The organism is Cohnella thermotolerans DSM 17683, assembly GCF_000429825.1.
Classification (GTDB): domain Bacteria; phylum Bacillota; class Bacilli; order Paenibacillales; family Paenibacillaceae; genus Cohnella; species Cohnella thermotolerans.
The window spans coordinates 1-55,358 of the sequence record NZ_AUCP01000043.1 but is presented as its reverse complement, the minus strand read 5'-3'; the positions used below and the strand labels follow the sequence as shown (position 1 = coordinate 55,358).

Annotated in this window: 54 protein-coding genes, 3 pseudogenes and 1 riboswitch; of the genes and pseudogenes, 17 read left to right on the top strand and 40 right to left on the bottom strand. The window is 57.4% G+C overall.

The genetic code is table 11. The annotated features are described in order from the left end of the window. Window positions 1-270: 270 nt before the first annotated feature. Window positions 271-1,293: a DHHW family protein gene (locus G485_RS25690; protein WP_051318123.1), complete on the top strand. Its 1,023-nt coding sequence runs from the start codon at window positions 271-273 to the stop codon at window positions 1,291-1,293. A gap of 260 nt (window positions 1,294-1,553) precedes the next feature. Next, window positions 1,554-3,005, top strand: coding sequence for an RICIN domain-containing protein (locus tag G485_RS0108815; protein WP_027092266.1), 1,452 nt, complete (start codon window positions 1,554-1,556; stop codon window positions 3,003-3,005). Window positions 3,006-3,074: 69 nt separating this feature from the next. Here G485_RS0108815 and G485_RS25685 read toward each other — a convergent pair. Continuing rightward, window positions 3,075-3,572, bottom strand: a pseudogene (locus G485_RS25685) (DUF72 domain-containing protein); the annotation flags it as partial. Between the two features lie 266 nt (window positions 3,573-3,838). On the opposite strand from G485_RS25685, the gene G485_RS0108805 reads away from it, so the two are divergent. Beyond that, window positions 3,839-4,129 (top strand): hypothetical protein, encoded by a 291-nt coding sequence (locus G485_RS0108805; protein WP_027092265.1) that lies wholly within the window; start codon window positions 3,839-3,841, stop codon window positions 4,127-4,129. A gap of 4 nt (window positions 4,130-4,133) precedes the next feature. On the opposite strand, the gene trhA is transcribed toward G485_RS0108805, so the two are convergent. The 8 genes from trhA to G485_RS0108765 all read right to left on the bottom strand — a co-directional run bounded on the left by trhA (window position 4,134) and on the right by G485_RS0108765 (window position 9,537). Then, complete coding sequence (gene trhA / locus G485_RS0108800) at window positions 4,134-4,772, bottom strand: PAQR family membrane homeostasis protein TrhA (protein WP_027092264.1); 639 nt, start codon at window positions 4,770-4,772, stop codon at window positions 4,134-4,136. Between the two features lie 116 nt (window positions 4,773-4,888). Continuing rightward, window positions 4,889-5,098 carry a type II toxin-antitoxin system antitoxin gene (locus G485_RS0108795; protein WP_027092263.1) on the bottom strand — a complete coding sequence of 70 codons (210 nt, stop codon included), beginning with the start codon at window positions 5,096-5,098 and terminating at the stop codon, window positions 4,889-4,891. A 13-nt stretch (window positions 5,099-5,111) separates the two neighbouring features. After that, complete coding sequence (locus G485_RS0108790) at window positions 5,112-5,984, bottom strand: SPFH domain-containing protein (protein WP_027092262.1); 873 nt, start codon at window positions 5,982-5,984, stop codon at window positions 5,112-5,114. Then, window positions 5,981-6,337 carry a hypothetical protein gene (locus tag G485_RS30375; RefSeq protein ID WP_027092261.1) on the bottom strand — a complete coding sequence of 119 codons (357 nt, stop codon included), beginning with the start codon at window positions 6,335-6,337 and terminating at the stop codon, window positions 5,981-5,983. The genes G485_RS0108790 and G485_RS30375 overlap by 4 nt, the downstream gene beginning before the upstream one ends. 70 nt (window positions 6,338-6,407) lie before the next feature. Beyond that, window positions 6,408-7,307, bottom strand: coding sequence for an ABC transporter permease (locus G485_RS0108780; RefSeq protein WP_051318122.1), 900 nt, complete (start codon window positions 7,305-7,307; stop codon window positions 6,408-6,410). Then, window positions 7,288-8,115 carry an ABC transporter ATP-binding protein gene (locus tag G485_RS0108775; RefSeq protein WP_027092259.1) on the bottom strand — a complete coding sequence of 276 codons (828 nt, stop codon included), beginning with the start codon at window positions 8,113-8,115 and terminating at the stop codon, window positions 7,288-7,290. The genes G485_RS0108780 and G485_RS0108775 overlap by 20 nt, the downstream gene beginning before the upstream one ends. Before the next feature lie 4 nt (window positions 8,116-8,119). Continuing rightward, entirely contained in the window at window positions 8,120-9,196 is a 1,077-nt protein-coding gene (locus G485_RS0108770) for an ABC transporter substrate-binding protein (protein ID WP_051318121.1), read from the bottom strand. After that, a complete protein-coding gene (locus G485_RS0108765; RefSeq protein ID WP_027092257.1) occupies window positions 9,190-9,537 on the bottom strand; it encodes a hypothetical protein in 348 nt (115 codons plus the stop codon). Before G485_RS0108765 ends, G485_RS0108770 begins: the two co-directional genes overlap by 7 nt. Before the next feature lie 244 nt (window positions 9,538-9,781). On the opposite strand from G485_RS0108765, the gene G485_RS0108760 reads away from it, so the two are divergent. After that, on the top strand, window positions 9,782-10,207 hold the full coding sequence (locus G485_RS0108760) for a MarR family winged helix-turn-helix transcriptional regulator (RefSeq protein WP_027092256.1): 426 nt from the start codon (window positions 9,782-9,784) through the stop codon (window positions 10,205-10,207). A 76-nt stretch (window positions 10,208-10,283) separates the two neighbouring features. On the opposite strand, the gene G485_RS0108755 is transcribed toward G485_RS0108760, so the two are convergent. The 6 genes from G485_RS0108755 to queC form a co-directional block, all read right to left on the bottom strand. Next, window positions 10,284-11,516, bottom strand: coding sequence for an MFS transporter (locus G485_RS0108755; protein WP_027092255.1), 1,233 nt, complete (start codon window positions 11,514-11,516; stop codon window positions 10,284-10,286). A gap of 28 nt (window positions 11,517-11,544) precedes the next feature. Next, a complete protein-coding gene (locus G485_RS0108750; protein WP_027092254.1) occupies window positions 11,545-11,733 on the bottom strand; it encodes a CBS domain-containing protein in 189 nt (62 codons plus the stop codon). Window positions 11,734-11,898: 165 nt separating this feature from the next. Then, window positions 11,899-12,396 carry a preQ(1) synthase gene (queF, locus tag G485_RS0108745; RefSeq protein WP_027092253.1) on the bottom strand — a complete coding sequence of 166 codons (498 nt, stop codon included), beginning with the start codon at window positions 12,394-12,396 and terminating at the stop codon, window positions 11,899-11,901. Window positions 12,397-12,439: 43 nt separating this feature from the next. Further along, complete coding sequence (queE, locus tag G485_RS0108740) at window positions 12,440-13,165, bottom strand: 7-carboxy-7-deazaguanine synthase QueE (protein ID WP_027092252.1); 726 nt, start codon at window positions 13,163-13,165, stop codon at window positions 12,440-12,442. Further along, on the bottom strand, window positions 13,162-13,608 hold the full coding sequence (locus tag G485_RS0108735) for a 6-pyruvoyl trahydropterin synthase family protein (RefSeq protein WP_027092251.1): 447 nt from the start codon (window positions 13,606-13,608) through the stop codon (window positions 13,162-13,164). Before G485_RS0108735 ends, queE begins: the two co-directional genes overlap by 4 nt. Then, the gene (gene queC, locus G485_RS0108730) at window positions 13,608-14,279 is read right to left on the bottom strand and encodes a 7-cyano-7-deazaguanine synthase QueC (RefSeq protein ID WP_027092250.1); all 672 of its coding nucleotides are present in this window, start codon (window positions 14,277-14,279) and stop codon (window positions 13,608-13,610) included. The genes G485_RS0108735 and queC overlap by 1 nt, the downstream gene beginning before the upstream one ends. A gap of 126 nt (window positions 14,280-14,405) precedes the next feature. Then, window positions 14,406-14,449, bottom strand: a riboswitch (PreQ1 riboswitch). A 173-nt stretch (window positions 14,450-14,622) separates the two neighbouring features. Between queC and G485_RS0108725 the strand changes: the two genes are divergently transcribed. Continuing rightward, complete coding sequence (locus G485_RS0108725; protein ID WP_156922208.1) at window positions 14,623-15,075, top strand: hypothetical protein; 453 nt, start codon at window positions 14,623-14,625, stop codon at window positions 15,073-15,075. A gap of 68 nt (window positions 15,076-15,143) precedes the next feature. On the opposite strand, the gene G485_RS0108720 is transcribed toward G485_RS0108725, so the two are convergent. Next, window positions 15,144-16,370, bottom strand: coding sequence for an SEC-C metal-binding domain-containing protein (locus G485_RS0108720; protein ID WP_027092248.1), 1,227 nt, complete (start codon window positions 16,368-16,370; stop codon window positions 15,144-15,146). 336 nt (window positions 16,371-16,706) lie between these two features. On the opposite strand from G485_RS0108720, the gene G485_RS0108710 reads away from it, so the two are divergent. The 4 genes from G485_RS0108710 to G485_RS29790 all read left to right on the top strand — a co-directional run bounded on the left by G485_RS0108710 (window position 16,707) and on the right by G485_RS29790 (window position 20,352). Continuing rightward, window positions 16,707-17,702 (top strand): iron-hydroxamate ABC transporter substrate-binding protein, encoded by a 996-nt coding sequence (locus G485_RS0108710; protein ID WP_027092247.1) that lies wholly within the window; start codon window positions 16,707-16,709, stop codon window positions 17,700-17,702. A gap of 72 nt (window positions 17,703-17,774) precedes the next feature. Beyond that, the gene (locus G485_RS0108705) at window positions 17,775-18,788 is read left to right on the top strand and encodes a FecCD family ABC transporter permease (protein WP_027092246.1); all 1,014 of its coding nucleotides are present in this window, start codon (window positions 17,775-17,777) and stop codon (window positions 18,786-18,788) included. Then, complete coding sequence (locus G485_RS0108700; protein ID WP_205620133.1) at window positions 18,788-19,798, top strand: FecCD family ABC transporter permease; 1,011 nt, start codon at window positions 18,788-18,790, stop codon at window positions 19,796-19,798. The genes G485_RS0108705 and G485_RS0108700 overlap by 1 nt, the downstream gene beginning before the upstream one ends. Before the next feature lie 362 nt (window positions 19,799-20,160). Next, window positions 20,161-20,352, top strand: coding sequence for a hypothetical protein (locus G485_RS29790; RefSeq protein WP_156922206.1), 192 nt, complete (start codon window positions 20,161-20,163; stop codon window positions 20,350-20,352). 54 nt (window positions 20,353-20,406) lie between these two features. Here G485_RS29790 and speD read toward each other — a convergent pair whose 3' ends face one another. Then, window positions 20,407-21,207 (bottom strand): adenosylmethionine decarboxylase, encoded by an 801-nt coding sequence (gene speD / locus G485_RS0108690; RefSeq protein WP_027092244.1) that lies wholly within the window; start codon window positions 21,205-21,207, stop codon window positions 20,407-20,409. Between the two features lie 173 nt (window positions 21,208-21,380). Here speD and G485_RS0108685 point away from each other — a divergent pair, with 173 nt between their 5' ends. Further along, complete coding sequence (locus G485_RS0108685; RefSeq protein ID WP_027092243.1) at window positions 21,381-22,598, top strand: MFS transporter; 1,218 nt, start codon at window positions 21,381-21,383, stop codon at window positions 22,596-22,598. 71 nt (window positions 22,599-22,669) lie between these two features. Here G485_RS0108685 and G485_RS0108680 read toward each other — a convergent pair whose 3' ends face one another. Beyond that, complete coding sequence (locus tag G485_RS0108680) at window positions 22,670-22,939, bottom strand: hypothetical protein (protein WP_027092242.1); 270 nt, start codon at window positions 22,937-22,939, stop codon at window positions 22,670-22,672. 371 nt (window positions 22,940-23,310) lie between these two features. Here G485_RS0108680 and G485_RS0108675 point away from each other — a divergent pair, with 371 nt between their 5' ends. Then, entirely contained in the window at window positions 23,311-23,580 is a 270-nt protein-coding gene (locus G485_RS0108675; protein ID WP_027092241.1) for a hypothetical protein, read from the top strand. A 19-nt stretch (window positions 23,581-23,599) separates the two neighbouring features. Here G485_RS0108675 and G485_RS0108670 read toward each other — a convergent pair whose 3' ends face one another. The 10 genes from G485_RS0108670 to G485_RS0108625 all read right to left on the bottom strand — a co-directional run bounded on the left by G485_RS0108670 (window position 23,600) and on the right by G485_RS0108625 (window position 34,441). Continuing rightward, window positions 23,600-24,766, bottom strand: coding sequence for an iron-containing alcohol dehydrogenase (locus G485_RS0108670; RefSeq protein ID WP_027092240.1), 1,167 nt, complete (start codon window positions 24,764-24,766; stop codon window positions 23,600-23,602). Between the two features lie 187 nt (window positions 24,767-24,953). Further along, window positions 24,954-25,613 carry a DUF6904 family protein gene (locus tag G485_RS0108665; protein WP_027092239.1) on the bottom strand — a complete coding sequence of 220 codons (660 nt, stop codon included), beginning with the start codon at window positions 25,611-25,613 and terminating at the stop codon, window positions 24,954-24,956. Between the two features lie 214 nt (window positions 25,614-25,827). Beyond that, window positions 25,828-26,331, bottom strand: a complete 504-nt coding sequence (locus G485_RS0108660; RefSeq protein ID WP_027092238.1) for a CYTH domain-containing protein — start codon at window positions 26,329-26,331, stop codon at window positions 25,828-25,830. Window positions 26,332-26,518: 187 nt separating this feature from the next. After that, a complete protein-coding gene (locus G485_RS25680; RefSeq protein ID WP_156922204.1) occupies window positions 26,519-26,923 on the bottom strand; it encodes a hypothetical protein in 405 nt (134 codons plus the stop codon). Between the two features lie 178 nt (window positions 26,924-27,101). Further along, entirely contained in the window at window positions 27,102-27,656 is a 555-nt protein-coding gene (locus tag G485_RS0108650) for an SLOG family protein (RefSeq protein ID WP_027092237.1), read from the bottom strand. A 446-nt stretch (window positions 27,657-28,102) separates the two neighbouring features. Continuing rightward, window positions 28,103-29,980 (bottom strand): molecular chaperone HtpG, encoded by a 1,878-nt coding sequence (htpG, locus tag G485_RS0108645; protein WP_027092236.1) that lies wholly within the window; start codon window positions 29,978-29,980, stop codon window positions 28,103-28,105. Between the two features lie 201 nt (window positions 29,981-30,181). Continuing rightward, window positions 30,182-31,027, bottom strand: a complete 846-nt coding sequence (locus G485_RS0108640) for a carbohydrate ABC transporter permease (protein WP_027092235.1) — start codon at window positions 31,025-31,027, stop codon at window positions 30,182-30,184. A gap of 27 nt (window positions 31,028-31,054) precedes the next feature. Beyond that, a complete protein-coding gene (locus G485_RS0108635) occupies window positions 31,055-31,930 on the bottom strand; it encodes a carbohydrate ABC transporter permease (RefSeq protein ID WP_027092234.1) in 876 nt (291 codons plus the stop codon). A gap of 78 nt (window positions 31,931-32,008) precedes the next feature. After that, on the bottom strand, window positions 32,009-33,247 hold the full coding sequence (locus tag G485_RS0108630) for an extracellular solute-binding protein (protein WP_027092233.1): 1,239 nt from the start codon (window positions 33,245-33,247) through the stop codon (window positions 32,009-32,011). A 207-nt stretch (window positions 33,248-33,454) separates the two neighbouring features. Continuing rightward, entirely contained in the window at window positions 33,455-34,441 is a 987-nt protein-coding gene (locus G485_RS0108625) for a glycoside hydrolase family 43 protein (RefSeq protein ID WP_035155365.1), read from the bottom strand. A 571-nt stretch (window positions 34,442-35,012) separates the two neighbouring features. Between G485_RS0108625 and G485_RS30820 the strand changes: the two are divergent. Next, a pseudogene (locus G485_RS30820) lies at window positions 35,013-35,141 on the top strand (iron-hydroxamate ABC transporter substrate-binding protein); the annotation flags it as partial. 137 nt (window positions 35,142-35,278) lie between these two features. Here the strand turns inward: G485_RS30820 and G485_RS0108615 are convergent. Continuing rightward, entirely contained in the window at window positions 35,279-36,013 is a 735-nt protein-coding gene (locus tag G485_RS0108615; RefSeq protein WP_027092230.1) for a glycerophosphodiester phosphodiesterase, read from the bottom strand. Between the two features lie 193 nt (window positions 36,014-36,206). On the opposite strand from G485_RS0108615, the gene G485_RS0108610 reads away from it, so the two are divergent. Next, window positions 36,207-37,037, top strand: a complete 831-nt coding sequence (locus G485_RS0108610) for a sugar phosphate isomerase/epimerase family protein (protein WP_027092229.1) — start codon at window positions 36,207-36,209, stop codon at window positions 37,035-37,037. Window positions 37,038-37,288: 251 nt separating this feature from the next. Here the strand turns inward: G485_RS0108610 and bshB2 are convergent, their stop codons facing one another. The 9 genes from bshB2 to G485_RS0108565 all read right to left on the bottom strand — a co-directional run bounded on the left by bshB2 (window position 37,289) and on the right by G485_RS0108565 (window position 48,863). Next, complete coding sequence (gene bshB2, locus G485_RS0108605; RefSeq protein ID WP_027092228.1) at window positions 37,289-37,948, bottom strand: bacillithiol biosynthesis deacetylase BshB2; 660 nt, start codon at window positions 37,946-37,948, stop codon at window positions 37,289-37,291. Window positions 37,949-37,966: 18 nt separating this feature from the next. After that, window positions 37,967-38,311 carry a YojF family protein gene (locus tag G485_RS0108600; protein ID WP_027092227.1) on the bottom strand — a complete coding sequence of 115 codons (345 nt, stop codon included), beginning with the start codon at window positions 38,309-38,311 and terminating at the stop codon, window positions 37,967-37,969. A gap of 183 nt (window positions 38,312-38,494) precedes the next feature. After that, a complete protein-coding gene (locus G485_RS0108595; RefSeq protein ID WP_027092226.1) occupies window positions 38,495-39,004 on the bottom strand; it encodes a tetratricopeptide repeat protein in 510 nt (169 codons plus the stop codon). A gap of 372 nt (window positions 39,005-39,376) precedes the next feature. Further along, on the bottom strand, window positions 39,377-42,259 hold the full coding sequence (locus G485_RS0108590; RefSeq protein WP_027092225.1) for an alpha-L-rhamnosidase: 2,883 nt from the start codon (window positions 42,257-42,259) through the stop codon (window positions 39,377-39,379). 44 nt (window positions 42,260-42,303) lie between these two features. Beyond that, window positions 42,304-43,134, bottom strand: coding sequence for a carbohydrate ABC transporter permease (locus G485_RS0108585; RefSeq protein ID WP_027092224.1), 831 nt, complete (start codon window positions 43,132-43,134; stop codon window positions 42,304-42,306). Beyond that, window positions 43,131-43,997 (bottom strand): carbohydrate ABC transporter permease, encoded by an 867-nt coding sequence (locus G485_RS0108580; protein ID WP_027092223.1) that lies wholly within the window; start codon window positions 43,995-43,997, stop codon window positions 43,131-43,133. Before G485_RS0108580 ends, G485_RS0108585 begins: the two co-directional genes overlap by 4 nt. A gap of 82 nt (window positions 43,998-44,079) precedes the next feature. After that, the gene (locus tag G485_RS0108575) at window positions 44,080-45,462 is read right to left on the bottom strand and encodes an ABC transporter substrate-binding protein (protein ID WP_027092222.1); all 1,383 of its coding nucleotides are present in this window, start codon (window positions 45,460-45,462) and stop codon (window positions 44,080-44,082) included. A 148-nt stretch (window positions 45,463-45,610) separates the two neighbouring features. Continuing rightward, window positions 45,611-47,104 (bottom strand): response regulator, encoded by a 1,494-nt coding sequence (locus G485_RS0108570; RefSeq protein WP_027092221.1) that lies wholly within the window; start codon window positions 47,102-47,104, stop codon window positions 45,611-45,613. Beyond that, complete coding sequence (locus tag G485_RS0108565; RefSeq protein WP_027092220.1) at window positions 47,097-48,863, bottom strand: cache domain-containing sensor histidine kinase; 1,767 nt, start codon at window positions 48,861-48,863, stop codon at window positions 47,097-47,099. Before G485_RS0108565 ends, G485_RS0108570 begins: the two co-directional genes overlap by 8 nt. Before the next feature lie 349 nt (window positions 48,864-49,212). Here G485_RS0108565 and G485_RS28905 point away from each other — a divergent pair. Both G485_RS28905 and G485_RS25675 read left to right on the top strand, forming a co-directional pair. Next, window positions 49,213-49,407, top strand: a pseudogene (locus G485_RS28905) (winged helix-turn-helix domain-containing protein); the annotation flags it as partial. Beyond that, on the top strand, window positions 49,397-50,860 hold the full coding sequence (locus G485_RS25675) for a sensor histidine kinase (RefSeq protein WP_084423214.1): 1,464 nt from the start codon (window positions 49,397-49,399) through the stop codon (window positions 50,858-50,860). The pseudogene G485_RS28905 and the gene G485_RS25675, both read left to right, overlap by 11 nt. Before the next feature lie 56 nt (window positions 50,861-50,916). Here G485_RS25675 and G485_RS0108550 read toward each other — a convergent pair whose 3' ends face one another. After that, on the bottom strand, window positions 50,917-51,498 hold the full coding sequence (locus tag G485_RS0108550) for a DNA-3-methyladenine glycosylase I (RefSeq protein WP_027092219.1): 582 nt from the start codon (window positions 51,496-51,498) through the stop codon (window positions 50,917-50,919). Window positions 51,499-52,397: 899 nt separating this feature from the next. Here G485_RS0108550 and G485_RS31425 point away from each other — a divergent pair. Together G485_RS31425 and G485_RS0108545 are read left to right on the top strand one after the other, a co-directional pair. Continuing rightward, a complete protein-coding gene (locus G485_RS31425) occupies window positions 52,398-52,541 on the top strand; it encodes a GNAT family N-acetyltransferase (RefSeq protein ID WP_084423213.1) in 144 nt (47 codons plus the stop codon). 397 nt (window positions 52,542-52,938) lie between these two features. Further along, window positions 52,939-54,660 (top strand): methyl-accepting chemotaxis protein, encoded by a 1,722-nt coding sequence (locus tag G485_RS0108545; protein WP_027092218.1) that lies wholly within the window; start codon window positions 52,939-52,941, stop codon window positions 54,658-54,660. Between the two features lie 395 nt (window positions 54,661-55,055). Here the strand turns inward: G485_RS0108545 and G485_RS0108535 are convergent. After that, window positions 55,056-55,358 (bottom strand): VOC family protein (locus tag G485_RS0108535; protein ID WP_027092217.1); only part of this gene is annotated, 303 nt, incomplete at its 5' end.

The window sequence follows — 55,358 nt, the reverse complement described above, 5'->3', positions numbered from 1 at the left end:
CTAGATTTGAAACAAGGGGATAAAACATATCGATTCAGCAGTGATTTAACTATTGACGGAAAGAGCTACGAAGCCATTGACAACACTGCCGAGAAATTGAATGACTTCATGGTTAAAATGGGCAGGGATCAAATCCCGGGACTGCTTCCGGGCGTGAACAGCCCCTAATTTTAAGATAAATTTATACTTTGTTTTGCCTTTTCTTTAACCGTTTCCTGTACAATGGACCCTGTCCGCTTGGTTCGGGGACCGTTGTGAGGAGGCTGGAAGATGCTGTACCGTATAAGAATTTTTGTCGTTATCCTGGTTGTGTTGCTTCTATTCGGCGCCGGCACCGTCCACATGGCGCGTTCGCAGGAAGAGGCCGGCGCTGCGCCCGGCAACGGGGAGAGCACCGTCGTCAACGTGAATGGCGTCAACTATTTGGTGATGGAGGATCGGGCGGCCAGCCTGTTCACCTATTCGGCTTCCGCGGCGGAGCAGTATGCGGCGGCGCTCAACCGTTTTGCGAAATCTGTGGATTCGAAAGTAAACGTCTATTCCCTGCTCGTCCCGACCGCCGCGGAGTTCATCGACAACGCGAAAGCCCAAGCGGCGTCCGCCTCGCAGAAAGCCGCTTTCGACCGCATCAACGGGCTGCTCGATTCCCGACTCGTTCGAGTCGACGCTTACAGCGCGCTGGAAGCGCACAAGAGCGAATATGTATATTTCCGCACCGATCACCACTGGACGGCTTTGGGCGCTTATTACGCCTACGGCAAGCTGATGGAATCGATGGGGGAACAACCGGCCGCTCTAAGCGAGTACAAGAATGGGACGATCAAAGGATTTCTGGGCAGCGAGTACAAAGCAACGAAGAGCGCCGAGCTCGCCAAGCGCCCGGATACGCTCGTTTACTACACTCCGTCTCGGAAGTACACGTTTACCGCGCATACGTCGTCGGGGAAATCGTCGAGCCGGAAAGTCGTCGATCCCCGATATGCCAAGCAGGGCAACGGCTACTATGCGGTTTTTCTCGGAGGGGATTTCCCATGGGGGGAGATTGCGACCGGGAGCAAGAACGGCAAAAAACTGGCCGTCGTCAAAGATTCGTTCGCCAATGCGCTCATTCCGTTCCTGCTCCCGCACTTTGAGACGATCGACGTGATCGACCCCAGGTATTTCAAGGACAATCTGCTCGACTTCGTCAAGGAACGGCAAATAACGGACGTTCTGTTCCTCAACAATTCAACGGTCGCCCGCACGACGGGGATCGCGACGCTGCTGAACGAGGTAATGGATGCCGCCGATTAAAGCGAAGAAGGCGCTCAGGTGAAATCGTTCATAGCGAATGTACGAATTGTTCAGTATTTCCGCGCGCGAAAAGCTGGTATAGTGAAGGCATCACCACGAAGGCGGACAAGTCCGGCGGCTCACGGGCTTCCCGCTTTCGCGGCGTCTCGCGGAGAGGGGGGAATTGAAAAAAACGAATCGATCGTGTCCGCATGTATGGAAGCGTTGTCATCTATCGTTCGGTTCCGCTATTTCGTGAAGAAAAGAGGAGGACGAAAAGGATGAAAAGCAAAGGGAAATGGCTGCTCGCCGCCGCATTGGCCTTCGTCTCGTGCTTCGGCTTCGTCGGCCCCGCCGCGGCCGCTCCGGTTACGATCGACAACAACGGATTCCAGTTCAAGGACACTTCCGGCAACGTCATTCAGGCGCATGGCGGCGGCGTAATCAAGGTCGGAAGCTACTATTATCTTTTCGGAGAAAACCGCAACCCCGACGGCACGTTCAAAGCGGTGTCCTGCTACCGGTCGGCCGACCTCAAAAACTGGGAGTTCCGCAACAACGTGCTGACCAGCAGCTCCGCGGCCGAGCTGAACGTGTCGAATATCGAACGGCCCAAAGTCATCTACAACAGCTCGACCGGCAAATACGTCATGTGGATGCACTGGGAAAACGGGGTCGACTACGGACAAGCCCGCACCGCAGTCGCTTCTTCGAGCACGGTTGACGGCAACTACACGTATCACGGAAGCTTCCGGCCGCTCGGCAACGACTCCCGCGACATGACGGTGTTCAACGACAACGGCACCGCCTATTTGATCTCCGCCACGTCCGTGAACGCCAACCTGAACGTTTATCGGCTGACCTCCGATTTTCTCGGCGTCGATTCGCTCGTTCAGACGCTCTGGCCCGGCCAATACCGGGAAGCGCCGGCCATGTTCAAGCGCGGGAACGTTTACTTCCTCGTCACCTCGGGAGCGACCGGCTGGGCGCCGAACCAGCAGAAGTACGCGACGGCCACCAGCATTAGCGGCACCTGGAGCGCCCTGACCAACTTCGGCAATGCCAACGCGTACAACTCGCAAGCGGCCTACGTGCTGCCGGTGGAAGGCTCGTCGACGACCTCCTACCTCTACATGGGCGACCGTTGGGCGGGCGCCTGGGGCGGTCCTGTGAACGATTCGGAGTACGTCTGGCTGCCGCTCTCCTTCCCGTCCAGCACGTCGCTGTCGATGAGCTGGTACGATTCGTTGACGATCGACGCGGCGGCGGGCACGATCGCCGGCAGCAACAATCCGCCCGTCAATACGACTTCGTGGTACAAAATCGTGAGCCGGGGCAGCGGCAAGCTGCTCGGGGTGGCGAGCGGCTCGACGGAGGACGGAGCGCAAATCGAGCAGTGGTCGGACGGCGGCTGGACGAGCCAGCACTGGCAGTTTATCGACATGGGCGGCCGCTACTACAAGATCAAGAACCGGAACAGCGGCAAAATCATGGACATCAGCGGTGGCTCGACGGCGGACGGGGCGAACAACATCCAATATACGGACAACGGAGGATTGAACCAGCAGTTCCGGATCGTCGACGCCGGCGGCGGCTACTACAAGATCATGAATGTGAAAAGCCGCAAGATGCTCGACATTACCGGAGCTTCGACGGCCGACGGTGCGGATTCCATTCAGTCGACCGACAGCGGCGCCGCAAGCCAGCAGTACCAATTCTCGACGGCTAGCTGAAGGATCCGGCTTCCTAGCCGCACAAAAAAGCCGGTCAAGAGACGCCGCCGCGCGCTCTCGGCCGGCTTCTTACTTCCGCTCCCCCGTCGGCAGGTCAAACAAATCGATCTGCTCGGCGTCCGGCGCCGGGTCGGCGTTCGGTTCCAACGGGTCCCGACCCTCCGGCGTGCGAAGTCCCAGCAGACTCATCATCTCCTTGGCGTTGCCGGCCGCATCCCCGCCGGAGTTGTTGTTGAAGATGACGCCGATCCGGCCCGTCTGCTCCTCCAGCTCGGCCAGCCATCGCTTCCATTCTTCCAATTCCTCGCGATTGTAGCGATACAAGTAACGGACCTCGCGCCAGTTCGGCTTGCCTCCCTGGTTCCAGCCCGCCGCGTTGCGTCCGTGCATCCGCACGATCGTATAGGCCGGGTCCGTCGCTTCAAGCACAACGGGAACCGATCCTTCCCCCGACTGCGGCTCGTCGCAAATGCTGTGAATCCATCCTTGCTCCTTCATGAAGGCGAGCGTTCGCTCCCGATAGGCGGGAGAGAACCAGCTTTGGTGCCGGAACTCCAGCGATTCCGGGTGAAGCGTATAAATCGTCATGGTCGCCCCAACCCGCCAATCCGACTTCGATCAAAGCGGACTTCGCCTCCGTTCGGGCTGCCGCCCCATCTAACAAAACGCTTTACCGTTTCCTTATTTTTGATATAATTCAAACCAGCAACATGTCCACCGCAATCAGGAACGCCTAATCGTCTGCCCCCGATTCCCCTACTGCTCAACCTAATGACAGCCGCACGCGATGGAGAAATCGGACGATTTCCAACTCGTTGGGAGGATGTTCGAACATGAGCCTGTCCCTGCATATGGCGCACACGTTTCTGCAATTCAATCTGCATGCTATGAACTTTACGCATCTGTTCGTGCGGGTCGAGAACGACAATCTCGTCGTTTACTCCCGGGAGGACGGAGAAGAGGTTACCCGCGCGCTTCTGACGCAAATTCACCGCAACGGGTACCTGCTCAGCATCGCCTGCCCTCGAGGGGGACTTCAGCCGACTCCCTACGTCGGCACGCTAGGCGATCTCATCCCGATTCTGACCGGCAAGCTGGCGGCCGTGCTGGCCCGGTGGCCTTGAGAAATTACAGAACGTATAGAAGAATGGCGAAGAAATGGAGCGCCGACCCGCCGACGACGAACGCGTGCCAGACCGCGTGATGATAGCGGAAGGCCCGCCATACATAGAACACCGACCCCAACGTGTACAGCACTCCGCCTGCGAGCAGGAGCCGAAGCCCGCCCGGAGCCAATGCCGCCTGCAGCGGTTCCCAGACGAGGACGACCATCCACCCCATCAGCACATAGAACAAAGTCGAGAGAAGAACGAAGCGCTTGGTGAAAAACGCCTTGAACACGACGCCCCCGACCGCCAGCCCCCAGACGATGCCGAACACGCTCCATCCCATCGGGCCTCGCAGCACGGTGAGCATAATCGGCGTGTACGTTCCGGCGATGAACAAGTAGATGCAGGAATGATCGAACGTCTCGAACAGATCCTTGACTTTGCCTTCGCGAAAAGCGTGAACGAGCGTAGACGCCGTGTACAGCATCAGCATCGACACGCCGTATACCGTGAAGCTTGCGACGTGCCAGGCCGTTCCCTTCAAACTGGCGAATACGATAAGCAGCGCCAACGCGGCAACGCTGAGCAGCGCGCCCACTCCGTGCGTAACGGCGTTGGCCACTTCCTCTCTTCGCGTGAAAACATGTGTGCCGGCCATTTCCGTTCCCTCCCCTATCGTTTTCTCTCCATCATGCCACTTTTGAAGACCAAATGCGAATTTCAACCCGTGGGCCGAATCCGTCAGCGCCGCTGCCGTCGAGTCGATCCGCCGCGCTATTCTTCGGCAACTTCCGGCGCGGAATCGGCAGCTTCCTTGGCCGGGAGCCGCCGCGAAGGCAACCGCCCGGCTTTGCGCAACGCTTCCCGGAGCAAAAACTCGATATGCCCGTTGACGCTGCGGAACTCGTCCTCCGCCCATTTCTCGATCGCGCGGTGCAGCTCGGCATCGATCCGGAGAGGGAACGCCTTTTTCTCCTTCGCCATCGTCCGGTCCCCGTCATCCGTACAGCGTCCCCGTGTTGATGACCGGAGTCGCCGCCTTGTCGGATACGATTGCGACCAGCAAATTGTTGATCATCGCCGCCCGGCGCTCCGCGTCCAGCTCGACGCCGTTCTCGACGAGCTGGTTTAGGGCGGAATCGACGATGGCGACCGCGCCTTCCACGATCTTCTGCCGGGCCGAGATAATGGCGATCGCCTGCTGCCGTTGCAGCATCGCGCTGGCGATCTCGGGGGCGTAGGCCAGGTGGGTCAGCCGCGTCTCGAGCACTTCAACGCCTGCGACGGCCAGCCTCGCCTGCAGCTCCCGCGACAATTCGACCGCCACCTCGTCCGCATTCCCGCGCAAGGACGGGCGCTGATCGCCCTCGAACGTATCGTACGCGTAATGGGCGGCAATGTGCCGGATGGCCGTCTCGCTCTGAATTTCTACGAACTTCTCGTACTTGTCGACGTCGAACAGCGCCTTCGCCGTATCGACTACGCGGAACACGACCACGGCTCCGATCTCGATCGGATTGCCTTCCGCGTCGTTCACCTTTAACGTCTGGCTGTTGAAATTCCGCACCTTGAGCGACACCTTCGTCTTGGACGTGAACGGCACGACCATCCACAGCCCGCTCTCCGTGATCGTCCCCTGATAACGTCCGAAAAAAGTGATGACCTTGGCCTGATTCGGCTGCACGATCGTCAGCGACGTCAGTGTAACGAGGAACAGCAGGATGAGCGCGATGCCCGTCGCGATCAGCCAGCCGTTCGGCTCCGTCTCGTTCCCGCCGAAGACCAGTGCCGCGATTCCTCCCGCCAGGAAGACGATCGAGAGCAGCAGGGCCAGAAATCCGTTCGTGTACCAAGCTTTGGTCGTTGTCATTCGCAGTCCCCCATATATTGATTTGATACTTTTATGATATCACTTTTTACAGTATTTTGCCACAGACACCGTTGCTCGATTTCTTCGAGCATCTCCCCGCCATAATCCCCGTTCACGCGCCGGCATAGGGCCCCCTCGCACGCCAATTGCTCGATTTCCTCTTGCATCTGAAGCGCCGCTCTGGAGTTCGCAAGTTCCGGCCGTCCTCCGTCCGCAACGCGCACAAGCGTAAAAAAGCCGCCCTTACGGTCTTGTCGGACCGCAGGGCAGCTTCCTTCGCCCCGCCAAGCGGCGAGGGCGATCCTTCCGCGCAGCGGAGCGGCCTTCAGCGGGCAGCCTTCAGCGAGCAGCAATCGGCTCACCTTCCGGCAATCGCCGACCGGCCCGCTTGCCGGGCAAGCCGCCGCAAACGCCGTGCCGGCTTCATTTCCCTACCTGGTATTTCCGCATCAGCAGCCGCCCCGCGACGTTCACAAGCCCGTACAGCACGGCGGACATAAGCGCGAGCATGCAGACGCTGACCATGACCAGATTCATCTGGAACACCTGGCCGCCGTAAATGATCAGATAGCCGAGCCCCGCCTTCGACGACAGAAACTCCCCCATGACGACGCCGACCAGTGTGAGGCCGACGTTCACCTTGAGCGTCGCGACGAAGTTCGGAACGCTGGCCGGCAGCATGACCATTGTCAGCATTTGCAGCTTCGTCGCCCCGAACGATTCCATCAGCTTCAGCTTCGTCTGGGCCAGCTCCTTGAACCCGTGCTCGATCATCATAATCGTGACGATGATCGAGATGGCGACCGCCATGCCGTAGACGGAATACCGGTCCCCCAGCCAGATGTAGAAAATCGGACCGAGCGCGACCTTCGGCAGCGCGTTGAGCACGACGACGTATGGCTCGAGCACTTCCGAAGCGTAGGCGGACCACCAGAACAAGACGGCGATCAGCGTTCCCGCGATCATGGACACCGCGATCCCGACGATCGTCTCCAGCCCCGTCGTCCACGTATGCTTCCACAGATCGCCTTGCAGCGCAAGCTCCCGGAACGAGCTTGCCAGCCGGGAAGGCTTGCTCGTCAGCATCGAGTCGACCCACTTCAGGCTCGCGGCAAGCTCCCACAGCGCGAGCAGCGCCGCGAGGAGCACGAACCGCGACAGCTGCACGAATCTCCGCCTGCGCTTCCGTTCCTTGAGATATCGCTTGTAGGGCACAGACGGCCCAGAAGCGTCTGCAGACGGCGCCGAAGCCGGAGGCAGCGCCGACTTCGGACCGGCTTCCGCAGGCGAATCCGTCAAACCTCTAACCGGCAGAGACGACATGGGCCTCAAGCTCCTTCCATATATCGTTGAAGTACGTCTGGAAGCGCCCCACCTCCCTTTTGCGCATCGGAGTCATGGCCGCGCTTCCGCCGCCGGATCGGCCGTCCTTGCCCGCAGCTCCTCCCTCGTCCTCCAGCCGGATCTCGTATACGGACGAGATCGTGCTCGGGCGCTTCGACATGACCATGACGCGATCCGCCATAGAGATGGCTTCCGGAATGTCGTGCGTGACGAGCACCGCCGTCTTGCCCTGTTCCCGGATGATCCGGTGAACCTCGTCCGCCAGGCTGAGCCGGGTTTGGAAGTCGAGCGCGGAGAACGGTTCGTCTAGCAGCAGAATGTCCGGCTCCGCCACGAGCGTGCGGATGAGCGCCACCCGCTGGCGCATGCCGCCGGACAACTGGGAAGGACTGTGGCGCGCGAAGCCCCCCAGTCCGTACCGCTCCATCAATTCGCTCGCCTTCCGCTCCGCCTTCTTCCGGTCCATCCGGCGAATCTCCGCTCCGACGAGCAGATTGCTGTGCACGTCGCGCCATTCGAACAGATGGTCGTGCTGCAGCATATACCCGACCTTCGGAGACGTGCCGGCCACTTCCTGCCCGTCGATCAGCACCTTCCCCTTCGTCGGCTTCAGCATCCCCGAGATGAGGGAGAGCAGCGTGCTCTTGCCGCAGCCGCTCGGCCCCACAATGCTGATGAATTCCCCCGCCCGAACGGAGAGCGACACATCGCGAAGCGCCTCCGTCTCCTGCTTCGGCGTGAAATAGCTCAAGCCGACTTCGCGCATTTCGATCTGTGCGGCCGGCATGCGATCACCCCGCCTGGCCGATCTTGCCCACGAAGCTCATGTCCGCGACGACCGACAGGTCGCTCAGCTTCTCTTCGGGCTTGAGAACGCCGTTCTCGGTCAGCACGTTCTGCAGCGTCTCGAACGATTCCGCCGTCAGCTCCGGCTTCGCCGGCCAAGTATCCTGATCTTTATAGCGACGGATCGATTCCAGAATAATGTCGTCCGGCGTGCCGTCGAAGAACGGCTTCAGCGCCTTGACGATGTCCTCGTCCGAGGCGGTGTTCAGCCATTGCGTCCCTTCGGCCACCGCGTTCACGAACTTCTGGATGACGTCGGGATGCTTCTCGATGTAGTCGGAGGTCGCCACATAGGACGTCTCTGGATACGAGCCGAACGCTTCGCCGAGCGACGCGGCGTAATAGGCCTTGCCTTCCTTGATCAAGGTGGAAGCGACGGGCTCGAACAGCTGGATGAAGTCGCCCTGTCCGCTCGCGAAAGCCCCGGCCATCGCCGTGGAGGCGATATTGGTGACGACGTTCACGCCTTCGATCTTCTCCTTCGCAAGCAGCGAATTCAGCACCATCTGCGGCGAGCTGCCGGGGCGCCAGCCGATCACCGTTTTCCCCTTCAGATCGCTCCATTGGAACGAATCCGCCTTGTCGCGCGACAGCAGGAACGATCCGTCCTTCAACGTCAGTTGATAGAAGGCTTTGAGCTTCTTGTCGCCGTTCTGGTTGTAAATGTAGATGGTCGTCTCCGGACCGATGAGCGAGACGTCCGCGGTTCCCGCAATCAGCGCGGCGGCGCCTTTGTCCGAGCCTTGGGCCGTATTCATGTCTACGGTCAGCCCCTGCTTCTCGAAGAAGCCTTGGGACATCGCGACATAGTGCGGCGCGTAGAAGATCGACCGGATCACCTCGGAAAACCGCACCTTCTCCAGTTCCCGCGGCGTCTCCGAAGCGGAAGGCGACGCGGACCCGGACGGCGAAGCGGCCGGCGGCGAGGATGCCGAATTCGCACCGTTCCCTCCGCAGCTCGCCAAGACGAACATCAGCAAGATCGCCGCCAGCCAACCTGTTAAGCTTCTCGTTTTCACCATACTCGTTCTCCTTCTCCCTTAGAAATGGAAGCCCGCGGCTCGGGCCGGTCCTCCGGCCTGCATCGATCGGCCGTCCCTTTGCCGTATGCGTCCTCCTCGCGTATCCCCGAGCGGAATCGCCGCAACCGCGGCGCCGGCTCGGGGCCAATCGAAGCGCCGGTTCCGGGCGCTCGCGGAGAAGCCGTGCGCGGGAGCGAGCGTAAGAACCGGGTTCGCCTGTTGTCCGGGCTCCCCGACAACCGCTTCGCCGGATTCGCCAAGGTTGTCTCCCGCAGCGCCGGCTCCTCCCGAATCGCCCTTGCCGACTCCGACAGATCGCCCTCGATGTCCCGTCCTTCCACTCCTCCTTCGCCTCAGATTGTTCCCGGCCGCCTTCGCTTCGTCCGGCGCTTCCGTGGTCCGGAACGCGGCCGGGAATGCCGCAGAACGAGATATCTGTTGTATCTTATGACATTCGCGGAGAAACGTCCGGCCCAGGGCGCGTTCGATCGCCGATTTCGACAACGCGGGCCCGGCGGTACGGCGGTTCGCTTGAAAAACAGGCGCCGTATGGTACGATAAGAGATAGAAATTGAGGTGAGCCGGATGGATCCCCGAGTACTGGACCTGATCGATACGGAGCTTGCGCTGCTCGTTCGCCGCGCCACGTCCCTGTCGAACGACAAGAGCTTCGCGAATCTCGACCGATCGGCGTATTTGCTGCTTAATCATATGATCGCCTCCGGGCCGACAGGGGTAAGGGCGCTGGCAGACGAATTCCGCCTGGACATCTCGACCGTCAGCCGGCAGATCGCGGCTCTGGAGCAGAAGGGCTATGTGCTGAGAAGCCCCAATCCCGACGACGGGAGAGCCTACTTCTTCGAAGTGACCGAATCGGGCCGGGCGGAGCATGCGGAGTACAAAAAGATGAGGCAGGCCCGAATCACCGAGAAGATGCAGGGCTGGTCCGACGAGGAACGCCGAACGTTCGGCGATTTGCTCCGCAAATTCAACCGGACGTTAAACCAATAGAGGACGACGCAAAAACAGCCTTCGCCGGCATCTGCCGAACGAAGGCTGTTTAAGTTGTGGCGGATAATGGAGGCGGTCAATGGCCCGCTTCGGCCCGGTCGACGTGCTTCACGTACTTGCCGTTGGCCAGCATGGCGAGCAGACCGACGATGACAAAGCCGGCTCCGACGATAAAAGGAACGTGCGGGTTGTACCATTCGGCCAGCTTGCCCGAGAAATACGGGGCGATGGCGCCGCCGATAAAGCGCACAAAGCTGTAGGCGGCGGAAGCGGTCGGGCGCTCCACCGGCGCCGCGTTCATGACGGCCGTCGTAATGAGCGTGTTGTTGTTCCCGAGCAGGGCGCCCGCGATAATGACGGCGGCGATAATGACCCACTCGCTCGACGTCCAGACGCCCATCGCGATCAGCGTCAAGGCGAACAGCCCGAGCATGCAGGCCATCGACTTGATCGTGCCGAACCGGCGCTGCAGAACGGGGGCCATAAATACCGAGGTGATCGCCAGCAGAATGCCCCAGCCGAGGAACACATAACCGAGCTGGTGGACGTCAAGCCCCATTTTGTCCAGCACGAGCGGCGCGTAGGCCATAATCGTAAAGAAGCCGAAGTTGTAAAAGCAGGCCAGCAAGCCGAGCACCCACAGCGGGCGGTGCTTCAGCGCGCGGAACGGATCGAGCAGCGACGCCTTCTTGCGCGGGGCGTTCGGCGCCGGCGCCTTGGCTGCCGGCATCATGAGCGATAAACCCGCGAATGCGATGACCATTAGACAAGCCACACCGAAAAAGGGTCCTCTCCAGGAGATTGCGCCCAGCTCTCCCCCGAGCAGCGGCCCGACGGAGATGCCGAGTCCGACCGCCGCCTCGTACAGAATGATCGCCTTGGCCACGCCGGACGTGGACAAAGAGACGATGGCGGTCAAGGAGGTGGCCACGAACAGCGCGTTGCCGAGCCCCCACCCGCCGCGCAGGCCGATGAGCGCCCAGATGTTGTTCGAAGCGCCGCCCAGCGCCGAGAACGCGGCGATGAAGACGATGCCGAGCAGCAGCGTCTTCTTCATGCCGAGGCGGGACGTGATCACGCCCGTAATGAGCATCATGACCGCCATGACGGCATTGTAGCTGGTGAACAGCAGCGAGACTTGGCTCGCGGAGGCGTGCATTTGCGCGGCGATCGCCGGCAGAATCGGGTCGACCAGACCCAATCCCATAAAGGCGATAATGCAAGCGAAGCCGACCGCCCATACGCCGCGCGGCTGTTTGAGCAGGCTTGCTTTCGGTGCGGAAGTTGACCATTCCAATTCGGGCGACATGAATGTTTTCGCCTCCCTTATGCAGAATCTACAACAGACTTTTGAACGTTTGCCGGATGACGTTGCCCCGGCTGATGATGCCGACGATTTCGTTCCTCTCGTTGACCACCGGAAGACCGCTGATTCCGTGCGCGATGAATTTCTCGACGACGGAGCGCACCGTGTCGCTCTCTTTCACTTTGTGCACTTGTCTGATCATGACCTCGTGAGCTTTCAACGCGGCGACCTCCGGCCATCAAGTTGTATAATGAAATTACATAATTGTATTATACAATTACATAGCGCAGTGTCAATCTTTCTTTGCCGCGCTCTCTGATCCGCCAGGCCCCCAAAAAAACGACGGCCCAAGCAGAGATCTGCTGAGCCGCCGGCAGGCGCCCTTCTAACGGTTGTCCACTTTCTCCGGATACAGGTCGTGATGGAGCAGGCGATGCTCCGCCATCCGCTCGTATTTGGTGCCGGGCTTCCCCCAGTTGCAGTAGGGATCGATGGAGATGCCGCCTCGCGGCGTGAATTTGCCCCATACTTCGATATAGCGCGGCTCCATCAGCGCGATCAGGTCGTTCATGATGATGTTGATGCAGTCCTCGTGGAAATCGCCGTGATTGCGGAAGCTGAACAAATACAGCTTGAGCGACTTGCTCTCGACCATTTTCCGGTCCGGAATATAGGAGATGTAAAGCGTCGCGAAATCCGGCTGGCCCGTCATCGGGCACAAGCTCGTAAATTCGGGGCAGTTGAATTTGACGAAGTAATCCCGCTCCGGATGCTTGTTCTCGAACGTCTCGAGAATATCGGGCGAATATTGGAAACGGTACTCCGTCCCCCGGTTGCCCAGCAGCGTAACGCCGCTCAGTTCCTCTCGGCTTCTTCCCGCCATGGATCATCCCGTCCTTTTCGATGAAAATTTTGCGTTTGCCGCGTTATACGCCCTTCTTGTTGCCCCATACCCACGTATGGAGCTGAGGCAGCACGTGCACCTTGCGGAATCTCGCATCCGCCATGACCGTTCCGATCAGCCACTCGTAACGCTCCAGCAAGTACGGCAGCAGGCGCGCCGGTTCCGTCTCCCCGAGTCGGCCGTTGCCGGCCTGCAGGTAGAAAGGCGCCGAAGCGTACCGCGCATGGACGGCCGCCGCGTAATCCAGATCCGCCTCGTCGAAGACGACGACCTTCAGGCTGAAGCTGCGGCCCGCGTTCTCCAGCTTCCCGACGATGCCGTCCAGCGCAGCCCAGTCGGTCTCCATGCCGGAGCTGGGCGGTTTGGGGGAGAGCGTCAGCTCGTCGACGCTGCGGAACCATTCCTGCCACTTGCTCCCCTGCGTCTCCAGCGCAACCTCGGCGCCCTGCGCGTGAAGCCGGTCGATCAGCTCCCCGAGCTGCGGCAGCAGCGCCGGATTGCCGCCGGAGAGCGTGACGTGGGCGAACTCGCCGCCCTTCTCCGTCAGCTCCCCGATCACCTCGCCCGCCGTCAGCAGGCGGATGTCGTCTTTGCCGGTTCCGTCCCAGGTGAAGGCGGAATCGCACCAGGCGCAGCGGTAATCGCAGCCGGACGTGCGAACGAACATCGTTTTGCGGCCGATGACCCGGCCCTCGCCCTGCACCGTCGGGCCGAATATTTCGATGACGGGGATGCGCCTCTCGCTCATCGCTCGCTCCCCGCCTTCTTCTTCGGCCGGTACACGACGTAGCTCGTCGGCGTCTCGCGCAGGAACACTTGCACGCAGACGGGCCGGTTCTCGGTTTGATCCAGGTACTCTTGCACAATCTCGTAAATCGTCCGGGCGACGACCTCGGTCGTCGGATACCGCTCCGGATCGTCGTCGCCGAAGCTGGCCGTATCCTCGTTCAGCACGGTATGGTCGAACCGCTCGTGAATGAGCTTCTTGATCGCGGCGAAATTGACGAGAAATCCGGAAGCGTCGAGCGTATCCCCGGCCACCGTCACATTCGCAAAGTACGTATGGCCGTGCATCCGCCGGCAATGACCCGCGTCTTCGGCCGGCACGTAGTGCGCCGCGGCAAACTGCAAGTCCTTGTTCAGCTCGTATTGATACGGATGGGAGACCGTCGGGTAAATTTGCTGCAGCATCAGACCTTCGCCTCCCTGTCCCTGCCCGACGAAGCCAGATAATCGTCCAGCCCTTTCTTGCGGAGCTTGCAGGCCGGGCATTCCCCGCAGCCGTCCGCCACGATGCCGTTATAGCAGGTCAGCGTCCGCCCGCGCACGAATTCGAACGCGCCGAGTTGGTCGGCCAGCGCCCACGTCTGCTCCTTGTTCAGCCACATGAGCGGCGTCTCGACGACGAACGGGTAGTCCATCGCCAGGTTGAGCGTGACGTTCAGCGATTTGACGAACACGTCGCGGCAATCGGGATAACCGCTGAAGTCGGTCTCGCACACCCCCGTGACGATATGGTTCGCCCCGATCTGCTTCGCGAGAACGGCCGCGAAGGTCAGAAAGAGCATGTTGCGTCCGTCGACGAACGTCGTCGGAAGGGCGCCTTCCTTCTGCTCGATGGCGATGTCGTCGCGGGTAAGCGCATTCGGCGCCAACTGGTTCAGCAGCGACATGTCGAGCACATGGTGCCTGACGCCCAGCTCCTTGGCGATATCCGCCGCAACCTCCAGCTCCCGCTTGTGCCGCTGTCCGTAATCGAACGTTACGGCCTCCACTTCGTCGAACCGCTTCAGGGCCCAGAACAGACAGGTCGTGCTGTCCTGGCCGCCGCTGAAGACGACGACCGCTTTACTCTTGTTCATGTCCGTCTCTCCTCTTGAATGCGAAGAGAGAGATCCTTGAAACCGTCCCTAAAGAATTCGGCGCGATGCGGGTGCTCCCGCTTCGCGCCGAACGCCAAGAACGACAGGCTCGCAGGGAGCCGCCGTTCCCGGATAGTTTTTTATAGAGGGAGTTCGCGAACCTCTCCCGGCGGCGCGTCCGAACCGTTAAGGCCGGCGACGCTGCCGGATTTCTTCTTTAGTTGTACGTAAGAACTATAGCACAGCCGAACCCTTTTTAGAATAGGGAGACTCTGGATAGCGGGCGATGGCCGGTCCGCGCAAGTACGCCGCCCGTTTGACCCGAACGGCGGAGAACGGTAAGATGAGAACATTCCACAATCGGGGTGAACATGCAAGATGTCTACGCAGCCTTTCACCGATTCCGCCTCGGCCGATCCGATGGAGCGGACTGGCGATCTGGCTGCTGAGAGCGCAGGGGCAGATCGGTCCGGACGGATTCGCCGCTTATGCCGGAGAAGGGCTTCCTTTTCCGCAGGAGCTGTTCGAGAAGAAGAGGGCGGTATTCGCCTCGCCGGAGATGGAGACGGTCAACCGCTGGCTTATGGACGTCTATTATTATTACTTCCCGGACCTTCCCGCCGTTGCGAACGAGGACAGGCCCGTCTGGGGAGCCGCGCTGCTTGCGCTGATGAAGGAGGCGGGCGGCAACGGGACGCTGCGCTTCGAATACGAGACGCCGGCGCTCACGGAGGCGGCATTGGCGAGAAAAGACTGGCTGGCCCGGGCCGTTCGCCCGGAAGGCGGCTTGGCGTAAACGAAGAAGGACGCTCGCATCCGCGAACCGGATCGAGCGTCCTTCTTGCCTGCAAGCGGCCGATCGCGTCAGCCCCCGCAGCACTTCTTGAATTTCTTGCCGCTTCCGCACGGGCAAGGATCGTTGCGGCCGATTTTGCGGCCGGTGGCGATGTCGATGACGTTGCCCGCCGAGTTCGTCCGCTTCGGCTCTCGGCGTTCCATGCTCGGTCTTGAAGGCAGGGCCGGGGACAGCTCGTTCGGCGTATGCCCCTTCAGCACCCACAGCCTCGTGTTATTGTTGAGCTCCGTCAAATGGCCGACGAACCCTTCCGCGATCTCCCGCTCGGACATGTCGAACCTTTCCTGCAAAAATTCGATCAGCATCGAAGGCGGGTCTCCGTTCTGGATTTGGAAGGTGAGCTCCGCCACGACTTCGTCCGCTTCCTCCTTCGCGACCGAATAATGACCCATGATGAAGTTGACGAACGAACGATAGCTTAAATTCCGGTCGATAAAATCCGGCACGCCCGCTTCCAGCAGCTGCTCCGTCGTGAACGGATAATAAGGAAGCTCGCTCCGGCTGCGGTGCTCCCGCACGATGCCTTCCGGATCGACGACCGCTTCGTCCGCGATGCCATAAGGGCCGATTTGCCATCCTCCCGCAAAGTCCGCCCGACTGCTGACGAAACGGTCGAATTCTTGCGCCGACATCTCGGTTCGATGATGCGGAGCGACCATTTTCCACAGCTCAATCGTGTCAAGCACCCCGTAATAAGCCAGCATTCCCGTCACCAGACGAATCAGTTGCGTATTGGCGCGAATCTTCTGCTTGAGCGCCGGCGAATCGAAGCTCTTGATGCCGGCTTTGATCTCTTGCGGCATGACCAGAACCCGCTTGCCCTGCTGCGTTCCGGGGAACAGCAAGCCCAGGTTCAGAAAGTAAGAGACCTTGTACGGATCGCCGAGAGCGGGAAACGCGTCGCGGCGGTCCGCCGCTTTCTTGACGACCTGATATCTCTCCTCGTCAAACCGCTCCAATATGCCGCCTAGGTATTGGGGAATCAGCTCCGCCAGCTTGTCCGCCAAATCCTGCTTGTTCAGGGAGCTGACGCCTGCGATATTCAGCTCCGTCCGAATGGCCGTCAGCTCCTGCTTCGTCAAGCGCGCGAGCGCATCGGCGAGAGAGAGCGGCGATTCGATCGGCGTCCAGCGCTTGGCTTCCTCCTTCGCGAGCCTCATCTCCTCCAGTTCTTTCGCTTTGCGCATCGATTCGATAAGTTCCATTTGCTCTTTGTCGCTTAGCTTGTTGCTCATCAACTCATCCTATCTCCGTTGTCCGGCCATAATCAGCACATCCTATCATACCGAATGTTCCACGGGCGGGCAACCGTTCGGATCGTATTTCCAGTGACATCCCCGTTCTGCGCCTGATTGCCTGCCGCAATCCGCAAAGCTTCTTCGTCTTCCGAAGACGGCGGAAGCGTTTTGTTTGCAAGCAAAAAAATTGAAAAGGATATTGACAAAATACCCGGGCCGAGATAAAGTTTGTTTGGTGATATTGAGAATCATTATCATTTATAATGGATGATCAGCTCGAATTTTTCACCGAACATTTTCTGGACAACTAATTTAAACAAGAAGGAGATCCCCATGAAAAAACTGCTGCTTCCCCTTATGATTCTGCTTGTAATGGCGCTCGCCGCCTGCGGCAATAACAATACGAACAACGCCGGCAGCTCCGCGTCCGGCTCCCCTGCCGAATCCGCCGCAAGCTCCCCGAGCGGCTCCGCGGCCAGCTCCCCCGCGAATACGTCCGAGAGCGGCGCCCAGACGGGTACGATCACTTATCAATCCGAGAACGGCCCCGTCGAAGTGCCCGCCAATCCGCAGCGCGTCATCGTCCTCTCCTCGTTTGCGGGCGATGTCATGAAGTTCGGCGTCCATCTCGTCGGCGTCGATTCGTGGTCGAAGCTGAATCCCCGCTTCCAGGATCAATTAAAGGATGTTGCGGAAGTGTCCGACGAGGACTTGGAGAAAATTATCGAGCTCAAGCCCGACCTGATCATCGGCCTGTCGAACATCAAAAACGTCGACAAGCTGAAGCAGATCGCCCCCACCGTCACCTATACGTACGGCAAGGTCGATTACCTGACGCAAATTTTGGAAATCGGCAAGCTGCTGAACAAGGAGAAGGAAGCCCAGGCCTGGATCGACGACTTCAAGGCGCGCGCCGAGCAAGCCGGCGAAGAGATCAAGGCGAAGATCGGCGCAGACAAGACGGTCTCGGTCATCGAGAGCTACGAGAAACAGTTGTATGTCTACGGCGACCACTGGGGACGGGGCACGGAAATTTTGTACCAGGCGATGAAGCTGCCCATGCCCGAGAAGGTGAAGGCGATGACCGACAAAGACGGCTATTACGCGCTCTCTTCGGAGGTGCTTCCCGAATACGCGGGCGACTACGTCATCCTCAGCAAGAGCGATGGCTCCGACACTTCCTTCCAGCAGACGGAGACGTACAAGAACCTTCCCGCCGTCAAAGATGGGCATGTGTACGAAGTGAACATGAACGAATTTTATTTTAACGACGCCTTGACGCTCGATTACCAATTGCAATTCTTCATCGATCACTTCCTGGGCCAATAATTCCGATAGGGAGGCGTTCGTCCGCTCGGCGAATTCCTCTCTCTACTCTATAGAAGGAAAGATGAGAGAAGGATGAGCTTAGATAAACGTCGCACTACCTCCTTTGCGTTCCATTTGCTTCTGGGGCTGGCGATCCTGACGGGCATGTTCGCGGCCGCCATGATTTTCGGGGCGGCGGATGATGCGACCGTCCGGGACGTCTGGCTGGCGATCTTCTCCAACGCGTCGGAAGAGAAGATTACGATCGTCCGCGAACTCCGGCTGCCCCGCGAGCTCGCGGCCGTCGTCGTCGGCGCCGCGCTTGCCGTATCCGGCGCCATTATGCAGGGGCTGACGAGAAATCCGCTCGCCGACCCCGGCTTGCTGGGGCTGACGGCCGGCGCCAACGCCGCGCTTGCGTTCGTCATCGCCCTGCTCCCTTCGACCGGCTATTTCGGCAAGACGGTCGCCTGCTTTATCGGCGCCGCCGTCGGCACTTTCCTGGTGCTCGGCATCGGCGCCGTCAAGAAGGGCGGGCTGTCGCCGCTTCGCATCGTGCTGGCCGGAGCCGCCGTGTCCGCCTTCCTCTACGCGACGGCGGAAGGAATCGGCCTCGCCTACAAAGTCACGAAGGACGTGTCCATGTGGACGGCCGGCGCTTTGATCGGCACGACGTGGGGACAGCTTCAGAGCATCTCGCCGGTGATCGGCGCCGGCATCGTCGTCGCCCTCCTTCTCTCCAGGCAGCTGACCATCCTGAGCGTGAACGAAGAAGCCGCCGTCGGGCTCGGGCTGCGGACGGTTTACGTCAAAATCGTGCTGTACGTCGTGGTCATTCTGCTGGCGGGCGCGTCCGTGGCGCTGGTCGGGAATCTGGCGTTTCTGGGGCTGATGGTTCCCCATATCGTGCGCGCCATGTCCGGCACCGATTACCGCTCCGTCCTTCCGCTGTCGGCCGTCTGGGGAGCGGTGTTCATGCTGCTCGCCGATACGCTGGCGCGAACGCTCAACGCTCCGTACGAAACCCCCGTGACGGCGATTATCGCGATGATAGGGCTGCCTTTCTTCCTGTTCATCGTGCGTAAAGGAGTCAAGTCGCTCTCATGATTCATCCGGCTATGGCAACCAAACAGCGGATCGTCCTGCTGGCCCTGCTCTTCCTGACCGTGGCGACGGTCGTCGTCGGCCTGGGACTCGGCGCTTCCTCCGTCTCCTTCGGCCGGATCGTGCCGACCTTTCTCGGCCACGGGACGTTGAAGGAAGAGTTCGTCCTGTTCTCCATTCGTCTGCCCCGAATCGTCATTACGCTGCTCGCCGGCATGGCGCTGGCGCTGTCCGGCGCGATTCTGCAGAGCGTCGCCCGCAACGATTTGGCGGACCCCGGCTTGATCGGCATCAACGCCGGAGCCGGCGTCGCCATCTCGATTTTCTTCTTGTATTTTCCGGTCGAGCCGGGCTCGTTCGTTTATTTGCTGCCGCTCGTCGCCTTCGGAGGCGGCTTCCTGACGGCGGGCCTTATTTATGCGTTCTCGTACAGCAAATCGCAGGGGCTTCAGCCGATCCGCCTCGTGCTTGTCGGCGTCGGCGTGTCCACGGCGTTATCGGGTTCGATGATCGTCATTATCTCGTCGACGGATCGGGAAAAGGTCGATTTTATTGCCAAGTGGCTCAACGGAAGCATCTGGGGAACCGATTGGCCGTTCGTTCTGTCCATTATTCCATGGCTGGCGGTTCTCATTCCGTTCGCCCTGTACAAATCCAATTCGCTCAACCTGCTCTCGCTGCACGAATCGGTCGCGATCGGCTCGGGCGTCGCGGTGAACCGGGAACGGATCGTCCTGCTGCTGACGTCCGTCGCCCTCGCCGCCTCTGCGGTGTCGGTTACCGGCGGCATCTCCTTCGTCGGGCTGATGGCTCCCCATATCGCCAAAGCGTTGGTCGGGCCGCGGCATCAAATGTTCGTGCCGGTGTCCGTGCTGATGGGCGGCTGGCTGCTGCTGCTGGCCGACACGATCGGGCGCAACGTCGGAACCGCGGAGGGCATTCCGGCGGGGATCGTCGTCGCGTTTATCGGGGCGCCGTACTTCGTTTATTTGCTGCTGAGGAAAGTAGCGTAGGAGCTGCGTCGCAGTCGTAAAAGGGACGAGGCTGTCCCGCAAGTAGGCAAAATAGTGCGGTGCAAGGGTTTATCCCTGCACCGCCTTTTTGCGTTCGAAGAACTATTGCCTGTAAGAGCGATTTTCGATCTTACAGGGCATATGCAATCCGCCGCCGTATCGGTGACATTCAGCAACTTTTCAGCGGACGCTCAGGGCACCTTCAGTCGTACATGCTATTCTAGGCGCTAGACGGCAGGAGCGAACGACCATTCAGCATAGTTTCCGTTTCCGCTAAACTCCCATTAAGCTTTCTCTAACTCCCGCTTAAGTTTGGTCACTATGATCGAGGTACATCATATGTCGAAGGGTTGGCGTTATTCTTGACACGCTTATGGCTGTTGCGTTCGTCCTGCTGTTCAACGACCGGGTACTGGGGGCTGCTTCTCGTCTCGATGACGTTTATGATCGTAAGCGGCATTCTGACTTACTTCGGCATGATGGGCGTCTTCGTCATCGTGACCTATTGCCTGGATAGTTACAGCTCCGTGCCGGCCCGTTTCGCGAGCTGGTAGCCGACTTCGGCGGGTTGCGGCTCCTGGCCCTTGGCCAGACGAACTTTCCACCACTTACTCCATATTCTGGCCGTAAAAAATTTCGTCCATTTCCTTCTGCAGCCGCTTGGCGATGTTCTCCTGCTCGTCCTTCCCCAGCTTGTCCTTCGTGTAACTGAACAGATAGTTGTTGAGATCGAACCTGCGCAGCTTGCATTTGGTGTGGAAAATGTGCTCCTGATAGACGTTGACGTCGATCATGTCGTAGGCCGAGACGATTTCCGGCGGTATGTAGTTTTGGATCGAGCTGATGTCGTGGTCAATGAACAGCTTGCGGCCGCTGACGTCCCTCGTGAAGCCGCGGACCCGGTAATCGATCGTCATAATGTCCGCCTCGAACGAGTGGATCAAGTAATGAAGCGCCTTGAGAGGAGAAATCTCGCCGCAGGTGGAGACGTCGATGTCGGCGCGGAACGTTCTGAAGCCCTCGGTCGGGTGGTATTCCGGATAGGTATGAACCGTAATGTGGCTTTTGTCGAGCTGCAGCACCACATTGCCCGGCAATGGACCCGGCGCCGCATCGTCCGTCGGCGCTTCGACGACGGGCCCCTCCGACACGAGGAACGTCACGCTCGCTCCCTGCGGAACGTAATCCTGCTTGGCCGTATTCAGGACGTGGGCGCCGATAATGTCCGCCACCGCGTTCAAAATTTGCGTCAGCCGCTCCGAATTGTACTGCTCATCGACGTAAGCGATGTAGGCCTCGCGTTCCTCGACCGTTTTCGTATAACAAATGTCGTACATATTAAAGCTGAGCGTCTTCGTGAGATTGTTGAAGCCGTGCAGCGTCACGCGCTTCTCCGGCGAATCCGGCATCCCGATTCCTCCCCGCCTCGCTTTTTTTCGCCTTATTTTCCCCTCTTCGGCGTTTCCTGATTCAACCAGCCTTCCGCTCCGGCAAATTTTCTTGCCGCCGGCCGGCCCGCTCGGAACGATTCGGTGATATACTATTCGAAAAAAAGAGAGGGATAGGAAGAGAAACCGACGTGATGAAAAATAACCGCAAAGTTGACCCGTCGTCGTCCGCCAAGGAACGGTTCCCGTTCTCGCTGCTCTGCCTCACGCTCGGCGCTTTCGCCATCGGCATGACCGAGTTCATCATCATGGGGCTGCTGCCGAACGTCGCCCAAGATCTGCACGTCTCGATTCCGCGGGCCGGGATGCTCATTACCGGCTATGCGCTCGGCGTCGCCGTCGGCGCGCCCGTGCTCACCGTTCTGACGCTCCGCGTCCCGCAGAAAAATCTGCTCGTGCTGCTGATGGGCATCTTTATCGCCGGCAACGCGCTGTCCATCGTTGCGCCTACATACCCTCTGCTTCTGGCCGCCCGCATTTTGACGGCGTTCGCCCACGGAACGTTCCTGGGCGTCGGAGCGCTGATCGCCTCCCGCCTCGTCCGGCCGGAGAAGCGAGCGGGTGCCGTCTCGATGGTGCTGGCGGGATTAACCGTCGCCAATATCGTCGGCGTGCCGTTCGGCACGTTCATCGGCCAGCAGCTCGGCTGGCGAGCCTCGTTCGCCGCCATCACGGCGCTGGGCATTGTGTCCCTGCTCGGCATCGTCCGCTTTATTCCGAAGATCGAGCAGGACGAAGCGCCGAAGCTCGCCCGCGAAGTCCGCAGCCTGGTGAAGCCGCAAGTGCTGCTTATGCTGGGGACGGGCGCTTGCGGCTGCGCAAGCTTGTTCGCCCTGTTCACCTACATTACCCCGGTGTTGGAGGAAATCACCGGGTTCGCCGAGCACAACGTCACCTATATTCTCGTCTTGTTCGGAATCGGCGTCACCATCGGCAACTTGATCGGCGGCAAGCTGGCCGACTGGAAGCTGATGCCCTCGGTCATGGGCGGCTTTGTCGTCCTGGCGGCGTTGCTGGCGCTGCTGACCGTCACGCTGCGGAATCCGGCGGCCGCCGTCGCCACCGTGTTCCTCTGGGGAGTCGCCGCCTTCGGCATTATGCCGGGCATTCAGGTTCGCATCATGAACCTGGCGCAGGAAGCGCCGCTGCTCGCCTCCACCTCCACCCACTCCGTGCTGAACATCGGCAATGCCGGCGGAGCTTATCTCGGCGGGTGGACGATCGCCCATATCGGGCTGTCCTCGGTCCCTTGGGGCGCTTCGTGCCTTGCTTTGCTCGGACTGGCCGGCTGCGTCGTCAGCTTCGCGGGCGATCGCAGGGCTCGTCCCCGGTCTGCGGCCGCGGAAGCCTGATTTTGCGAACGGCAAACAACAAGACCCGCTTCGGAGCGTGCCCGGTTCAGGCGCGCGCTGGGCGGGTCTAATTACGAGAGCAAGCTTCCAATCCCGATGACGAAGCCCTCCACCGCGATTAACGCCAGGCATCCGAGGAGGGAAGCCATCGACAGCGCGGCCGATTTCCAATTCGTTACCGCCTTGAGTCCGTAGAAGGCAAAGAGAAAGACGACGATGACGAAACCGAAAACAAAAAGGTGAAGGTTGAACGGGAGCGCCTCCGTGGCGGCGGCCGCAAAGAAACCAAACCAACTTACGAGCGTCAAGACGAACGCCCACAGGTTGAAGCTGCTTTTCACGATACGGATCCCCTTTCCTCACCGCACATTTTACCCACCTTTATTTTGAACGCTGTACAGACGTTTGTCGATAGCCGAGGCCGCACACCCCCAATTTATTTTGTGAGAACATTCACAAACCTATTGCTTTCTTCCCTATTTCGTCATATGATAAGAACATCACAGATTGTGAAATTAATCACAACACATTGAATGATATGTGAAAGTTTTCACATAATCGGAGAAGGGCTCGCCTATGAAAATCGTCGTCATCGGCTGCACCCAGGCCGGCCTGCAAGCTTGTCAATTGTAACGCAAATAGGCCTGCAAAGCCGACTCGATCCCCGGCTCTGCAGGCCCGACTCCCAGTTCCGAAAGGAGAGAAAGTCCGGATGGCGCTTCAACTCGCTTGGCGTACGAAGAGAGTCGTCCTCACCCTCGCGTACCTTACTCTAGCGCTCTGGTGCGTCCTGGAATGGTTGAGCTCCCGCCCTTCCTTCTTCTTGAATCCTCTCGGGTTCGTCGCCTACTTCGGCTCGTTCATCGCCTGTCTGGTGTTCTCGACCGTTCTGTTCCTGCACAGCCCCCGCCATCGCTGGCTGACGGAGGAACGGCTCGCGGGCGCGGCGCTCCTCCTTCCGCTGCTGTGGAACCTGGTCTGACGCGCCTCTCCCGCGCCGGTTACAGGCTCATGCGGTAGATCTGTTCCACGTCTTCCTTCGTCAATTTCTTGAACTGCCCAAGCGGCTCGTAACGGACTGCTTTCGCGGCCATCTCGCCGAGCCGGTCGTCGCCGATGCCGACTTCGGAGAGCGTCGCCGGAGCGCCGATCCGCGTGAAGAAATCGCGGGTCGCCTGGATGCCTGCGAGGGCGATCTCGTCGTCGGTCTTCCCGGTCGGGTCGACGTCCCATACGCGAACGGCGTACTGCACGAACCGCTCGATCCGTTCGCGGTATACATACTTCATCCAGTTCGGGAACACGATCGACAGCCCGGCGCCGTGGGGAATGTCGTAAATCGCGCTCAGCTCGTGTTCGATGCCGTGGCTTGCCCAGTCGTTCGTCACGCCGACGCTGATCATGCCGCCGTTCAGCGCGTACGTTCCGCACAGCATCAGGTTTGCGCGGGCGGCGTAGTCGTCCGGCTTCGCGATGGCGATCGGAGCGTTCTCGATGACCGTGCGAAGAATCGATTCGCACAGACGTTCCTGGAGCGGCGTATCCGCCGTATGGCTGAAATATTGCTCGAACACGTGCGACATCATGTCCACCGAGCCGTATGCCGTCTGGTCGGCCGGAACCGTGAAGGTCAAGGTCGGATCGAGAATGGAGAATTTGGGATACGTATGAATGCTCAAATGGGCCAGCTTCAGATTCTCTTCCCAATGGGTGACGACCGAGCCGCCGTTCATCTCGCTGCCCGTCGCGCTCAGCGTCAGCACCGTGCCGATCGGAAGAGCGGATTGGGCCACCGCTTTGCGAACGTAGAAATCCCAAACGTCGCCCTCGTACGGAACGCCCGCCGCGATCCCTTTGGCCGCGTCGATGACGCTGCCCCCGCCAACGGCCAGAATAAAGCCGATTCCGTTCGCGCGGCAAATGTCAATGCCCTTATGTACCGTCGTCAGGCGCGGATTCGGTTCAACGCCGGGCAGTTCGAAAACCTCGATGTTATGCTCCTTCAACTGTGCGAGAACCTGGTCGTAAAGCCCCGTCCGCTTGATGCTGCCCCCGCCGTAAACGAGCAAAGCCTTGTTCCCGTACGCCGCCGCTTCCTTCCCCAATTGGCTGACCGTTCCTTGACCGAAAATGATTTTGGTCGGATTCTGAAACACAAAATTGTTCATCGTTTATCGTCTCCCCATCCCGCATTTTTTTGTATGCCAGATGCCGCGAGGCTCCTGACTCCGCTGTCCCTTTTAAAGTACTCCTTTTGCCGATTCGAATGCAACTTTTCCGGGTGCGATGCGCAATTGGGCGAAAAAAAAGAACGCTCTCTGGAAGAGACGTTCGACGAAATGCAGATAAGCGGCTTTACCAGACGATCTCCGAGGCGGCCTTGTAACGTTCCCGGAGGCGAATCTCGTCCACCGGGCATTGGTACAGGCGTGCAGCCTCCAGCACGGAGCTTTTGCACTTGCGGTAATCCTCGCCTTGCTGGGCGATTCGCTTCGCGAACTCGGCGATGCTCGCCAGACGCCGCTGCGGGTCGAGCTCCAGAAATTGGGCGTTCAGCTCGTCCAAATATTGCGTGACATAGTTTTCTTCCAGAAAAACCTGCGAGCCCAGCGCCCCTGTCACCGGCCGGAACGCCGGCTCCTTCAGCGTCTGCCTCAGGCAGGCCGCGACGCTCTCCTGGAATTTGCGAACGCCCGCAAGCGTCCGGTCCCAATCGGGGTCCGTCTTCTTTCGATAGAACAGCTTGATAAACCCGTTCAAAGCGATCGAGACGAAGATCAGCTCCGGCCACAAAATCTTCGCTCCGGCCGTCGCGCTCTCTTGCTCGCTCGTCGCCAAAGCCCGCCGCAGCTCGGCGCAAAACCCCATGACGCGAACCCGCGCCGATTCGTATCCCGGATGTTCGCCCTCGTCGCCCGCCAGCGTCTCCAGCATCCGGCTTAATTGTTCCACATCCCGATCGCTGCCGGTGATGCTCGCGCCCGCATAGTTCGGGGTGCTCCTTACTTGTATCATGCGCAATCTCCCTTTTGTTCCGTGTCCGTATCTTTTTATTCTACCATACTTGCGCCGCAAGGCGACTTGTCCATTGTACGACGGACGAAGCGCGGGCGCCAGTCTTCGATTGAGCGTTGCGATCCCGTCTCCCATTATACCCGAAGACGGGACCGTCCAAGCCTGGGTTACGGAACGACGTAAAGACAGCCTCAGAACGGAAGCTGTCTTCTTGTCAGGACGATTTTCGCTGCTGAAGCGACTTCCAGACCGTTTTGTTGCTGTATTGCTTCTCGGCGCCGATGTCCCTTCCGAACCAATAGGGCGGTTCGAACGCATTCGCCTCTTCCTCGGAGCCGAATTCAACCTCCACCACCGTCAGCTCCAGCTGATCGTAAACGTCGATCTCCACCCCGATGCCGTTCCATTCGGCGGCAATCCGGTCCTTCGTCAGCGGCACGGCTCCGAAAGCTTGGAACACCTGCTCGTAAATGGCCTCGGAAATCGAATATTCGATCTCTTCCCGGGTCATGCCGCTTCCCCTTTTGAACGTATGCGTATATTCCCTTCGTCCGGTATCCAGATCGGTAAGCCGGCGAATGCGCAGCTCCTGATTGTCGTCCATCGCCAGATACGTCTGCTCGATTCGGGTTCTCGACCGGACGTCCAGCTCCCCTTTGTTCAGAATGGTTTCCAGCGGCTCCGCCAGCAAAAATTTACGTTCGATCTCCAGTGGCATTTCCGGACTCTCCTCTACCGCAAGTGTCGGCGAATATGATTTAGCTTATTGTACAAAAAGCGACACGCGGCGGCAAATCGGGCGGGACTGAAGGCGAACGGTGCGTGAAGCTAAAAACGCCGCCGCGTCCGGCCCGGGGAATCCCCTTCGCTCCGTTCGCGATGGCGCAGGCTTGATGCCGTTCGATCTATCGTCTGGAAAAGTAGCTGTGAACCGTTTGAGCGCGTTCCTTCTTCCGGCGATCGGCCTCGAACGCTTGGCGAATGTCCGCCCGGATGCGAGTCGAACAGTCCACGCACAGCTTGCCTTGGCGGGTCGGCTCTCCGCACAGATCGCACGAATCCGCCAAGTTCGGGTAATCGTACAACTTGATCCGCCCTTTGCGAATCCACGTCCGGAGTTTCTCCTTCGGAATCGCGGCCAGCTCGGCAACCTCGTCGTTGTTCAAAAAACGGTTGCGCCGCAAATGGCGCTCTATCGTGGCGATCTGCTCATGCTCCTGCATCGAACAGGACGGACAAAGAGGGTAGGCGTTCGGCTGATACAGGTTGCCGCAACCGGGGCAAACTTCCACTTGTAGGCTCAAAGACATATGAACCCCTCCGCGATTCTTAGTTCCTATGAACCGATCATATCACGAGAACAGGCAATAATCACCACTATCCTGTTGGAATCCCGATTATTTTCGCACGGAATAGAGTCCAAAGAACTAGCCGCCCCGACGTCAGCCAACGCTGATAATGAGACCGATCCGAAGGGATGTGTTGCCTTCACCAATCTCCCCTCTCGCTCTCCTCGGCTATGCTCTGAATCTCCTCCGCTCCGATGGCGATGTAGCGATACCCTTCCGTCGCGCTTTTGCGCAGCGCCTTGTCCTTCAGAAACTTCGGGCTCCCCTCTCCCGCTTCCTCATCGTAAACGAGCAGAATGCCGTCCGTCTTCCGCAGCAGCAAGTCGTCCCTGGCCTTGAGCTGCCAAGGCCCGCTATAAGGCTGCTTGCTGACGCAAGCGTAATAATCGACGCCCAGGAGCAGTTCCCGGTATTGCTGCTGCCGTTCTTCGTTCCATTTCTCCTCCGGGTTGGCGTAGGCCGCGAGGATGGACAGCTTCAAGTGCGGATACTGCCGTTTCAGCTCGATGACCGTCTCGCAAGCCCACCAATCGACGCCGTACTGGCCCGGAGTGACGACCCATTCCAGCCCTTCTTCGATGAGCGGGACGAGCCTTGCGGCAATCGCCTTGCGGATGTAGGCGATCCCTGGGTGCTTGCGATTGAATATGCCTAGTTCGTGGGCCCGATAGCCCGTAACGAGAAGAGTCTTCATAGACACTAGCATAACGCGAAAAGGCGGCGGAAGCCAATCCCCGCTGGACTATAGGATACCGGCCGCCCGAACAAGCGCTCCGCGGCGTCCTGCAAATCCCTGGCGGCCTGGATCGTCATCAGCGTGCCCACGACAAGCGTCGCGATTCCGCCTTTGCTTCCATTAGCGATGTCAATGTCGTACCTCCCGGCATTAATTATGGAACGCTCTAACGAACCCAGCAGTCGTTATTTGTGGAAAAAAGCGCTTTCTCGGCATGCTAACGAACCGACGGATCGTTATGGGACGGATTTTCCTCGAACGGGGCCGCTCTTCAAGCGGAATAGCGTTATCTCAGTTCGTTACGTTCCCGCAACGGGCTTTTGCTCGTGAATAAGGGGGCTGAGGTTCGTTAGAAACGCCAACAACCCCGGCCCGGATCCATCCGGGTCGGGGTTGCTCCCTCATCACACCATGATCTTGCAAATATCGTTCGTGAATTCGACCGGGTCCTGAATCGGCAAGCCCTCGATCAGAAGCGCCTGGTTGTACAGCAGGTTCGTGTACAGCTTGAGCTTCTCCTTGTCGTTCGCATGGGCGGCCTTCAGCGCCTGGAACACCTCGTGGTTCACGTTGATCTCCAGCACCTTGTCCGCCTGGATGTTCTGGCTGTCCGGCATGGAGCGGAGCACCTTCTCCATCTCGATCGACAGCTCGCCCTCGGCGGACAAGCAGACCGGGTGCGAGCGCAGACGCTTGGACGCCTTGACCTTCTTCACCTTGCCGCTCAGCAGCTCCTGCATCGCCTCGAACAAGTCTTTGTTCTCTTTCTCTTCCGCTTCGTTCTTGGCGCTCTCGTCCGGCTCGATGCCCAGGTCGCCGCTCGAGACCGACTTGAATTCCTTGTCCTTGTACTTCATGAGCATCTTGATCGCGAACTCGTCGATATCGTCCGTGAAGTACAAAATTTCGTAGCCCTTGTCGGCGACAAGCTCCGTCTGCGGAAGCTTCTCGATGCGTTCGATCGACTCGCCGGTAGCGTAGTAAATATACTTCTGTTCTTCCGGCATCCGCGAGACGTATTCGTCCAGCGACACCAGCTTCTTCTCCTTGGACGAATAGAACAGCAGGAGGTCCTGCAGCGTATCCTTGTTCGCTCCGTAGTCGCTGTAGACGCCGTATTTGAGCTGCCGGCCGAACGACTTGTAGAATTTCTCGTATTTCTCCCGGTCATCCTTGAGCATGCTCTGGAGCTCGCTCTTGATCCGGCTCTTGATATGCTTCGCGATCTGGCTCAGCTGCCGGTCGTGCTGCAACATTTCCCGAGAAATGTTCAGCGACAGATCCTCCGAATCGACCATCCCCTTGACGAAGCTGAAATAGTCGGGCAGCAGATCCGCGCACTTGTTCATGATCAAGACGCCGTTGGAATACAGCTCAAGCCCTTTCTCGTATTCCTTCGTATAGTAATCGAACGGCGTCGTCTCGGGAATGAACAGAATCGCCCGGTACACGACGGAGCCGTCGGCGTTGATATGAATATGCTTCAGCGGCTTGTCGAAGCCGTAGTGCTTCTCGTTGTAGAAATTCTCGTAATCTTCCGCCGTCAGCTCATTGCGGTTTTTCCGCCAGATCGGCACCATGCTGTTGATGGTTTCTTCTTCCTTGTACGTCTCGAATTCGTTCTCTGCGCCTTCCTTGGGCCGATGCTTCGTGACGTCCATCTTGATCGGATAGCGGATGAAGTCGGAATATTTCTTGACGATCGCCCGCAGCCGGTACTCTTCCAAATACTCGTCGTAACGGTCGTCTTCCGTGTTCTCTTTGATTTTCAGAATAATGTCGGTGCCGACTTCGGCCTTCTCGGCCGGCGTAATCGTGTAGCCGTCCGCGCCCTGGGACTCCCATTTGTAGGCCTCGTCGTTGCCCAGCGCCTTGCTGACGACGGTTACCTTGTCCGCCACCATGAACGCGGAGTAGAAGCCGACGCCGAATTGGCCGATAATGTTGTGCCCGTCCTTCGCTTCGTTCTCTTGCTTGAACGCGAGAGAGCCGCTCTTGGCGATGACGCCCAGGTGATTGTCGAGGTCCTCCTTCGTCATCCCGATGCCCGTATCGGAGATCGTCAGCGTGCGCGACTCCTTGTCCGCGGTAATTTTAATGTAGTAGCTGTCCTTGTCGAAAACGAGCTTATCGTCAGTCAACGCCTTGTAATAAATTTTGTCGATGGCGTCGCTGGCGTTGGAGATCAGTTCCCGGAGGAAAATTTCTTTCTGCGTATAAATGGAGTTGATCATCATCTCCAGCAAACGCTTGGATTCCGCTTTGAATTGCTTCTTGGCCATGAAAGGTTCTCCTCTTTCAAGAAAGTAGGTTATCGATCGGACGCTCGCACACTTTAGCACTCTCCCTCATCGAGTGCTAATCACTTTCTATATAACACATTCCAATTTTCCATGTCAATATGCCGGATTCCGGCAGGCACAACGAAAAAGCCTTCTCCATAAACGGAAAAAGCCTTTTGTCGAAACCGTTCGGTCGGAACCTTAGCCCTTGATCCCCGAATTCAAGTTGATGGATTGAAGGAAGTGCTTCTGCGCGAAGAAGAACAAGAGGAACGTCGGAATCATCGCCAGGATCGCCGAGCCCATGAGCTGCCCGATCATCCGGTAGTTGCCGTAAATGTCTTGCAAGAGAAGCAGCCCGGCGGTAACCGGCATTTTATCGACATCGGTATAGACGATAACCGGCCAGAGGAAATCATTCCACGACCCGACGAACGAAAACAGGCCGCAGACAATGAGCACGGGCTTAATGAGCGGCAGGATGACCGAGGCGTAGATTCGGAAGTCGCCGGCGCCGTCGACGCGGGCCGATTCGTCCAGCTCGTTCGGAATCCCCTTCATAAACTGTCTGACCAAGAAGATATTGCCCATTCCCGCCAAGCCGGGAATGATCATCGCCCAAGCGGTGTTCACCCAGCCGAGCGCATCGATAATTTTATAAGAAGGAATGAGATTGACGACGCCCGGAAAAAAGGAAATGCCCAGCAAGGTGAAAAACAAAGTGTCCCTGCCTTTGAAGTTCATGCGCGAATAGCCGTATCCCGTAATGGAGATGACTACAATGACGAGAAACGTGTGCGTGACGGCAATAAACAAAGAGTTCCCCAACCAGCGCAAAATCGGCGCCGTAGACGTATTCTGCAAAATGTTCGTGTAGTTGTCGAAGATCCACTGGGCGGGCAACAGCCGGAAACCGGAAGTGACGACTTCGGACTCGGAGCGGAACGAGGTGGCAATGCCGAACAGGACCGGAACGGCCCAAACGATGCAGAGAGCGATCAAAAACAGATAGGCCAAATATTGCGATACGCTTATTCTTTTCAACATGCTGCCGCACCTACCCTTTCGTTTCCATTAAGAAGCATTCCGGTTCATGACGTAATATTGCAGCGCCGAGATGACCAAAATGACCAAGCCCAGCAATACCGCCATCGCCGACGCCATTCCGGCAATCGATTCCCCGCTGCCGAAGGCCAATTGGCGAATGTCCATCATCAACACTTGCGTGCTTTGGCGAGGACCGCCCTTGGTCATCATGAGCGGCTGCGCGAAGACGTTGAAGGAAGCGGCGGTTGTCATGACAAACGTATAGATTAGCGGAAAACGAATGGACGGCAGCGTCACGCTGATAAATTTCCGCAACGGACCCGCGCCGTCGATGGCCGCAGCTTCGTACAAATCCTGCGCGACGCCGTTAATCGAAGCGCGGTAGATGATCATATTGCCGCCGACGCCTCCCCATACCGAGAGGACTAGAATGATGATCCAGGCGTACGGCTGATTGGCCGGCCAAGCGACGGTCGACCCGAACACGTTGCCCGTAATGCCCAATTGCTTGTTAAAGATCAGCAGCCAGATGAGCGCCGCCGCGGATACGGATATTAATCCCGGAATATAAAGGATCGATTGGATGACGCCTTTGAATTTCACTTTCTTATGCTCCAGCGCAACGGCGATGAGCAACGGAATGACAATTAATAAAGGAACGCTGAGCACGACGAAAATGAACGTGTTCTTCAGACCGTTCAGAAATTGAGTATGGAAGGTGGACCCGCTGTCGAACAGGATCGTTTTATAGTTGTCCAGGCCGGCCCAGACCGGATTGTTCATCAGATTCCAATGCGTGAACGAAGCGTATATCCCGAATATCGTCGGCAAAAAAATGAAGACGGCAAATAAAATCAGATGGGGACCGACAAACAAATAGAGGGTGAAAACTTTCTTGTTCATAGCCTTCGTTTCTCCTTTTGGCAAAAGTAATGTGCCATGAAATGACACATTACTTTTGGCCCTCTATTCTGCTTCGGCTTATTTCGTCCCTTTGCCCGCTTCGGCGATTTTATCTTCGACATATTTCTGCATCGTCTTCAAGGTCTCATCCAGATCGACGTTCCCGCGAATGATGTCGGCGGAGTACTTGTCCACCGCTTCCGCTACGTACGGGTAATATTCATAGGTATAAATGTGCAGGGATTGAATCTCTTGTTCGTTCGACGTGAAGAACGACTGCATATAGTTTTTGAATTCCGGGCTTTGATTGACTTTGTTGCTGGCCACGATCTGCCCCGCTTTGGCCCATTCGATCGAGTTCTCGCGGATGAATTCCAGGAACTTGCCGATGCCCTGCTCCTTCTCGTCCGTCCGTTTATCGTTCTTCAGCATGGCGAACAAGTGGGAAGAAGCCCGGTTCGTGAATTTGTCGGCGGTGGTCGAATAGACGTTGGTGACGCCGAAGTTCAAGCCTTGTACCTTGGCATGCGCCGTGGAGCTCCAGGTGCCGTCGGTCGAGAACAGAACGTGGCCGCCCTGGAACATCAGGTATCCGTCTTCGCCGAACGGCGTCATCAAGCCGGCGTCGGCGATTTTCTTCACTTCTTCGTACGCTTTCTTCATCTCCGGCGTATCGACCGTCGGCTTGCCGTCCTTCTCGACGTCTCCGCCTTCGTTTTGAAGCTCCGCCAGCATCACCCAGCCGATCAGAGCGTCGTTAACGACATAGTCGCCTTCGTCCAATTTGCCCTTCAAGGAGAGCATCTCGTCAATCGTCACCACGTTATCGTCCAGGAACGATTCGGCGTTGTATTTCTTGAGCAAATCCTTGTTGTAGTACATAACATTGCTGTGAATGTCCAGCGGAACCGTATATTGCGTTCCGTCGATCGTGCCGGTGGACCACGCCTGCGGCAAGTAATTCTCTTGCTTGATTTCCGGCTGGCTGGCCAAAATGTTCGTCATCGGCTCCAGCAGCCCTTGCTTGACAAAGCCCGGGACGCGGTCGGCATGGATGATGGCCAGATCGGGGACGCCTTTGCCGGTGTTCATGACGGTCGAGATTTTCGTATACATATCCGAAGTCACGATATGCTTCACTTTATATTCCGGATTGGTCGCGTTGTAATCTTTAACCAACTGGTCCATGTAAGCGCCGTCATCTCCGGTGAGCGGAGTCCAGAACGTGATCGTCTTGCTCGATCCGCTGCTGCAGCCGGTCAGTAAAGCGGTTACCATGAGAGCCAAAATCAATGAAATGCTTAACGTTCTCTTCATACATTCTCCTCCTGGTTTTTGTTCTCCCCCATAGGCTGCCTTGCATTCCAACGTTATACCAGCCGCCCTCCTTGCGTCATGCTTCAAGAAGGGCGGGAAAACATTAATAATAATTATATTAAATTATTAATGTTTTTCGAAATTCATCATAAATCATAGCGCTTTCATCTGTCAATCCCTTTTCGACTCGTTCGCCCTTTTTTGTCCTTAGGCGTTCGTTCCATCCGCTGCCGGAATGCCGAAATCCGGCATGCCGTCGCTTGTCCAGCCGAAAATTTGAGCTCGGGTGTGGCGGTTGGGATCGTACAGCGGATCGCCCTCGATCTCTTTGTAATTCCTCGCATGGTAGACGATAATATCTTGGCTGCCGTCCGGCGAGACCGTGAAGCTGTTATGTCCGGGTCCGTATTGCCTCGTCTCTTCGCACGTGCGGAAGACGGGCTCCGGCAGCTTCGTCCAGCTCTCGGGCTGCAGAAGATCGCTCGTATCGGATGCGACAAGAAGCCCCATGCAGTAGTTCGAGTCGGTGGCGCTGGCCGAATACCCGATAAAAATTTTCCCGTTCCGCTTCAGCACAGCCGGCCCTTCATTGACGAGAAACCCGATTTTCTCCCATTCATACGTCGGCTGCGCAATCATGACTTGCTCGCCTTCCAGCGTCCAGGGGTTCCGCATGGCGGAAATATAAAGGTTGGAATTGCCGACGATCGACGGGTCCTTCTGCGCCCAGACAAGATAGCGCTTACCATTATGCTCGAAAGTAGTGGCGTCGAGGGCGAAGGACTCCCATTTCGTCTTGATTTGGCCCTTCTCTACCCATTTGCCCTGGAACGGATCGGCCGACTCGTTCTCCAGGACGAACATGCGGTGGTCGAACAGCCCTTCCACCGTCTCCGTCGTTCGGGCCGCGGCAAAATAGATGTACCACTTGCCGTCGATGAAGTGAATTTCCGGCGCCCAAATGTTCGCGCTCATCATCCCTTCGCTGTACTTCCGCCAGACGACGACCGGCTCCGCCTTCCCAAGCTCCTGAATCGTTCTCGCTCTGCGAATTTCAATCCGGTCATACTCGGGTACGGAAGCCGAAAAGTAATAGTACCCGTCGGTATGCCGATAAACCCATGGATCCGCCCGCTGGAGGACGATCGGATTAACCAACGGGGGCTGACTTCCTGCTGCGGGTTCATTCTTCATGTTGATTTCTCCTGTCTGTTCAAGCCAGAATAGTTTATGTATTTGTTTAATTATTCACTTCGATATAAATATTACAAACAGGCGGGTTTATTGTCAATTTGTTTTTATTAATTAATTTATATAATTATGAATTATAAAGGTTGCCCATACGGCTTCCGGCGTCAGCCGACGTAATCGGACATGCCGCGTACGAACCCAGTCAACGCTATTGGCTCCGAATCACGTGTTTTGAAATGGTAACGAACCTCAGCAACGCTATTCCCGGCAATCGGCGGCTTTTCCGCTGATTTTCCCCTCCATAACGCCGCTGGGATTCGTTAGATCGGCCAAGAGTCCGTTTACACGCTTTTAAGAACAATACGATTCGTTAGCGAAGCACCCCCTTCGTCGTTATGGCTGAACAGCAAAATGCGGGAGGCGGCGGGTCAAGGAACGGTCACTCTGTGTGTAGTAAGAGGGGACAAACGAAAAATTTACGGGGCGAGAAATGTCGGCCGCGTCTTCAGCCGGATGGTGTACGCGCCGTCCGAAGCTACGACGAGAGGCTTCGAAGGTCGGCAAGCCGATCAAGTCGGTGCTCGGGGAGAACGCCGAAGCAATGGCGATCCGTACGACGGCCAAGAAGCTGAGAGTCATGGGCATGAAGCGTCCGCTCGGCCCGATTCTGTTCGACGATCTCGGGCTGAAGCCGGCCGTTGGTTGGACTATTCCGCGATCGGCCTGGACATGGCGCTTGACGATGCGAAGAAGCTCTTCTCCGAATAACTGCGGGATTGCGGACGGGATGCCCGGTTTCGGGCTTCCCGTTTTTTTCCGCCGCTGCCTCGATCGTGCAATTCAATTCTTCTCCGCAAGAAGCCCGGCCAGAACGTCCGGATAATCCGTTATAATGCCCGCCACCCCGGCGTCCAGCAGCTTGCGCATCACTTCCGGTTCGTTGACGGTGAACGGATGGTAAGCGACGCCCCGCTCCGCCGCCTGCGCCACCCACTCCGGCAGCACCGCGTAATAATACGCGTGAAGCGCGTCCGCCCCGATGCGCCGGGCGTACTCCCACGGCTCGTAAAGCCCTTCCATATACAAAATGCCGGTTCGGATCTCGGGAGCCAGCCGCTTGCATTGCATGAGCGAATAATGATTGAAGCTGGAAATAATGACGCGGTCCGCCATGCCGAAGCGGCGAATCTCTTCAATCACCGCTTCCTCCAGCCCAGGATACGGGACGACGCCGTTCTTCAGTTCCAGATTGAGCTGCAGCGAAGTGGGCTTGACCAGTTCCAGCAGCTCGTGAAGCGCGGGAACCCGCTCGTCCATGAACGCCGGATCGAACCAGGAGCCCGCGTCCAATTGCCGCAGCTCTTGCATCGTCGTCTCGGCCACCAGCTTGGAGCAACCGGTCGTCCGGAGCAACTCTTCGTCGTGAATCAGCACAAGCTGCCCGTCCAACGTCATCTGAACGTCGGTCTCGATGGCCGTGGCGCCGAGTTCGATGCTGCGCCGGAAGGCGGCGAGCGTATTTTCCGGGCAATAAGCGGATGCGCCCCGATGGGCGATATTCAGAACGGCACTCAAAGGGCAAACCTCCAATGGCAATGGAAATGTAAGAAATTTCAATTCCATTATACTTCGAAACCGTTAGCAGAATGTAAAAGCCCGGAAAAACTTCCGAGCCGCCGAAGAGAAGAAACAAACGGAACTCTTGCGTAAACACGCGTTTACATTTATACTGAGCGCATTCCATACTGCAAAGGATGGGGATAAAAGGATGAGACTTGGCGGGCAAGTTTTTGTGGATCAGATGAATCCGGACTGTTGGGCGGAAGCGATGCGGCAGGCGGGCTTTCGCGCGGCGCCTTGTCCGGTCGGAGGGGACGATGTCGCCGAAGCGGAAGCTTATGCGAAAGCCGCCCGCCGGCATGACATTCTCATTGCCGAAGTCGGAGCCTGGAGCAATCCGATCAGCCGGGACGAAGACGTAAGGCGCAAAGCGATCGCATATTGCATCCGGCGGCTGGAGCTGGCCGAACGCCTCGGCGCCGGCTGCTGCGTCAACATCGCCGGCTCGCGCGGCGAGCAGTGGGACGGGCCGGACCCGGACAACTTCAGCGACGACACATTCGAGTTGATCGTCGAGACGACGCGCGCCATCATTGACGCCGTGAAGCCGGAACGCACCGTCTTCGCGCTAGAGATGATGCCGTGGATTTTCCCGGATTCCGCCGATTCCTATCTCGAGTTGATCCGAGCCATCGACCGCCCGGGCTTCGGCGTGCATTTCGACCCGGTGAACATCGTCAGCAGTCCGCGCGTTTATTACCGCACCGGCGAGATGATCCGCGACTTCTTCAAGAAGCTCGGGCCTCATATCCGCAACTGCCATGCCAAAGACATCGCGCTGCGGGGCAAGTTGACCGTTCACCTCGACGAGGTCGTCCCCGGCCAAGGCATTCTGGATTACCGGACGTTCCTCACGGAACTGAACAAGCTGCATCCGGACACCGCGCTCATCATCGAGCACTTGTCCACTAACGAGGAATACCGTCAAGCCGCGGATTACATCCGGAGAACCGCCGCCGAGCTGAACATTTCGCTTTGACGGCAACCTCCCGATGTTCCCCGTTCCGCCCGGTTGAAGCAAGGACGCTCGCCGGGCTGTTCGGGCATTGGGAAGGAGGTTTTTTGCGTTTCAAGCGCTCATCGTCGGCATGCCGTTCGTTCGGCAGCCCCGTCGCCCACGCGTCCATCCCGCCGACGCAAACAAGCCGTCTGCCCGACCTCGCGGCCCGTGCAGACGGCTCTCTTTGGCTCGATATTTTTAGGAGTCCCGTGTCGCTTGTTCCTTTGCCTTCAATCCACGAAGGGGTAAACCCAGAAGCGTTCGGTCCCGAACCGGTCGGCCAATTCCTTGTCCGACGGCTTATGGCTTCCTTGCAGCTCGGGGACCTGGAATTGGGATCGATGCGCTTGAATGGACGCGATTTTCTGCTTCACAAACGCCCGGACATCATGGATGACCGTAGGTTGTCCGATACCTTGCTCCAGATTTTTGGAGAAGGCCATGCAATGAACGGGAGGTCTCTCGCTGCGGGGCAGCCTTCCCACCGTTCGAACGACGGCGGCTCCGCACGCGTCATGATCCGGATGCACGCTGTAGCCCGGATAGAAGGTATAGACCAGCGAAGGGCGAAGCTCTTGAAGCAGAGCGCCGATCTTCTCGTCCAGCAGCTCCTGCTGTTCGAATTCAATCGTCTTATCGTGAAAACCTAGCAATCTTAAGTCCTGGATGCCGATCGCCCGGCACGATTGCTCAAGCTCCAGCTTGCGGACGGCCGGAAGCGTCACCCGGTTGGCGAAAGGCGGAACGCCCATATTCCGCCCCATCTCGCCCAAGGTGAGACAGGCGTAGGTGACATGCGCTCCGTTGCGAATATGGCTCGCCAGCGTGCCCGACAAGCCGAAAGCCTCGTCGTCCGGATGCGGCAGCACAACTAAAATCCGTTCCATGATCGTTCATCTCCTCCTGCCTTAGAAAGGCTGCCGGCTTAACTGCAACGCTACGACCAGCTTGCCTTGACTGTCGTGCCCCGCCAGAATCAACCGCTCGGTCTCGCTCTCTTCGTAATGCGTCAAGCCTTCCGAGTATACCCAGCCATTCTCCATCTTCAAGCCTACGCGATACGGACCGCTCCCGGCTATCGATCCGTGCGAATAGCGAATTTGCGCATTCGTAATGAAAGTCGCGGCCGGATGCTTCGAGCTATCGTAATGGGCGGCATAGGCTCCCGTCGTCATCTCCAGATGCACATACAAATCTTGATTTCTAAAAATATCGATTCTGCGCTGTATTTCCGATGGTTCGATTAGCTGCATGTTGTCGCCTCCAGACGTTGACCGGTTGCCCCATGTGAGGAATAGGGGTGCAGTCGCATTATACCTCATCGCTGTCCGCCTTTAAAGCGCAAGGCGGGCATGCGATAGCCGATCTTCTCCTTCGCCTCCGGCACAAACGTTGCAAGGCACTCGCCGATCAACCGATTGCCGGCCAGGCGGAGCTTAACACCAGGTTTCATCCAGATGCGCCGCGTAGTACGCGAGGCCTCGTTTGAAATACCGAATTTTCTCGTCGGAGGTGGTCTCCAGCAAGTTGGTCAATACGACTTCCATCGCTTCTTTGTAGCGCTGCGTATTGTACAAGGCCATCGCATGGAAAATCTGGAGCGCCCGGTTGTGCGGAAACTCGCTCACCCCGCGTCGCAACACTTCCTCCGCTTCCCGATAGTGCCCCAGATAGCGATACGTGCTTCCCAGGCCGAGCAGACACCTTTCCAGATCGGGTCCGGAAAGACCCAAATCGATCGCCCGCAGGTAGTAAGGAATGGCTTCCCGTCCTAATCCCGAATTGTCGTGGGCCACCCCGGTCTGGAAAACAATCTCCGCATCGTCGGGATAGGCGGCGGCCAAGTCCAGCAGCAGCTCCCGCGCTTGCTTCAAAATGGCCTGATCCTGCCTGGCGCGTCCCTCTTCGCGCAGCTGAATCGCTTCTGCCAGTCGATCTCGCGTCATCTTCGATCCGTTCCTTTCCCGATTGGAATCTTTCTTCTTATACTACCAGAAAATACAATGGCCTGGTGAAAAAAAGGACCGCCAAGGGACAATCCCTGACGGCCGCACTCTCCCTCGCGGGAGCCGCAATCGCTAACGAACACAGACAACGTTATTTGGCGAAAAAGCGGCGTTCTCGACACCCTAACGAATCGACCAATCGTTATCGGCCGGATTTCCTTCGGAAAAGGGTCCGCCGCGGGCGAATAGCGGGTTCTCGATTCGTTAATTTCTCCAACGGGCTTCCCATGGCGGAATAACGATCGCTCGGTTCGTTACGCCAAGAGCGAGAAGGCCGCTCCGCGCATTGATCTCCCCATGCCGTCCCTCCGCCTAAAGCCGCGACAGTTCGCTCAAGACTTCATCCAACTGCCCGCTTGCCATGCGGGTCATGCCGTTCTCGGCCACTTCCTTCAAGCTGGACGTGCGCAGGAATTGAAGCATCGGACCTTCGAACAGCTGCGGGAAATGCCGCTTCAAGACTTCTACGGCCGCATCGTCGTTCAGAAGATCGCTGAGGGCCGTATTCTCCGTGTAACGAGTCCGGAACAAGCCCTCATGCTCATATTCGAAGGCGTAGACGCCGGAGCCGACGGAGAGCGTGACGCCGCCCGCGTCTTCGGACGCGGAGAGAATGCCGTCCGCCGCATCGAGCGGCCGGCCGCCTTCCTTCAATCCGGCAAGCGAAGCGCCCCGCAGCACGATCTCGGCCGTCGTGTTGGCCGGAATCTCCGCATCCACCCGGATGCGCTTCCCTTCGATCTCCCAACCGGACTCGACGGTTCCATACGGCGAGCGATGCGCTGCCTTGGCATGCTTCAGCGCCTTCGTTCCGAACAGCGGCTCGATATGAATCCGTTTGAAGGCGGGAACCGCCGGATCCATGTCCAGACCGGCCAGCTTGCGATACATCCAATCGCCGATCGCCCCGTACGCGTAATGGTTGAAGGAGTTCATATCGTCGCTCCAGAACGAACCGTCAGGCTTGATGCTGTCCCAGTGCTCCCAGATCGTGGTCGCGCCTTTGGATACCGAATAGAGCCAGCCGGGGTAACTGTCCTGCAGGAGCAGCCGGACCGCCGTCTCGTGATAGCCGTGATCGGACAGGGCAAAACAGAGATACGGCGTGCCTACGAATCCGGTCGTCAGGTGGTAATCGTTCTCCACGATCAGATCGTTGAGATCTTTGGCGATGCGGGCGCGCACCTCTTCGTCCGCCAATCCGAACATGAGCACGAGCACGTGCGCCGTCTGCGTAGGCGCGGCCACCCGCCCGCTCGGTGTCAGGAACTCGGCCCGGAACGCCTTGACGATCCCGCGGTGCAGTTCCGCGTATTTCGCTTCGTCTTCCGCATGCCCCAGAACTTTGGCCGCCTCGCGCACGAGCCGGGTGGAATACGCGTAGAACGCCGTAGCGATCAGATCGCGCGGAGTCGCGCCGACATAGCTGTCTTCCTTGGCGTCGAGCCCCAGCCAGTCTCCGAAGTGGAATCCCGTATTCCACAGATGCTCGTTGTCGCCCTGCGCGCGGATATATTCCACCCATGCCTTCATGCTGGCATACTGCTCGGAGAGCAGACGTTTATCGCCGTAATATCGATAGACGGTCCAGGGGCAAATGACCGCCGCGTCTCCCCAAGCGGCCGAACTGGCTCCTCCGGCGACGTCCGGGATGACGAACGGCACGCCTCCGTCCGGATGTTGCTCCGCCTTCAGGTCGCGGAGCCACTTCGTAAAGAACGGAGCGCCCTGGAAGTTGAAGAGCGCCGTGCTGATGAACACCTGCGCGTCCCCCGTCCACCCGAGCCGCTCGTCGCGCTGCGGGCAATCGGTCGGCACATCGACAAAATTGCCTCTCTGCCCCCACAGAATATTGCTTTGCAGCCTGTTAACGCGGCTGTCCGAAGTATGGAAGGCGCCCGTCGGCTCCATGTCCGAATGCAGCACCTCTCCTACGAACGCTGTAAGCGGCAGCGAATCTCCCGGATATCCCTCCACCTTCACATAGCGGAATCCCATGAACGTGAAATGGGGGGCGTAGCTTTCCGTTCCCTCGCCTTTAGCCGTATACTCCACCGTCTGCTTCGCTGCGCGGAGATTGGGGAAGTAGACGTTGCCTTCCTTATCCAGCACCTCCGCATGCCGCAGCACGATCTTCGTGCCGGCCGGCGCTTGAACGGTCATCCGGATGCGGCCCACCATGTTCTGCCCCATGTCCAGCACCCGGTCGCCGGCGTGGGTGACGAAGCTGGCGATCGGCTTCACCCTTTCCGTCACGCGGACCGGCCAGTTCTCCTGTGGAACCAGAATGTTCATGGGCAAAGGAAGGACCTCGGCAGACGCCCACGCCTCGTCCGGGAAGCCGTCTTCGCTCCATCCGGCCGGCTCCAGGCGGGCGTCGTAAATTTCGCCGTGATAGATCGTCGAATAGAGCACCGGACCGGTCGAGCACTTCCAGGACTCGTCGGAGACGATCACGTCCTCCGAGCCGTCTTCGTATCGAACGTGAAGCTGCAGCAGCGCCGCCCGCCGATCCCCGTATTTGAAATTCCGGTTCTCGAAGCCCATCCCGCTGCGATACCAGCCGTCTCCGAGGTGAACGCCGATCGCGTTGCCGCCGGCTCGCAGCAGTCCCGTCACGTCGTAGGTCTGGTACTGCAGCCGATGCTGGTAACTCGTCCAGCCGGGGGCGAGCGCGTCGTCGGACACCCGGCTGCCGTTGGCGTACAGCTCGTAAACGCCCGCCGCCGTCGCGTAAATGCGCGCAGCCGCGATCCCGGGCTTCAATCGAAAGCTTTTGCGCAGCAAGAAGGCCGCACTCGTCCCGGGATCGATCTCCGCCGCCCGCGGCGTCATCCACTGCGCCTGCCACTCCGACGCGTCCAGCAGCGTCGTCTCGAACGAAGCCGTCTCGCTCCAATCGGATTCCCGTCCTTCGTCATCCCAGGCTTTGACCCGAACGTGATACCGGGTGCGCGACGCCAATGGCGGCCCGGCATATTCGATCTGAATGGAGGCGTCGCTCGCCGTATAGCCGGAATCCCATAGCGGAGCGGCGAAGTTCCCGTCGGCTCCGGCCACTGCGATACGGTATCCCGCCTGCATGGCGCCGCGCCGGTCCGATTCGAGCCGCCAGGCGAACCGCGGATTGCGGACGCCGATCCCGAGCGGATTCGTGCGATACTCGCACGTTACGTTCGTCACTTTCCAACTCATCTGAAGCCCTCCCCGATTCGATTTTCGAACGTGCAATTCGCTTCTCAACCTTTGATGGAACCGGCGGTCATCCCGGCCACGATCTTCTTGTTGAAGAAGAGGAACAGGACGAGCGGCGGAAGCGTAATAAGCAAGATGTTCGTAAACAGCAAGTTATATTGGGAGACGAACTGGCTGGTGAAGTTGTACAGCGTCAGCTGCACGGTCGCGTTCTTCGCTCCCGGGAAGAAATAAAGCGGGTTCGTAAAGTCGTTGAAGATTGCGACGGCTTGCGTGACGATCACTGTGGCGGTAACCGGCTGCAGCAGCGGAAAAAGGATGGTGAAAAACAGCCGGTACCCCCCGTAGCCGTCCACCACCGCGGCTTCGTCGATCTCCCGGGGAATGGTGGCCATGAAGCTTCGGTACAGCAGCACGCAGAACGGGAACCCGAGCGCCACCTCGATCAGCACCAGTCCGGTCATCGTTTTGAACAGATGAAGCTCGTTCAGCACCCAGATGGTGGGCACGATCGCCGGAGGAATGATCAGGCCGGCCAGCACGAAGAAGCCGATCCAGGGCGACGCCCTGTCTTGCCTGCGCTGCATGACGAAGGCGGCCATCGAGCAGACGACCACCGTGGCGGCAATGGACAGCACCGTCAGCACCGAGCTGTTCCAGAACGCGCGGAGCAGCATGTGGTCCCGAACGGCGACGACTTCCTTGATGTTCTGCCAGAGCTGAACTTCGGATGGCCACTCCAGATTCATGAGGGAGGCTTCCCGAGCGCTCTTCATCGCGGTCAGAACGACGAAATACAAGGGGACCCAGAAAAGAACGACGCTGGCGAGCACGGCGGCCGCCTCGAGCATCCATTTGCGAACGCTTCGGCTCATAGGTCCACCTCTTGGCGGCTCAGATAGCGCGACAGCGGGAACGCGAGCGCGGCGACGAACACGAACAGAATGACGTTGCCGGCCGTAGCCAATCCGTAGAACCCGCCCTGATATTGCTTATAGATGATAGAGGCGATTACGTCCGTTGCGAATCCCGGCCCGCCCTTGGTCATCGCCCAGATCAGATCGAACGACCGCAAACCGCCGATGAAGGCGAGGATAATGACGGAGTTCGTCGCCGGACGGCTCAAGGGGACGACGATGTTCCAGAACTTGTTCCACCCGTTGCCGCCGTCGATCTGCAGCGCTTCGTAATATTCCTCGGGAATGGACAGAATCCCGGCGATATAAATGACCGTCGCGAAGCCGATTCCCTTCCACACATCCACGAACGCGACCGACAGCAGGGCGATGCTCGTATCCCCGAGCCAATCCGGCCCCTCGATGCCGAGCCGCGCCAAGGTCGTATTGATGAGCCCCGTCGTCGGATGCATCATCATGCTGAAGGCGATGCCGACGGCGATCGTGCTGACCAGCGTGGGGAAGAACACGACGGACCGCAGGTAGCTTTTCGTGCGGAGCTTGCTGGTCAGCAGGACCCCGAGCAGCAGCCCCCCGACGACCTTCAGCGAACAGGTGACGACCGCGTAGATAAACGTGTTCTTGAAGCCGATGCTTAGGGAAGGCTCTTGAAAAAAGGTGATGAAGTTCTGCAAGCCGATAAAATCCCAGTCGGACAGCGTCCACCTCGTCAAGCTGAAGAAGAACGACATCGCCGTCGGGACGATAAAGATGACGAAATAGACGATCGCCGCCGGCAGCAAAAATTTATAGGTATAGATCCGCCTGAATACTTTGCTCATCCCGTTCCCCCCAATCGGAGCGAAGCCGCCGGCCCTGCCCGTGTCCGGCGGGCCGGCCTCCTTCACTCCGGCGGTGTTGCGTTTACCACCCTTCAAGCCCGAGCTGCTGCGCTTGCTTCTTGACGTCCTGGTCGTACAGCTCGGCAGCGCTCTCGGCTTTTCGCTTGCCGCTGCCGACTTCCACCGTAATCTGCTCGAGGCTCGGTCCTTTGACCGGAGAGACGAATTCCAGCGCCGGAGCCGTCATGCCCGGTTGGTCGAAGTAAGGAAGCATATCCTTCACGACTTGCGGGACGTTGTCCGGAATGGCCGCCCCCTTGATAACGAACGGTCCCGAAGGGGTGGATACTTTAGCGACGACCGCCATTCCTTCCGCGGAGGCGATGAACGCCAGAAACTTCTTCGCTTCTTCGGGATGCTGAGTGTTTTTGTAAATATAAGCCGCCCCCGGCATCCATACCGTCAAGCCGTTCTTGTCGGGACTGTCGCCCGGCTGCGCGAAGAAGCCGATATCGCCAATCTGATCCGGATTGTTCTGCACGATAGCGGGAATGGCGAAGGTCAGCATCGGATAATGGGCGCCCTTGCCTTCCGCGAGCATCCGCAGTCCGGCGTCGTAAGTGGTCGCCAGGAAATCCTTGTTGTAGTAACCGACCGTCTCCTCCAGCTTCTGGAAGCTGCGCAGGGCGGCGGGCGTCGTCGCGTACTTCGCCTTGTTCGCCGTATAGTCCGCGGCAAAATTGGGGTCCTGCGCCTGCACGTTGAAATAATCGGCCAGCACGATCAATTGGGAAGTCCAGGTGTCCTTGTACGTTCCGACAATCGGCGTGATGCCGGCCGCCTTGATCTTGTCGTTATTGGCCATCAGCTCGGCCCACGTTTTCGGCACGGAGAGACCGAGATCGGCATAAATTTTCTTGTTGTACAACCAGCCGCCGCCGATGGTCGAAGTATACGGAACGCCGTAAATTTTCCCGTTCGAGGTGACCGTCGGTTTGAACGAATCGACAACGCGCTCCTGGAACGGTTCGTTCGTCAAATCCAGCAAATTCTGTTCCGGATTCAACGCTTGCATAAGCGAGCCCGAGTTATAGAAGAAAATGTCGTTCATATCGCCGGTGGACAGGCGCGTTTTGACGAAGTTGTCGCCTTCGCTGCCTCCGGGACGGGTCTCGGTCTCGAACGTGATGTTCGGATTTTGCGCCTGGAAGGCTTCGGTCAGCGCTTTGGCGATGTTGACGGAATCCTGGGAGTTGTCGACCAGCAAGCTTAGCTTCACTTTCTCTTTCGGCTCTGTGGAAGCGGATGCGGAGGGGCTGGCGCCGGCGGAAGAACCGGAGCTGCCGGACGGCGAAGCCGACGGGCTTCCGTTATCGTTCGAATTGCCGCCGCCGCACCCGGCGAGCAGACCGGTCGTCAGCGCAACGCTGGACAGCAAGGCGAGAACTTGCCTGGAATGGCTCATTCGTTTGGTCCCCCTTTGAATTCAGGATTAGCGTTCGGAAGGGCCCGGGTACCCATGACCCTATTCTAGAAGAAAGCGCATTCAAGCGACATCGCCACTTTCTTTTGATTCCGTTCCGTTTTTTTTGGAATGCGCTTCGCTTCGCGCCTCAAATGGAGCCGTCCTTGAACTGGCCGGGCGTTTTGCCGGTATATTTCTTGAACACCTCCGTAAAATGGCGGTTCGTCAAATAGCCGACCTTCGCGCCGACCTCGCTCACTTTGCATCCCTTGTTCAGCAGCGTCTTGGCCATCTCCATGCGGATGCGGGTCAAGTATTTGATATACGTCTCGCCCATCACTTCCTTGAACAGCACGCTCAAGTAGGTGGCATTGAGCCCTACATGCTCGGCCGTCTCCTGCAGCGAGACGTCGCGGGTGACGTTGCGTTCGATGAAGCGGCAAGCCTTCTCGACGGCGGCATGCTTGATCCGTTCCCTCGCATCGAGGCCTTTGTCCGCAAGGAGCGCCATCTGCTCCCGGAACCATTCCGACAGCGCGCCCGCAGACGATGCCTTCCGAATCTCGATGTGCGGCATATACGGCTCGTTCGGCGGAAAGAGCGAACCGGTCCCGGCTGCGTTGCCCTTGGCCGCATCCATCGCGATATAGATCAGCTTGAGCATCTCACGTTCGGCGACGTCCGGATCGACCTTGGACGCATGAATCCAGCCGATGAAGCGGTCCACCTCGTCCATAAGCATCGCTTTGTTGCCTGTCCGCATGCTCAGCACGATCGCTTCTTCCCGATCCGGCCACCCTTCCGGCGACAGGCGGCTTGCGCCCAGCTCGCCGAACTTCATCGCGCCCTTCGCTTCCAGCAGCAAGGCGTACTTCAACGCATGAAGCGCTTCTTGATAGCTGCGCGGGGCCTCCTCCGGATTCGGATACGTGCGGCCGATGCCGACGGCCGTTCCCGCCGAGTCCAGGTCGCTCGCTATCTCGTCCCAATAGGCATGGGACAACTCCATAAAGTGGAAGACGACGGCTACCTTCTTCCCCTCGATCCGCAAATCTACCGTCCGGTAAGCGGGATGGTCCGGCAAAGCAAAATCGCCGGCCGCAGCCATCACCGTCACGGCTTGCACGTGCCGCTCCTCCTGGCCGAACGTCTCCCGCCACTTGGCTAGCGCTTCTCTCCCGTGCAGCAGCAAGTCCCAGACCGCCTTGTCCAGCAGCTCCCTTCGGCTCGCATCCCATTTGCGCTCCAAATCTTGGACGGCTTCCTTCTTGCGGATTTGCCTGAGCGCTTTGCGCAGCGCCTGCTCGATGCCGTGCTCCGTGAACGGCTTCTCCACGTAATCGGCGACGCCGAGCCGAATGGCGCGTTTGACGTATTCGAATTCGTTAAAGCCGCTGAATACGATGCAGCAGGTATCCGGCGCTTCCTCCAGAATTTCCTCCAGAAGCTGCAGGCCGTCTTTGCCCGGCATCCGAATGTCGGTCAGCACGATATCCGGACGCACGTTCCGGAATGTCTCCAAAGCCGAAATCCCGTCTCCGGCGGCGCCGGCCAATCGGATGCCAAGTCCCTCCCAGTCGACAAGGGCGCTCAGCGCCTCCAACACGATATACTCATCGTCGAAAATGACGGCTTTAAGCATGGGGCTTCACCTCGTTCGGAAATGGCTTGAAGCGGATCTCGATGCGGGTGCCGCGCCCCGGCTCGCTTCGGATGGCGAAGGAGCTCGAAGGACCGTAATAGAGCAGCATCCGCTCCTTGACATTGCGCAGACCGTAGCCTTGCTCCGTTCGGGAGACGTCGTCCATGCCTACGCCGTCGTCTTCCACGGCGAAGACCAGGAAGTCCCCATTGAGCCGGCCTTCAATCCGGATGACGCCCTCCCCCACCTTCGGCTCAAGGCCGTGGCAGATGGCGTTCTCAACCAGCGGCTGGAGAATCAGCTTGAGCATCTCGTAGCCCATCATGGAAGGCTCGACGCTCGCTTCATAGCGGAACCGCCCGTTGTAGCGGATGTTCTGAATCGTCATGTAATGCTCGATATGCTTCAATTCCTTGAAGACGGGAATCGTCTCGACGCCTTTGTTCAAGCTGAGCTTGAAGCTTTCGGACAAGGCCAGCGCCATCGCCGCCGCTTCTTCCGTTTTCCTCAGCCTGGCCATCCAATAGATCGAATCCAGCGTGTTATAGAGAAAATGCGGCTTGATCTGCGCCTGCAGCGCCCGAAGCTCCGCTTCCCGTTCCTTTAGTTTCGTATGATACAGCTGAGCGTCCAATTCTTGATTTTCCATGGCCAATCGTTTGAACGTTTCCCCGATCGCGCCGACTTCGTCCTCCTTGAACGTCCCGCCGATCGCGCGCGAGCCTTTGTTCCAATCGATCATCATCTTTTTAAGCTGCAGGAGAGGGCGGGTGATCGTGCCGGAGACGATATAGGAAATGATCAGCGCGACAAGCGCGATTAAGGAGGCGATCAAAAAGGTAAACGTGCCGATTCGGTTCGACTGCTTGAACAGCTGGCTTTCCCGGATGATATGAACGAATATCCACTGGGTCGTCTGATTGCGGAATTCACTAATCAGGTAGCCTTGCTGCTGAAGCTGAGCCATCAGTTGGTCGTAGCCGCCGGGAGCGAGCTTCGGCAGGGACTCCTCTTCCGGATAGACAATGCGGGCCGGATGGCCGGAGGAGTCGATCGCCAGAAACTGCCCGTTGTCCTGGCTTCCGTTAAAGACGCTGCCGAACATGGCTTTCGAGAGATTGGTGACGATCAGTCCGATCGGCTTGCCGTCCGCGCTCTCCGAATCCCGGAAGAGCTTCACCGTCGAGAACGAGTCGCTTCTGTCCTCCAGCACGTTGTAGCTGAGAAACACGACGCGCCCCTGCGCTTCGACCGCCTGCCCGTACCATTCCGATTGCTCGATCGCTTGCTTTTTATTCGGCGTCTCATAGATTCCGGCGTCGTCGGATCTTCCCCAGCAGTACGTTTGATAATGAAGATCGAGGATGCATAAGGAGTTGACGAACCGGGTGTCGAAGGAATTGCTGTTAATGATCTTCTGCAGCCGATTGACCGTGAGCGTGTTCATCTCGCTCAGCTCTACGCTGTTCTTGATCTCGCTCTCCCGCAGATCGTCCCGGATCTCCTCGTTCAGAACGATGAACCGGTTCAAGTTCACGATATTGCGCATTAGAAGGTCCGCCACCTCGCTCGATGTCCGCAAGTGATCGTTGTTCGTCTTCGTGTTGTTCTCCGTGAGCGTATCTTTGGCGATGTCGAAGGACACGTAGCCGAGCACGACGAGCGGCGGAAGCGAGAGCAAAATCATCGCGGCAAAAAAGCGGCTGCGGACTTTGCGGAAGCGGAACCGATTCGCAAGCTTGCGGAGGTGACCGGTCATGTCATGGCAGCCTTCCTTCCTAGACAAATAAGCGGCCTAAGAATGGAATTAGGACGCTTGAGATGGAGGTTCATTTCATTGTAATGCACGTTTCCTATTATTGAAAGCGCTTATTTCTTTGGGGCGGTGCGAGCTTTTTTTAGGCTTCGGTTGCGGAGTTTATTAGCCCGGAGGCTCTTCCTCCTCCCAACCGCAATTTCTATCCTTTCACTTCGCCTGGCTTTGCTTCCCGGCCCGGCTGGCCGTCACCCGATTTATCGGCATCGCCCGGCTTCGAAGCGGCTTCATGATTTAATACACATCGCGCATATACCGCTTGTCGCGGATCAGACCCTGCACGTAAGCTTCGCTTATTCGCAACGAAGGCATCGTCCTGTCGCGCGAGCAACTGCTGGAGAAGGTGTGGGGGTTCGATTATTTCGGCGACTTGCGGACGGTCGATACGCATATCAACAGGCTGCGAATGAAGCTGTCCCCTTACGGCCGGTTCATTCAGACGGTTCGAGGCAAAGGCTATCGATTCGAGGTGCGGGATGAGGAATAAGCCGATACGCACGCAATTTTTACTGGCATTTCTGTCGTTTATGGGCCTCCTCGTCCTGTGCCTTGTCGTCGCCAATTTGCTGTTCCTTAAGCCCTATTACGTCTGGCTCAAGACGAACGAGCTGCGGGCGCTCAGCGACCGGATCGTCGAGCAAGGAGCTGCGACCGACAGTCCGTCCTTCGAACGGATCGTGCAGGGTGCGCTTTATCGGAGCCAGGCCTCCATCGACATCTACAGCCGTGACGGCAAAACGATCTATAGCACAAGAAGCCCGAAAGACGAGAAGGAACGCCAGATGCAGGAATCGTTCGACAGCCGCGAGCGGGCCCGATTGCAGGCCGGAGAGACCATCGTCCGGGAACGCGAGGAAGCCGACCATAACATGGTCAATCTGGCGACGTACCGTCTGCTGCCGAACGGCAGCATCGTTTCTCTCAGTTCCAACATGGCGCCTACCGAAAAAAACGTCCGAATTTTCAACCAGTTTCTGCTGCTCGTCTGCGGGCTCTTCCTTGTCGTTGCTTGCCTGTGGGCGATCCAATTCGCCACCTACTTCTCGAAGCCTATTGTCGGCTTGCAGCAATTGGCTCACCGGATGACCCAGTTCGATTTCAGCCGCGGCTGGCAGGAGAAACGGCGTGATGAGTTGGGAGCTCTGGGGAGAGACATGAACAAGCTGTCAAGCATCATCGATCAATTCATTCGTGAATTGAAAGGGAAGAACGAACAGCTGGAAACGGAGCTGAACCGCAAAAACCGTCTGGAAGAAATGCGGCGAATGTTCGTCTCCAACGTGTCTCACGAGTTGAAGACGCCTATCGCCCTTATACAGGGGTACGCGGAAGGGCTGCGCCAGAGCGTCAACGAAGATGCCGCGAGCCGAAACGAATATTGCGAAGTGATTATCGATGAGGCGAAGAAGATGAACGAACTGGTCAGGGAACTGCTTCTCCTGTCCCAACTGGAGTCCGGGCAGGCGTATTATTATCCGGAGCCTTTCGACATTCAGGCGAGCATCCGCCAGACGATGACCAGACTGCGGAAATTATACGATCCGAAGGACGTTCGTTTCGAGCTTGAGCTTCAACCGAACGTCCATTGGGTGATCGGCGACGAGCCAAAAATTGCCCGCGTAATCAACAACTATATTACGAACGCCGCAAAGTTCGCCCGCAAGCCGGGGCTTGTCCGGGTGTCGCTGGAGGCGGTCGCCGGCCGGGCCCGGGTCTCGGTCTTCAATACGGGCCCCGCTATTCCTGAAGAGGAGTTGGATCAGGTATGGGAGAGCTTCTATAAAGCCGACAAAGCCAGAAAGCGCGACGACGGCGGCACCGGGCTCGGGCTGTCCATCGTCAAAGGGATCATGGACATGCATCAATCCCCTTATGGGAATTACAATACGAAGGAAGGCGTCGTTTTTTGGTTCGAACTGCCGCTGGCGGATGAGATGTAGCGGCTTGTTTATCTTCAAGGAAAGGTCGCGATCATGCGCCGAGCCCCCTTGTGCGCTTAATATTGGGAAGCGATCTCCTCGTGACGGAAGCAGCAGGTGAGATGATCCTGCACCATCCCGGTCGCCTGCATATGCGCGTAGCAGATCGTCGAACCTACGAAAGAGAAGCCGCGTTTCTTCAAGTCTTTGCTCAAGGCGTCCGAAATCGGAGTAGAAGCGGGCACGTCCTTCAGCTCCTTCCACCGGTTGCGGATCGGCCGGCCGTCGACGAAGCGCCAGATGTAGGCGTCGAAGCTGCCGAATTCCTCCTGCACCTTCAGGAACGCCGCGGCGTTGCGGATGGCCGCCTCGAGCTTCAACCGGTTCCGGACGATGCCCTCATTGAGCATCAACTCCTGCAGTTTTCGTTCGTCGAACCGGGCCACGATCTCGGGATCGAACCCGGCGAACGCCTCCCGGTAATGCTCCCGTTTGCGCAAGATCGTGTACCAGCTCAAGCCGGCTTGCGCGCTTTCCAAAGTCAGAAATTCGAACAGCTTCCGATCGTCGTGCACCGGAACGCCCCATTCCTCGTCATGATAGCGGATGTACAACGGACTGTCGTTCACCCAGCCGCAGCGTATCCGTTGGTCGGTCATACGTGTTGCCTCCTTCTTGTCCACAACGTCGATTACAATCATCATATCATAGAGGACTTGTAATCAAAAAAAGACGCTGGTTCCATCCAGCATCTTTATCAGCTTATCCTTTTGTAAGGACAACCGTTACTTCTAAGCCCAACCAAAGCATGCCCACCATCCGATAATTGCTCGCTCTTCTTTTTCAGCTTGAATACCTTTTTTTCACGTCTTCGCTACTTATGTTCAACCCCTTCCGCCACCATACACCATCTTCCATATTACGCCAATGTATGATACTATAGTAGTAGTCTTATAGAACTATACCGCTGCTGTTATAAAGGAATTTAATAGAAATCGAAAGAGAGTTGATTTATATGCTTGTGTTTTGGAAAAAGAAATATCATTGCGAATTTGGCCATTATTTTAAGCGGTATAAAATCGTTGACGGAGCGAAATGCTGCCCGAGATGCTCTAGTACAACGATTTATAAGAGAAATTCGTAACCCAAATGGATTGCCAGCGTCGCCTCCCATTGGGTTATTTGCCTGCCACCACGCGAAGCCCACTATCGGAAGCCTCTGCCTTCCTCGCACGGTACCCCGTTTTGTTTCCTGTCCTCGGGAGTCGAACATTCGGCTCCGGGAGCAACCTTAGACCGGGCAAAGTCCCGCGAATGCGTAGTCCCTTAACCTGCCATCATACGGTGACGTTGCTATAATCCCGCGCAAGCTTTTATGTGATGCACCTCATCGGGAAGCCGGACACCCCTTATCCCAATAGAGTGACCGACGAGGTGCTATTCACCATTTTTTTCCTCTCACTATATAGGCGGAACGTAAGATAAAAACGGGTTATTGGCACTCTAATAATTGGAATAAACTTTAGTCAGCCAACGTGAAATCGCAGAGACTACGATTATGCTTCCCTATCCTTATTCAAGAAATAACAACGGTGAACTAGGATTCTTTATTCATTGTGATTACTGGAATACAGGCTTTGCCACAGAAGCTTGCCAAGCTTTGATTGAGTTCGGATTTAAGCAGTTAGTTATAAAAAAGTAAGGATTAATTGTTTAAGGATTGGCAAGGCATGAAGTTTTGAAATGGGGTATCACTGCCGTGCATGGCTTGCTTTACATAGATTGTGCTTTGACAATAAAATAAGCATATACGCGTGGATTGAAACGGGGGGGAGAAATGATTCGAAGGGCGGGACGTTTTAAGCCTGTCATCTCGATCCACTGCCGAATGAGTCAGAAGCCATTTGCGCAACGCGCACTACACGCCAAATTTTGCAGTACGGGATATGTGCCAGGAGAGGATGCCCAGCATAAAGAGAAAAATGGTTTGAATACGCTTAATTTGAAAAAAATTAACATGAAGATGGGACATGCAACAACCCGCAGCAAATGATTTTCAATATACATACATCGTTCATGCAACAAGGAGTGCTGACTGAATGAAACGCCCATCGATCCGGTTTAACCGCATCCAAAACAAAATCGCTATCGGTTTTTTAGTCGTCGTAATCTGCTTTGTCTTCGAAATCCTTAGCGTGACCAAACAGCTGTCGGCTTTTCAAAAGGAGACCGAGTTTATTATAAATCACGATATGGAAGTACATAGTTTGGCTCAATCCATTGAGAAAGATCTTGTCGATATGGAAACGGGACAACGTGGCTTTGTTATAACTGGGGACACCAAATATTTAGACCCTTACTATAATGGTAAACAGAAATGGACGGTACATTACGATTCTCTTTTTAAGCTTGTTGCTGATAACCCGAGCCAACAGGACAAGCTGAAAGCCATTCAGAAGAACGTTGAAGAGTGGATTCGAGTCGCCGGCGAGAAAGTGATTGCCATGAAGAGCGCTAATGACAACAAGGGAATTCAGCAATTTTTCCAGGAGGATCCGGGAAAAAAGGATATGGACGCCCTGCGTGATCAGCTATCCACCTTCCGCGCAACGGAAAAAAAGCTGACCATGGAACGTGTCGCGGCGCTGGAAAAGAAGAACGACCAGCTTCGTAAGCAGTTGTACGTATCGCTTGTTTTAGTGATTGTCGTCGCGGCTATTTCTTGTTATTTCACAGGCGCCTTAACGGCACGCAACGTGCGCAAGGTAGGGAACGCCATCGCTGAAATCGCCTCTTCCGGCGGTGATTTAACAAAGAGAATCTCCGTGAGAACGAAGGATGAAACGAAGGATTTGGCCGATCAGACTAATTTGCTGCTGGCTAGCCTACAAAGCATGATCGCCGACATTCAAGCAAACACCGAGGAACTCGGGCGCTCTTCAACATTGCTAAAGAACGGTGCAGAAGAGAGTTCCAAGGCGTCTGACCAAATCGCCCAGTCGGTTCAACGCGTAGCCCAAGGGGCGGAACATCAAGTATCCCAAACGCAAGAGATATCCGCCATTATTCAGGAAACCGTATCGGGGTTGGAGCAAGTTGCCTCCACTGCGACTGACGTATCCGATCTTGCGCATCGTACGCAATCCGTCGCAACACAGAGCGCCAACGAAATGCGGCAGAACGCGGATAAAATCGGCCGCATCGAAGCGACCTTCTCCGAGATCCAAACGTCCGCAGCGGAGCTTGGGCGCTTGTCCGAACAAATCAGAAAAGTGGTAAGCTATATCCAAGATATTTCAAACCAGACGAATCTTCTTTCCCTGAATGCCGCAATCGAAGCGGCGCGCGCCGGCGAACAGGGCCGTGGATTTGCCGTCGTTGCAGATGAAATCCGTAAGCTTGCTGACCAATCTGCGCGTTCCACCAATGAGATTAATGAAACCATTGAAACAATGCTAGACGGCATTAACGGGCTTGTCGTGAAAGTAGATAACGGCAGCGTTGACGTAAAGAACGGTATCGAGGCAATGATCCGTGCAGGCGAATCGTTCCACACGATAATGACAGAAGTAAACACCCTCAGCGCCCAAATCATGGAGGTTGCTGCGACTGTAGAGCAAATGTCTGCCGGCAGCAAAGCCGTGGAAACGTCTATCCGAGAAATTACGAGGATTACGGAAGAAACCGCTTCGTTCTCCGAAGAAGTTGCAGCCATGACAGAGGAACAGACGGCAACGAGCCAAGAAATGCTGCAAACCGCATTCAGGCTGAGGGAAATGTCGGATTCACTACGAACGTTAGTCGGTAAATTCAAAGTATAAGCTCCACCCGCCTGATGATGGCCGGATGGGAACCGGCCGAAACGGTTTTCCCCGAAACCGGGGAAAACGTCGCGGGAACCCGCAATGCAAATTATTCCCAAACTCAAGGCGGTCACTCCCCAGGCCAAGGGCCGCGTGGAGCGGCTATGGGCGACCCTTCAGGATCATCTCGTCATCGAGTTGCACCTGCAAAGTGTGATAAAGTTAAAACCACTCCATCGCTGGAGTGGTTCCTTATGGTCTGATTCAACTATCGTTTCCCGTTAGTTTAATCAACTTATATCGCCATTGTGTGTAGCTTGTTACCCTCGGGATCCCAAAATTCAAAACCACCATGGCCATCATCTGAAATTCTACTCCTTTTTTCTTTTAAGTACCGAGATTTCGTCATAAAGTTACTTCTGCACAATCTGAATAAGGTTGCCGCATGTATCGTCGAAGACAGCTATTGTGAGTTCGCCCATTTTTGTCGGCTCCATAGTAAAATTCACGCCGTTTTCCAATAATCGTTTGTACTCTTTATTAATATCTGCAACGCCAAACATTGTTGCTGGGATGCCATCGGCAAATATCTTCTTTTGATACTCTTTGGCGGCAGGATGGTCATTCGGTTCGAGTAAAAGCTCGGTACCGTCTTGCTCATCGGGAGAAACAAGCGTTATCCACCTAAATTCTCCGACGGGAACGTCATTTTTTTT

Bases quoted from the DNA above. Each gene is read 5' to 3' on its own strand.
- G485_RS0108670 (WP_027092240.1), bottom strand. From the start codon at position 24,766: ATGAACAATTTTGTGTTTCAGAATCCGACCAAAATCATTTTCGGTCAA.
- G485_RS25690 (WP_051318123.1), top strand. From the start codon at position 271: ATGCTGTACCGTATAAGAATTTTTGTCGTTATCCTGGTTGTGTTGCTT.
- G485_RS0108650 (WP_027092237.1), bottom strand. From the start codon at position 27,656: ATGAAGACTCTTCTCGTTACGGGCTATCGGGCCCACGAACTAGGCATA.
- G485_RS0108815 (WP_027092266.1), top strand. From the start codon at position 1,554: ATGAAAAGCAAAGGGAAATGGCTGCTCGCCGCCGCATTGGCCTTCGTC.
- G485_RS0108570 (WP_027092221.1), bottom strand. From the start codon at position 47,104: ATGCTTAAAGCCGTCATTTTCGACGATGAGTATATCGTGTTGGAGGCG.
- G485_RS0108590 (WP_027092225.1), bottom strand. From the start codon at position 42,259: ATGAGTTGGAAAGTGACGAACGTAACGTGCGAGTATCGCACGAATCCG.
- G485_RS25680 (WP_156922204.1), bottom strand. From the start codon at position 26,923: ATGTCTTTGAGCCTACAAGTGGAAGTTTGCCCCGGTTGCGGCAACCTG.
- G485_RS0108600 (WP_027092227.1), bottom strand. From the start codon at position 38,311: ATGCAGCTAATCGAACCATCGGAAATACAGCGCAGAATCGATATTTTT.
- queC (WP_027092250.1), bottom strand. From the start codon at position 14,279: ATGAACAAGAGTAAAGCGGTCGTCGTCTTCAGCGGCGGCCAGGACAGC.
- G485_RS0108725 (WP_156922208.1), top strand. From the start codon at position 14,623: ATGAGAACATTCCACAATCGGGGTGAACATGCAAGATGTCTACGCAGC.
- G485_RS25675 (WP_084423214.1), top strand. From the start codon at position 49,397: ATGAGGAATAAGCCGATACGCACGCAATTTTTACTGGCATTTCTGTCG.
- G485_RS0108770 (WP_051318121.1), bottom strand. From the start codon at position 9,196: ATGGTGAAAACGAGAAGCTTAACAGGTTGGCTGGCGGCGATCTTGCTG.
- queE (WP_027092252.1), bottom strand. From the start codon at position 13,165: ATGAGCGAGAGGCGCATCCCCGTCATCGAAATATTCGGCCCGACGGTG.
- G485_RS0108580 (WP_027092223.1), bottom strand. From the start codon at position 43,997: ATGAGCAAAGTATTCAGGCGGATCTATACCTATAAATTTTTGCTGCCG.
- queF (WP_027092253.1), bottom strand. From the start codon at position 12,396: ATGGCGGGAAGAAGCCGAGAGGAACTGAGCGGCGTTACGCTGCTGGGC.
- G485_RS0108565 (WP_027092220.1), bottom strand. From the start codon at position 48,863: ATGACCGGTCACCTCCGCAAGCTTGCGAATCGGTTCCGCTTCCGCAAA.
- G485_RS0108685 (WP_027092243.1), top strand. From the start codon at position 21,381: ATGAAAAATAACCGCAAAGTTGACCCGTCGTCGTCCGCCAAGGAACGG.
- G485_RS0108585 (WP_027092224.1), bottom strand. From the start codon at position 43,134: ATGAGCCGAAGCGTTCGCAAATGGATGCTCGAGGCGGCCGCCGTGCTC.
- speD (WP_027092244.1), bottom strand. From the start codon at position 21,207: ATGCCGGATTCGCCGGAGAAGCGCGTGACGCTGCACGGCTTCAACAAT.
- G485_RS0108720 (WP_027092248.1), bottom strand. From the start codon at position 16,370: ATGAGCAACAAGCTAAGCGACAAAGAGCAAATGGAACTTATCGAATCG.
- G485_RS0108790 (WP_027092262.1), bottom strand. From the start codon at position 5,984: ATGACAACGACCAAAGCTTGGTACACGAACGGATTTCTGGCCCTGCTG.
- G485_RS0108775 (WP_027092259.1), bottom strand. From the start codon at position 8,115: ATGCCGGCCGCACAGATCGAAATGCGCGAAGTCGGCTTGAGCTATTTC.
- G485_RS0108760 (WP_027092256.1), top strand. From the start codon at position 9,782: ATGGATCCCCGAGTACTGGACCTGATCGATACGGAGCTTGCGCTGCTC.
- G485_RS0108805 (WP_027092265.1), top strand. From the start codon at position 3,839: ATGAGCCTGTCCCTGCATATGGCGCACACGTTTCTGCAATTCAATCTG.
- G485_RS0108755 (WP_027092255.1), bottom strand. From the start codon at position 11,516: ATGTCGCCCGAATTGGAATGGTCAACTTCCGCACCGAAAGCAAGCCTG.
- G485_RS0108640 (WP_027092235.1), bottom strand. From the start codon at position 31,027: ATGTTGAAAAGAATAAGCGTATCGCAATATTTGGCCTATCTGTTTTTG.
- G485_RS0108660 (WP_027092238.1), bottom strand. From the start codon at position 26,331: ATGCCACTGGAGATCGAACGTAAATTTTTGCTGGCGGAGCCGCTGGAA.
- G485_RS0108705 (WP_027092246.1), top strand. From the start codon at position 17,775: ATGAGCTTAGATAAACGTCGCACTACCTCCTTTGCGTTCCATTTGCTT.
- htpG (WP_027092236.1), bottom strand. From the start codon at position 29,980: ATGGCCAAGAAGCAATTCAAAGCGGAATCCAAGCGTTTGCTGGAGATG.
- G485_RS0108635 (WP_027092234.1), bottom strand. From the start codon at position 31,930: ATGAACAAGAAAGTTTTCACCCTCTATTTGTTTGTCGGTCCCCATCTG.
- G485_RS0108710 (WP_027092247.1), top strand. From the start codon at position 16,707: ATGAAAAAACTGCTGCTTCCCCTTATGATTCTGCTTGTAATGGCGCTC.
- G485_RS0108675 (WP_027092241.1), top strand. From the start codon at position 23,311: ATGGCGCTTCAACTCGCTTGGCGTACGAAGAGAGTCGTCCTCACCCTC.
- G485_RS0108545 (WP_027092218.1), top strand. From the start codon at position 52,939: ATGAAACGCCCATCGATCCGGTTTAACCGCATCCAAAACAAAATCGCT.
- G485_RS0108575 (WP_027092222.1), bottom strand. From the start codon at position 45,462: ATGAGCCATTCCAGGCAAGTTCTCGCCTTGCTGTCCAGCGTTGCGCTG.
- G485_RS0108735 (WP_027092251.1), bottom strand. From the start codon at position 13,608: ATGCTGCAGCAAATTTACCCGACGGTCTCCCATCCGTATCAATACGAG.
- G485_RS0108780 (WP_051318122.1), bottom strand. From the start codon at position 7,307: ATGTCGTCTCTGCCGGTTAGAGGTTTGACGGATTCGCCTGCGGAAGCC.
- G485_RS0108665 (WP_027092239.1), bottom strand. From the start codon at position 25,613: ATGATACAAGTAAGGAGCACCCCGAACTATGCGGGCGCGAGCATCACC.
- G485_RS0108550 (WP_027092219.1), bottom strand. From the start codon at position 51,498: ATGACCGACCAACGGATACGCTGCGGCTGGGTGAACGACAGTCCGTTG.
- G485_RS31425 (WP_084423213.1), top strand. From the start codon at position 52,398: ATGCTTCCCTATCCTTATTCAAGAAATAACAACGGTGAACTAGGATTC.
- G485_RS0108625 (WP_035155365.1), bottom strand. From the start codon at position 34,441: ATGAAGAATGAACCCGCAGCAGGAAGTCAGCCCCCGTTGGTTAATCCG.
- G485_RS0108795 (WP_027092263.1), bottom strand. From the start codon at position 5,098: ATGGCGAAGGAGAAAAAGGCGTTCCCTCTCCGGATCGATGCCGAGCTG.
- G485_RS0108610 (WP_027092229.1), top strand. From the start codon at position 36,207: ATGAGACTTGGCGGGCAAGTTTTTGTGGATCAGATGAATCCGGACTGT.
- G485_RS0108630 (WP_027092233.1), bottom strand. From the start codon at position 33,247: ATGAAGAGAACGTTAAGCATTTCATTGATTTTGGCTCTCATGGTAACC.
- G485_RS0108595 (WP_027092226.1), bottom strand. From the start codon at position 39,004: ATGACGCGAGATCGACTGGCAGAAGCGATTCAGCTGCGCGAAGAGGGA.
- trhA (WP_027092264.1), bottom strand. From the start codon at position 4,772: ATGGCCGGCACACATGTTTTCACGCGAAGAGAGGAAGTGGCCAACGCC.